The sequence below is a fragment of the Flavobacterium sp. GNP010 genome (assembly GCF_056428945.1).
Genome location: NZ_JBWJVK010000005.1, coordinates 1 through 57,671, shown reverse-complemented (window position 1 = coordinate 57,671; position 57,671 = coordinate 1). Strand labels below are relative to the sequence as shown.

Sequence of the window (57,671 nt, the reverse complement as noted above, 5' to 3'; positions counted from 1 at the left end):
TTTTCTTATCAAATCCCGTCCAAGAAAGTGATTTAAATAATTATTATACAAATAATTATCTTCCTTACAAAGGTGCTGCAGCTTGGGGGAAATACAAGTTATTTGTTACAAAAAGTCAACAAAATTTAGATTTAAAAAGAGTAAAAGTTGTTGCAAATAACACAAAAAATAAAAAATCATTTTCTATTCTGGATGTGGGTTGTGGTAATCCAAGTTTTTTAAATGCCATCCAAAAAAATTTACATGCTGATTGTACTGGAATAGATTTTTCTGATAATGGATGGAAAGATAATAATTTTGAAAATTTAAGTCTTTTTAAAAGTTCAATAGCTAATTTTAATCCAAACCAGAAATTTGATGTTATTACGCTTTGGCACTATCTAGAACATGATTATAATTTACAAGAAACCATTGAAAAATTATTTTGTTGCTTAAACCCTAGGGGTAAATTAATAATAGAAGTACCCGATTATAATACTATTTTAGCTAAAAGACAAAAGCAGTTTTGGCAGGGCTGGCATAGTCCCAGACATCTTACACTTTTTTCAAAAGAAGGGTTTCGTCAACTTTTCACACCAGATAAATGGTCTATTGTTAAACATACAAGATATGGCACTTTAGATGCGTTTACACTATGGTGGCTTGGAAAAATGGAGAAAAAGAATATAGATTGGTCTAGTTCAATGGAAGGTAGATTTTGGCACTTAGTATTTTTAAAAATTATCAGTTTTCCTTTTTTTCTATTCGAAAAAGTTATTCCAATGGGAATACAAATTATAATTCTTGAAAAAAAGTAATGTTTTCAAAAAAATAAAATTCAATTAATATTTCATTTCGTGAGTCAAATAACTACAAGTACCTTTTTTAAGGTGGATACATTTTCGAATAAATGGTGGGCTTTTACACAAATGCAACTTGGACATAATAAGTTAAAAAACGTTACAGGTCTCACTTTTTATAAATTATTGGGCTCAGGTGCAAAAAATGGTTTTAGCGCAGTTCCTAATTTTGGGACTTATGTACTTTTTTGTATCTGGGACTCGGAGAGTAGCGCTGAAAACTTTTTTAAGCAACACCCTTTCTTTTTAGCGTACAAAAAACGAAGCAACGAACAGTTTACCGTTTACCTTAATTCTGCAGAAGCCCATGGTTTGTGGGACGGAATACAACCTTTTCATAAAAATGTAAATTTAGACCCAGATAAACCCGTAATAGTATTGACGAGAGCTAGTATAAGATTACGAAAACTGTGGTCTTTTTGGAGCAAAGTAGGATCAGTAAGTCAAAGTTTAGAAAGTTATGATGGACTGGTTTTATCAATTGGCGTAGGTGAATGGCCATTGATACAGCAGGCAACCATAAGCATCTGGAAAACACAAAAAGAAATGCTTGATTATGCCTATAAAAATCCAAAACATCGAGAAGTTGTTATGCTTACTAGAAAACTGAATTGGTATAAAGAAGAAATGTTTGCTCGATTTGTGCCTTATAAATTTGAAGGGAAATGGGATGGCAAAGATGCTGCTGAATTTTACTAAATTAGTAATAGGAATCGATGGTATCTGTTTGAATTAAAGTTAAAAAAAATAAACAGTATTGAAAACAAGCAGCGGCAGATAACATCATTTTTTTTTGAAAAAATTATAAAATTTAGCCGTTAAAAGTATATTATAAAAATAGGGTGTATGGCACATAATTCTAAATTTGTTTAATATATTTGCAAATAAATTAAACAATAAGTGAAATCAATAAGCAATAATTTAAATGCCATAGTTGTTGGTTCTGGAATTGCTGGAATTGCAAGCGCTATTCGTTTGCAACAAAAGGGCTTTAACGTTACGGTTTATGAAAAAAATCACTATCCAGGTGGTAAACTTTCTACATTTAAATTAGGAAATTATCGTTTTGATGCAGGACCGTCACTATTTACAATGCCAAATTTTGTTGATGAATTATTTCAATTAGCTGGAAAAGATCCTAGAAATTACTTTAAATATATCAAGCACGATAAATCATGTAATTATTTTTGGGATGATGGGACCAGGCTAGAAGCTGACAGTGATATTGAAAAGTTTTCTAAAAAAGTAAGCGATACCTTTAATGTTTCACCAGTAGTTATTAAAAAAAAGTTAACTAAAGCACGGTTTATAAATGAAACGATAGGAGACTTATTTTTGGAGCAAAGTTTGCACCAAATAAAGAACTTTCTTAATCTAAAAACACTAAAAGCAATTTTTAAAATCAATAGATTAGACATAAACAAATCGTTGCATCAAGCTAATTTAAAAGATTTAAAACATCCAAAATTAGTTCAGCTTTTTGACAGATATGCAACATATAATGGTTCAAATCCATATAAAACTCCGGGGATTATGGGGATTATCCCTCATTACGAATATAATGTCGGAACCTTTTTTCCAACAGAAGGTATGAACAGTATTACCACATCTTTAGTAAAATTAGCAGAAGATATTGGAGTTAATTTTGTTTACAACAGTCCAGTTGAAGAAATACTTGTTGATACTTTACAAAAAAAAGTCACGGGAGTCAAAGTAAACAATAGCACTATAGATGCTGATTTGGTATTTAGTAATATGGACGTCTATTTTACGTACAATAAATTATTACCAAAAATAAAAGCACCAAAAAAAACTTTATCACAAGAGCGTTCAAGTTCAGCTATCATTTTTTATTGGGGTATAAAAAAACAATTCCCAGAATTAGATTTACACAACATATTTTTCTCAGATAATTATAAGGAAGAATTTGAATGTATTTTTGATAAAAAAACAATATTTGCTGATCCAACGGTATATATTAATATTTCGTCAAAATTAGCAAAAGACGATGCCCCAATTGGTTCCGAAAACTGGTTTGTAATGGTAAACGCTCCAGCTAATAATGGACAAAACTGGGATGAATTAGTAAGCAAAACAAAGCAAAATATTATTTCAAAAATTAATAAACAACTTAATATTAAATTAGAAGACCTAATAGAGAACGAAGAAATTCTAGATCCTCGATCTATTGAAGCCAATACATCTTCCTTCCAGGGTTCTCTGTACGGCACATCGAGTAACTCTAAATTTGCAGCGTTTTTAAGGCATCCAAATTTTAAAAATAAAATCAAAGGATTATATTTTGTAGGTGGAAGTGTTCACCCTGGAGGCGGAATTCCGCTTTGTTTAATGAGTGCCAAAATCGCCACTAATCATGTTTAATAATTATGCCTCATTAAAACTTAAAGTATCGATTATTATATTGATCGCATTTTATATTTCGGGTGTAATAGGAATATTAACCAATAATCAAACAATAGATTTTCTATCATTGACACCGCTAAATTTAGTGATTAATGTTGCGTTACTATTTTTAAATCATCAAAACGGAACTAATAAACAGGCTATAGTTTTTTTGATTATTGCAGTTGCTGGATTTTTTATAGAAGCAATAGGGGTAAATACCGGACTCATTTTTGGCAACTATGTATACAAAACAACTTTAGGATGGAAATTTCTTGAAACACCGCTTATTATTGGCGTCAATTGGATATTACTCACTTGTTCAGTTGTTTACAGTATTGAAAATAAAATAAAAAGTAATCTAGGAATAGCTTTTGCATCAGCATGTTTGTTAGTACTTCTAGATATTTTAATAGAACCAGTGGCCATACAATATAATTTCTGGAGCTGGAATGAAACCATAGTTCCTATCAAAAACTATATAGCATGGTTTATTATTTCTTTTATTTTTTGTTATGCAATTGCCTATTATAAAGGCGAATCGAAAAATAATTTAGCGCCTTATTTATTAATTTTACAGTTTATGTTTTTTGGAATCTTCAATTTTATGATATGGAAATAGTTTTTTATTTTTTGACAGTTATTGCCACTTTCTTTTTTATGGAATTTATGGCTTGGTTTACACACAAATTTATTATGCATGGGATAATGTGGTACTTTCATAAAGATCACCATCAACATGAACCTGGTTTTTTTGAAAAAAACGACATTTTTTTTCTAATTTTTGCTATACCAAGTTGGTTATGTATAATGTTGGGACTTATGAATGCATATTATTTTGTAGTCTGTATAGGGATTGGCATTGCTGTTTATGGTCTTTTTTATTTTTTGATGCACGACGTTTTTATACACCAACGCTTTAAATGGTTTAGAAACAGCAATAATTTTTATTTATTAGCATTACGAAAAGCACATAAAATTCACCACAAGCATTTAGGAAAAGAACATGGGGAAGTTTTTGGAATGTTGATTGTACCATCGAAATATTTTAAAGAGTCGCAAATTAGTACATCAAAAAAACGACAAAATAAAGTAAAGAGTTCTTAGCAAAAATCAATAATGTAAAAAATTCAATTCAGCTAGGACTATATGCTTATTGGAACCATTAAGAATCTCTTAGACTTAATTAAAAGGAATTCTATTAATGGTTCAAAAATTCAAAACAAAATACTGTTTGAACCATTAAGATATTTAATTTTTATGAACTGTATGTATCAATGTTCTAATCTGAATTAATTTTTTTCAATATTTTTTTAAAAAATCATTAAAATTTGAATTGTTTCAATTGTAAATTTATTTTTCTAAGTTTTTAGCAACTTAGAAAAAGTTGATGCTAAATTTTTTCGGTTATTCGATATTTAAGGATGAGATAATTTTAAAGTAAGCCTAAAATGAAACAAAGTAAAAATGTCGTTTGAAGTAATTTTAGTTCGATTTTTTATAATTTTTGTTGACCAACTTCCAATATATCATCTCATTTTCAACGGATATCGTAGTGAAATTAAATTTATTTAGAAGATTTATTGAACTACTATTTGAAGACAAACAATTTGCTGTAATTTCTTTTATTTTTTCGTTGGAGAAAGCCCATTTTATTATTTCTCGCACTGCTTCTTCTGCAAAACCTTTTTGTCTTTCTTCCTTGATGATGCCATATCCAATATCAACATTTTCGTCTTTATCGTTAAATCCTTTAAATCCTACATCTCCAATTATTTCCTTTGTGTCTTTTTTGATTACCATCCAAGATTCAAAACCTGTTGGATAGCCTACTTTGGTTAAATTTTTAATAATTCTAGGTAACGTTTCTAAAACATCCATGTCTGGCCAACTTTTCCCTTTTTGATAGTTCCATTTTTCTAAATCACTAAAATCATTGTTTAAAATGTTTTGACAAAATGGAATTGTAAAAGGTTTAAGTACTAAATTTTTAGTAACCAGTTGTTCAATTTCAATAGTATTAATTTTCATGTTTTTAATGTAAGATAATCAAGGTATTAAATATACGATCTTACCTTTCAGGATTTTTAAAAGCTTAGATTTTAACATACCATTATTTTAGTAATATACTAAAAATCCCAACTTCACTAAGGTAAAAAAACCTCCCTTTTTAGAGAAGCTTCGTTATCTTATAAACTGTTCTTACACATCATCATAATCTACATAAATGCTTTCTGATGTTGGATGCGCTTGCTTCTAATAGAAATAACGTCATCAATATTGCGGGAAAACTCCAATTGTAACAAGAATTACAGCTAATTAGTAACCTAGACGTAGTGTTGTCTATGGATTCCGGGAATGCACATATTGCGGCCATGCTTGGTGTAAAAGTCATCACTCTTTGGGGAGCCACACATCCGTATGCTGGGTTTTCACCCTTTAATCAACCAATGGAAAATGCGTTGGTTTCCGATATAAATCAATTTCCAAAAATACCCACTTCGGTATATGGGAATAAAAAAGTGGTATGTTATCAAGAGCCTATGCGAACCATTCCCGTTGAGGCGATTGTAAATGCTATTGTGATTTAAATCAATTAATTGTGTCTAGAAAACGTTATTTAGCCCATGCGTATTGGTAAGAAAATGCTAACTTTAACACATTAATAACAATTGGACATTAGGGTATAGTGAGAATAATACTATTTTTGACGGTTTTATATTTCATTTTAATAAATGCAACAGTACGTAATTCTTGACTTTGAATTAGCTGTTTATTTTTAGAATTAATGTTTAACCAGCTGCATAACCAAATCGAGCAACGCTTTATGTCAAAAATTACAGTATCATTTGCATTTTTGTTCTTATTTTCTTTTTCTGCTTTTTCACAAAAAAATAAGCTCTCGGGAGTTTTAACCGCCGGAAGTGAAAAAACACCAATTTATAATTCCGTTGTGGCTTTACTAACACCGGTAGATTCTGTGTTATACCAGTTTACACGTTCGGATAAAGACGGGAAATTTTTGTTGAAAAACATAAAACCAGGCAGTTATATTTTTATGACATCCCACAATCAATATGCAGATTATTTAGAAGATATAACTGTAACTGATGCTGATAAAAATTTAGGAAATATCAACTTGTTGAGCAAAATGGAGTTGTTGCGAGAGGTCGTGATAAAAACTGGTTCTATCAAAATAAAAGGAGACACCACAAGTTACAGAGCTAGTGATTTTCAAGTAGATGCTAACGCTAACGTAGAGGAATTATTGAAAAAACTACCTGGCATTCAGGTTGATAAAAATGGTACAATCAAAGCCATGGGTGAAACCGTAACGAAGGTATTGGTAGATGGTGAAGAATTTTTTGGTGATGATCCAGGTATGGCAGTAAAAAATTTACGTGCCGATGCAATCAAAGAAGTACAAGTTTTTAATAAAAAAAGCGACCAAGCTGAGTTCACCGGAATTGACGATGGTGAAACAAAAAAAACAATCAATCTGCGTCTAAAAGAAGATAAAAAGAAAGGTTATTTTGGTAAAATTGATGGCGCCAGTCAGCCAACTGCAGAATCGGATCCGCGATACAATAGTAATGTTTTACTCAGTAGTTTTAAAGGAAAAAGAAAACTGTCTGCATTTTTATTAAATGGAAATACCGGGCAAGATGGATTGAGCTGGCAAGACAATGATAAGTTTGGTGGTGGTGATGGTAATGTGAGTATGAGCATGGATGATGATGGAAATGTAAATTACGAATGGACTGGAGGGAATAATGACGAAGAGCCAAATGTAGACACACAAAATGGATTTATAAAAAACACCAATGCAGGCGTGCAATATAGTAACAAATGGAACGACAAGCATACTTTGAATTTGTCTCCTAAATACAACAGACAAAACTATCAAAACAACAGCAGCAGAAGTACGCAAACACAAGTAGGGGATACACAATTGAATCAAAACAGTGCTACTGTAAGCCATGTTAATAGAGATAATTTTAAACTGAATGCCGTTTATGATGTGAAAATTGACACTGTAAACACTCTAAAAATTACTACCAAAACAAATTTTTACACTGCTGACAGTGATGAGTTTACTACGGGCAGTACCATTGGCAGCGATGGCTTGTTGCGAAACAAACAAGAGCGTTTGTTTACTACTAATTCAGATAAAGCAGCGCTTTCGGCCAGCGTTTTGTTTAAACATAAATTTGTTAAACCCCGCAGAACATTATCTATAAACAGTAGCTGGAATACGCTTAATACCAATGCCAATAATTTCTTGAAATCAGCTAACGAAAGCTATGAAGGTGGTCTTTTTGCCTTTAGAAATGAAGTAGATCAAAATAAAGTAGGCGAAAAAAACACTCAAAATTTTACGGTAAACACTGCTTATACCGAACCTTTAGGTAAAAAAATGGCTTTGCAACTGTCCTATCAAATTAATAACAATAGTGGTAATAGTAACTTTATTACCTATGATTTCTCAGATAGTAGCGGCCGGTATGATATGGTAGTCGATTCTCTTTCTAACCAGTTCAAACAAAACATTACAACGCACAAACCAGTAATTAAATTGAGTTACAATGCCAAAAAAATTAATTACAGTTTTGGTAGTGGATTTGGTTTTACCTCGTTTAATTTACAAGATCTAACGCAAAGCAAGGAGTACAATAGGAGTTTTACTAATTTTTTCCCGTCGGCAAATTTTTCGTACAAGTATAAAAGTAATAGTAATTTACGATTCAATTATCAAGGAGCTACTAAACAGCCCACCATAGATCAGTTACAACCGTTGCGAAACAATCAGGATTTTTTCAATCAAGTGGTTGGAAATCCAGATCTAAAACAGTCTTTTACAAATAGTTTTAATATCTCGAACAATAGTTATAGTATTTTGACTGAAACTAATTTTTACCAAAGTATATCTTTTAGAACGACTTCTAATTTGATATCTTTCAATAGGGATATTGACCCAGAAAGTGCAAAAACAGTAACCACTCCAATAAATACAAATGGAAATTTTTCAGCTAATTTGTATATGGGTTATGGCATTAAATTGAAGAAATTAGACATGTATGTAAACGTTAGTCCATCGGCAAATTTCAACAGATCAGTAAATAGTATCAATGGCCAAATCAACAATTCGAACAATTTGAATTCTAATTTTTCGGTGTATTTAAGTAAGTCTAAAGAAAAAAAATATGATATCAACTTGAACAACACCTTTTCTAATAGTCGCAACAGTACCTCTCAAAATAATGAAGTTAAATCTTTTAACACCAATAATTTGGGATTAGATATTGGGTTTTATTTTAGAGAAAAATGGAAAATTTCGACAGATTATAATTTGTATGTTCGTCAAAAAACAGTTGATTTTCAGGATCAGCTCACCAATCAGTTGTGGAACGCAAGGTTACAACGTACTTTTAAAAATGATGAATTTACAGCTTACGTGATGGTGCGTGACATTTTGAATCAAAACATAGGAATCAATAGGTTTATATATGAAAATACTATTGGCGAAGAGCGTAATGATCGACTCAAACGTTACGGTATGATTGGTTTTACATGGAATTTTAAAAATAAAAATGGTGTCGAAAAAAAATAAGTAGGTTCTACTTTTAAGAGCACTCTTTAATCCAATTTGATTTAACGTACAAAAACAATAAGACTCATGAAAACACTATATTTTTATTTCGCCATAGCATTGTGCGCCACCAGCAGTTTTGCGCAACAATTTGTAAACAAGGCAGTAATTGAATACGAAGTTAGTACTAATCTAAAAAAAACGATGAGTAATGACAGTTGGGATGAGATGATAAAAGACAACATGTCTGACTTGAAAATATCCTATTACACCTATAGCTTTGAAAACAATAAAAGCATTTACAAATTTGATAGATGGAGTCCAAAAACTAGAATACCAAAACAACAAAAAGAGGCAGACGAAGAAGACGCTTGGTATTTTGATTTTACTACAAACAAAATGAACATGCAAAAACAAATTGTAGGAACTAATTTTGTGGTGGAAGATAGCATACCAAATATACGGTGGAAAATAACAAATGAACACAGAGAAATAGCGGGCTACAATTGCCGAAAAGCCGTAGGTAAAATTTATGATGACGTCTATGTATTTGCTTTTTATACGGATGACATTATTATTTCTGGCGGTCCATGCTCTATAAATGGCTTACCGGGCATGATTTTAGGGCTTTCGATTCCAAGACTGTATACTTCGTTTATGGCTACTAAAATAGATTTAAAAATTAGTGACACTGCGGCAATAAAACCAACAATTGCCAAAAAAACGTACGATTTAAAGGGCCTAAAAACTTTTATTGAAGAAAAAACTAAAGACTGGTATACGTACGGGGAAGACAAGGAAGAGAATAAAAGACAAAAAAACCTGTTTTTGTGGAATGCTTTTTTGTAATGTTATAAATTCTAAATCGCATATTGCAATTGCTCACAATATTGTAAAAGTTACGCTACTTCAGTTTAATCAATATGAAAAGTGTTGATTAGGAATGGTTTTAGAAAAGATTTTAGATAGTATGAATACTTTTTCAATTTTTGGTTGTAACGTCAAGGCTATTAACGGCTTGAGAATGTTAAAAAATCAATTAAATTTATTTAAATGGACTAATTAACATTTACAATTTCCCATTAACCTCTATTAATTTCTTTAAAATATATTATCGATATAATCAAAAACATGTTTAAAGGTTTGAAGTGATTGCGCTGATTTAGTTTTTTATATTTAAAACATTCATATATTTTAATTGAAATCTAAGAAACTATAAATGTTTCAAGCGATTATTTTTCTGTGTCTACTATATTGTTTTTTAGTTCTTTGCTCAATTCCCAAATTTGATTTTTTCCGAACTCTCCAAAATAAGAAATATATTTTCCGCTTCTATCTATGACTACACCACTAAAACAAGGATAATGTAATGTAAAAAATAAATTTTCTACTAATTGATTCTTATCCTTTTCCCATTTTACTTTATTCGGGTGATAATATTTTAGGTTTTCATCATCTTTATAAATCCAGAAATGACTGTTGTTGCTTATTCTATTAAGTTTTCTTAAGTAATCATTATCAAATATATTCCATTGAGATGTACTTTTTGATCCATTGCAACCATCCATTCCAGGATAATATACAATTACGATAAGATCATTGTTTAATTCTTTTTCTGATGAAAGTGACTTTTTTAAATTATTAAAATCATCATCATTAAGTTGTCCATAGTTTTTTCGAGTAATCAAAAAAAATGTTTTCTGCGTGTCATTTTCAAATTGTAAATCTAAATTTTTGAAATTATTAATTTGTTTATAATAATCAGATTTTGAAATTTCCTCAAGATTTTCATTATAGTAAATGCTTTTTTTTGCTTGACAAAAACTTAAAGTAATTGAAAAAAAAATGGCTAGGATGCAGAAGTGTTTTTTCATTAATAATTATTTAATTAGTCTTTACTAACAAAATATTTTTTAGAATTAGTGCAGTTCAAAATTATTCAATTTTGATTCTATCATATTATTGAGCAATATAAATAAAAAGAAGTGATTTAAGTTCTTTATTAATTTTTTTAGTAGCAAGGGTGTAAAAATATATCTAAAACAAAAAAACTTCCCTTTTCAGAGAAGTTTTTTTATCATTTAAGTTATTTCCTAAACATCATCATAATCTACATAAATACTTTCTGATGTTGGATGCGCTTGACAAGTCAGAATCAAACCATCGGCAATTTCTTTATCAGTAAGGATAGAATTTTTAGACATCTCAGCTGTTCCAGAGGTAACACGTGCTAGGCAGCTGCTGCAAATTCCGCCTTGGCAGGAATACGGCGCATCAATACCTTGTTTTAGAGCGGCATCAAGAACAGTTTGTTTTTGTGACATTTCAAAAGTCGTTTCCTCGTCATCTACCATGATGGTGATTTTTGAATGGCCGCCTAATGATTTTTCGATTGCGTTTTCTTTGGTAGAAGTAGCAAATAATTCGAATTTAATATTAGATTCCTTGACGTTGTGTTCCTTCAAAACGCCTGAAACAATATTGATCATTTCCTCGGGTCCACACAAATAGAACTTATCAAAGTCAAGCTCTTTGTGTTTGTTATTTAAAACAAAATTCACGGTCGATTTTTCGATGCGACCAAACAAAGCAGGCTCTACTTTGGCTTGACTGAAAACATAATGTACAAATAGGCGTCCTACATATTGCAATTGCAAATCGTGTAATTCTTGATGAAAGATGGTTTCTTCGGGTGTTTTGTTTCCGTAAACCAATACAAAAGAACTCTTTGGTTCGTTTTTCAATACTGATTTTAGGATAGACATTATAGGTGTAATTCCGCTTCCGGCTGCAAATGCCGCATAGTTTTTTTGGCGTTCAGCCTGAGGTTCAAAGGTAAATTTTCCCTCTGGCGTTCCTACTTCAAGTACATCTCCGGCTTTAAGTTTTGTTTTTGCAAACTGAGAAAAAGCACCACTAGGAACTGCTTTTACGGCAATTCGTAATTCTCCACTATCTGGTGAAGAGCAAATAGAATAGGCACGGCGAATTTCTTGACCGTCGAGAGTTAATTTTAAGTTCAGGTATTGTCCAGCAATAAAAGCATAGTTTGCTTTTAGTTCTTGAGGAACATTAAAAAGTATAGAAACCGCGTCTTTGGTTTCGGGTTTTACTTCTTTTATGATAAGTTTTAAAAAGGATGACATGGGACTATTTTTTTTGCAAATATACTAAAGTCAATAGGTTTCTTAAATTAAAGCGTTTGAAAAATTTACATACCTAGAAGTGTTATGTATAAGAATCTTATGTATATTTGTTTCTCAAAATAGTACTGCAATGAAAAATTCACAATTATACAAGGGGAGTTTGAACACCATAATCATGAAATTACTGGAGGAAAACGGCAAGATGTACGGTTATGAAATCACTCAGAAAGTAAAAGCCATAACGCTAGGCGAGCTTAACATTACCGAAGGCGCTTTGTATCCTGCGCTTCACAAACTCGAGGCCGAAGGAATTCTGGATGTAGAAATGGAGAAAGTAGACAACCGCATGCGTAAATACTACAAACTCACGGAGAAAGGAACCACTGAAACCGTAAACCGACTCTCAGAGCTAGAAGATTTCATACGAAACATGCAGAGTTTAGTAAGCCCAAAACCTAGTTTAGAATTTTAATTTTTTGAAAATGAAATTAACCAACCAACAAATAGCCCAAATAGAAGAAACCTTAGTTTTAAATGGTCTTGTTTATCAAGATGTCAGATTAGAATTATTAGACCACATAGCCTCAGAGATTGAGGAGAGACTGAGTAATGAAGAAATTTCATTCGAAATTGTTTACAAATCAGTTTTTGAGAAATGGAAAAGTGCATTAGAAATTTCTTCAAGTTATGCTTGGTTAGGAGCTATCTTTAAAGCACCTCGATTTGTAATTGACAAATTAGTCGCTTATTCTAAAAGAGAAACTTTAAATATATTTTTTTCAGTTCTTGTTTTTGGGTTTCTACTGGCTTTTATAGTTTCAAATACATTTCAAAAAGAAACCTTTAAAGCAATAAGTTTAGCTTTACAAGGAGCTTACTCCATATTGATGATATGTACCAGTATAAGTATGTTCTTAATTTGGAGATCTACAATTAAAACTATGTACGGAAGGTTATTTCTTTTCAGGGGTTGGCTCGTTTTTTTATTTTGTTTTCAGTTTAACATTTATAACGATCCATTAAAGCATTATGATGCTAGTAATTCTTTTTTTCGAAATGTAGTAGGTTGTATACTATTATGTAGTCCATTTGTGTACTCTTTCTTTCAATTAGTGATGGCTAATAAACATTTAAAAATCGTAAAAAAATTAAAATTAGTTTAATCTTATTTTATGAAACTAACTAACGAACAAATAGCCCAAATTGAAGAAACTTTGGTTTTAAACGGTCTCATATATGAAGACATAAAACTTGAGATTACCGACCATATAGCTTCGGAAATAGAAGAAAAAATAGATAATGAAACGAGTTCTTTTGAAGTTGCTTTCGATGAAGTTTTTAAAAAATGGAAACCAGAATTAAAGCCAACCTTTTCTGGATTAATAGGTTTTACAAATCCACGAATAATGACTATCAAATGTCATAAAATAGTAAAAAGGCAATTATTTACTGCAATTTCAATTTCTTCTTTGGTTACGTTCACATTAGTGGTATTTGTTAGAAATTCAAGTTACGGATCAGTTCAAACAAATATTCAAGTAGCCTTGAGGTCATTTGTTCTAGTCGAATTTTGTTTGGTTATTTTGGCTTGGGGTTTAATTTGGAAATCAAAACACCAAACTACCTATAGTTATTTGATGAAGAAAAAAAGCTTTGGTCTACTCATCTTTCTTTTTATGATAGGAATTGGTTTATATCCAGTACTATTAAATCATCCAGATGCTAAAATTGCTTTTGTATCTATTTTTTTTGCAATAACATATGTTTTAATCACAGGAATTTACCTTCAATTGGCATACAAACATTTTCAATTTGAAAAAAAATTATCCTTTACCAAACCATGAAACTAACCACCGAACAAATAGATCAGCTCTACCTTTTTACCCGCCGGCATAATGTAGAATATTATGACTTGCAATCAGAGCTTGTAGATCATCTTGCGAATGCCATTGAAGCGCAAATAGAACTGAGTCCAAAACTTACTTTTGACGAAGCTTTAAATATCGAGTTTAAAAAATTTGGAGTTTTTGGTTTTATGGACGTACTTTATAAACGACGAGCGGTGCTAAACAAAAAGTACTACAAAATTGTTTGGCAGTATTTTAAAGATTTTTTTGGCGTTCCAAAAATTGTATTGACAATAGCCATAACCTTAGCTTTATTTATTGTTTTAAAGTTTAGTGTTTATAGGGAATATATTTTCATGGGAACATACCTTTTATTGTTCATCACTATGTTTTATGAATTGTACAAAAATCACAAAACCACCAAAAACAGAAAAAAAAGCGGAGAGAAACTTTGGTTATTTAAGGAGGTTATCCACAATTACGGAAGTATTTCGGCAATTATTACTATCCCGTTCAATACGATGATACATATCTTTAATCATCCCGAAGAATATCTAATAAATGATTACGAGATATTGGGGCTGAGCTTCTTTTTAGTATCATTTAGCCTATTTCTTTTCATCATTTTCAAAATAATCCCCTCCAAAGCCACACAATACCTGGAAGCTACCTATCCCGAATATAAATTAGAAAACGTGTAACGTTTTCCCACTTTGAGTTACTTACTAGCAAACCAAATAACCATATTATGATTCAAAAATTCCTCTATCTCGAATGGAAAGCATTTATTAGATCGGCATCGTTTGCCACTAATTTAGCTTTAAAAATCCTGATGGGTTTTGTTGCCATTTATTTTATTCTGATTTTCTTAGCATTAGGAATAGGTGTTTTTTACATTCTAAAGAAAGAAAATTTAGACCCAATTGCTACAGTAAATAAATTTATGATTTATTACGTACTAATCGATTTAATCATCCGATTGCTACTGCAAAAAATCCCAGTGCTGAACATTCGTCCCATGCTAGTTTTCCCAATTAAAAAAGCGACAATTGTACATTTCTCTTTGGGAAAAACCATTTTATCTTTCTTTAATCTCGTTCATGGTTTTTTTCTAATTCCATTTTGTGTTGTGCTGCTGATCGAAGGGTATGATGCCGTAGCTGTTGTGCTTTGGTTTCTAGCCTTATATTCGCTGTTGTACATCAACAACTTCATTAATATTATTTTAAGTAACAAAGACAATTTATTTGGTATTTTCCTAGCAATAGCCGCTGTTTTAGCAGGCTTACACTATTACGGATTTTTTAATATTACCGATTATACTGCGCCATTTTTCAATGCCATTTTCAATACGTATTGGGCTTTTGCAATACCAGTTATGGCACTTGTTGGTTTGTATGTTGTTACTTTCCAGTATTTCAAAAAGAATTTATATCTGGATGCGGGATTGTCCAGTAAACATGATGTTGCTAAAACAGAGGACTTGACTTGGTTGAACCAATTTGGAACCATAGGAACCTTCTTGAAAAATGACATTAAATTAATCAAAAGAAACAAACGTTCTAAAACTACGGTTGGACTTAGCGTTATGTTTCTTGTTTACGGTTTGCTTTTCTTTACCAATGGAATTCCTATGTACAGCAGTCCTGCAATGCAAATTTTGGGTGGGATTATAGTTTCCGGTGGATTCTTAATCACTTTCGGACAATTTGTACCAAGTTGGGATAGTTCGTATTACCAACTCATGATGACACAAAATATTCCGTACAAAGGCTACTTGAGTTCAAAATGGTGGCTCATGGTTATCGCTACAATTGTTACTACAACCATTGCTTCCTTCTATCTTTACTTTGGGGTACAGGTGTATTTGACCATTATCGTGGGTGCCATTTATAACATCGGAGTCAATTCTCATTTGGTTTTATTGGGTGGCGCGTACACAAAAACACCCATCGATTTGAGTTCTGGAAAAGGTGCCTTTGGTGACAAAAAAGCATTCAATATAAAAACGATGTTGATTTCTATTCCACAGTTGGCTTTGCCAGTTTTACTATATTGGTTGGGTTCAAAATTTGGAAATCCAAACATAGGCTTAGCGCTAGTAGCAGGGATAGGAGTAATTGGATTTGCCTTCAAAGAAAAAGCATTCTCCGTGATTGAAAAAATCTATAAATCAGAGAAATACGCGACCATTGCGGCGTACAAACAAAAAGGATAAATAACAATTAGAGTAACCATCAAGACAAACGCTTTAAGTCCTATTTAGACTTTCAAAAGGAAAACGATTAAAATAGTACGATTCAATAGGCTTTAATTTTTTTTAATCCCTTAATGGTTTAAAAAAAATATTTTCAATTTTTCAAAAGCTTTTGCCTCAAATAACCAAATAACCAGTTAAACGATTAAACTTCAAAAAATGATACAAGTAAACAATCTTTCAAAAACATACAACGGAACAACCGTATTAAAAATAGATACTTTAGAAATTAAAAAAGGCCAAAGCTTTGGCTTAGTAGGCAATAACGGCGCAGGAAAAACTACTTTTTTCAGCCTTTTACTGGATCTAATTCAGCCATCAACGGGAAACATTGTCAACAACGGCGTACAAGTAAATACCAGCGAAGCATGGAAACCCTTCACCGCATCATTCCTAGACGAAAGTTTCCTGATTGGGTATTTGACACCCGAAGAATATTTTTATTTCATTGGCGATTTACGCGGACAAAACAAAGCTGATGTCGATGCTTTATTGGCCACGCACGAAGAATTTTTCAACGGCGAAATCCTAAAAAACAAAAAATATTTACGCGATTTGTCCAAAGGAAACCAGAAAAAAGTGGGCATCATCGCCACTTTAATCGGGAATCCAGAAGTTATTATTCTAGACGAACCGTTTGCTAATTTAGACCCAACCACACAATTTAGATTAAAAAAAATCATCAAGGATTTAGCGGATAATCCGGAGGTTACCGTACTCGTTTCTAGCCACGATTTGCAGCACACCGTTGAGGTAAGCGACAGGATTGTAGCCATGCACAAAGGCGAAGTGGTCAAGGATATTCAAACTTCACCAGAAACCTTAAAAGAACTAGAATTGTTTTTTGCGGTTTAAACATTATATAAGGCAACCACAAATTCGCTAATTATAAACTTTAGTAGTGTGTAAGTAGTGAATTTGCGGTTTCTTTTTAGATTTTCTACCCAAAAGTTTATTTTGGGCATGACCCTGCGTCATTGCTTCGTCGTTCCTCCTCGCAACTTCGGGTCGGGCTGTACGCTGTATCTTTATTTTCTTAAAGAAAGAAAATAAAGGATGCCGCTTCCATCCCTCATGCACTCGAAAGACTCAAATAAACCTCGATAATTTTCACGATACCAAAAAGAAACGTATTTTTACCAGTCAATATACTAAAAACCGTATTTAAAAGTTAATTGATAAAAACGTTTTCCATTGAAAGTCAACCTACTGAAATCATTATTTTTCTTCCTTTTTTTCGTTTTTTTAGTAGCCTGTTCTACTAAGAAAGATACTTTTCTGGCTCGAAATTCCCATGCTTTGAGTACAAAGTACAACATACTATATAACGGACAAGTAGGTTTAGACAAAGGCGTTAAGGAAATAAAAGCAAATTCTGACGACAATTTCTGGAAACGACTGCCAATAGAAAAAATGGAAATCGTAGAGGACTTCACCACTACAACAAAACCTAAAAACACCAATTTTGAATTGGCCGAAGCCAAAGCTACTAAAGCTATTCAGAAACATAGTATGAATATTGGCGGAAGAGAGAAAAACTTTCAAATAGACGAGGCGTATCTCATGTTAGGTAAATCTAGGTATTACGATCAGCGATTTATTCCAGCACTCGATGCCTTCAACTACATATTGTACAAATATCCCAACAGCAGTAAAATTTACGAAGCCAAAATTTGGCGCGAAAAAACAAACATGCGTTTGGGTAACGATGCTTTGGTGATAAAAAACATTAGTAAATTATTAGAAGATCACGAGGTAAAAAATCAGGTTTTTGCAAATGCGAATGCACTGTTATCTGAGTCTTTTTTAAACTTAGAAGAAAAAGACAGTGCGGTTGCTAAACTAAAATTGGCCATAGATTTCACAAAGATCAATCAAGAAAGAGCGAGATATCGTTTCATTTTGGGACAATTGTACCAGCAATTAGGGTACAAGGATAGCGCCGTGAGTTCGTATCAATCAGTGATTGACATGAACCGAAAAGCGGATCGAAAATTTGTCATTCAGGCACATGCTAAAAAAGCAGAATTGTTTGATTATCAAAACGGTGATTTCAATTCTTTCACGAAAACATTTGATAAATTAATAAAAGACAGAGAAAATCGCCCGTATAAAGATTTAATTTTTCATCAAATGGCCGTTTTTTATGATCAAAAAAACGATTCAAAAAAAGCAGTAGATTTTTATAATTTGTCCCTAAAAACAAATTCAAAAGATTCCTATTTGATCGCTTCAAATTATCGAAATTTAGGAAATATGTATTTTAGAAATGCAGCCTATCCTGATGCTGCAAAATATTACGACAGCACATTAGTAAGGTTAGACAACAAATCGAGAGAGCATAATAAAATTCAAAAAATTAGAAACAATCTCGATGAAGTGATTTTGTATGAGGCTCTTGCCAAACGAAATGACAGTATTCTGAATGTAGTTGCCATGAATGACAGTGATAAGATTACATTTTTTGAAAACTACATAGTCAAATTAAAGGCCGCAGATGAAATCAAGAGAGTTCTTGAGGAAAAGCAAAAACAAAAACAAGAAAACATAGAAAGGAACAGTTCGATCAGTTCTATTGATCCAGCTTCTAATCAGCAGCCAGGAAAACCTGCCAAAATAGCAGCGTTGATGCCGCCGGCTATTCCTAATGTTTCCTCGCAACAAGCAGGGAGTGTTTTTTATTTTTATAATCCAACCACCGTAGCTTTTGGAAAATTGGAATTCAAAAAAATATGGGGTGACAGATCGCCAAAAGGTAACTGGAGGATACCAACTAGCGCTCTAAGTCCAGTAGCTTCAGATTCGCTAGCCGATGGAGGAGAGACGCTTGTAGACGCTACAAAAACTGAAAAATTTGTAGAACAATACACCACCGATTTTTATTTAAAACAACTTCCGGTTGCACAAGCTGAACTTGACATTATAGCCAAAGAACGCAATTTTGCGTATTACCAATTAGGGATTATTTATAAAGAAAAGTTCAAGGAAAATGACTTGGCTATTGCCAAACTAGAACAATTATTAAACAACAAACCAGAGGAAAAACTAGTGCTGCCAACGTTGTACAACTTGTATAAATTATATCAAATTACAGATGCAACCAAAGCAGAAGCGATGAAAAAAAGAATATTGGCAGAATATCCTGAATCGCGTTATGCACAAATCATGAATAATACTACCGCAAATGCTGCTAGTCTTACTGAAACACCTGAAAGTACCTACACCAAATGGTATAAATTATACGAGCAAGAGCAATTTGTTACTGTTTTAGAAAATTCAGATGCTTTGATTAGTCAATTTTCAGGAGACGAAATTGTGTCTAAATTCGAATTGCTTAAAGCAAACACTCTCGGAAAATTGAAAGGATTATCCGCTTATAAAAACGCATTGCAACTCGTAGCTGATACGTATCCCAATAGTGAAGAAGGGAAAAATGCACAAGAAATCGTAACGAATCAAATTCCATTTTTAGAAAAAATGGAATTGAGTACAACAGACTCCAGTAAATGGAAAATTTTATACAAAGTAGGAGCAAAAGACGATAAAAACACAAAAGCAGTAGAGGAAAAAATCAAACTGTTTATTGCAGCACAAGACCTTCAAATACTATCCTATTCCTATGATATTTATTCCGAAAAAGAAAATTTCATCACTATACACGGAATAAAATCAGAGGTTTATGCTAAGGATATTGTATTTGTATTAAAAGACAATGCAAAATACAAACTAAGCGATCCTGCAATTGTGATATCTGGTGAGAACTACAAAGTCATTCAGATCAAGAAAAACTTAGATCTTTATTTAGCCTCAAAAAACCAATAAATATGTTTGATAAAAAGCAAAAACCCTACACAGATTTGTTGGGTAAAACCAATAGAATTGTTGAAGGAACTACTATAAAAGGTGATATTATTTCACAAGCTGATTTTAGATTAGACGGAAAATTAATTGGTAATTTTCAGTCAGCCGGAAAAATTGTAATTGGTCCAGCCGGAAGTGTTGTGGGCGATATTGTATGCAAGAACGCTGATATTGAAGGCAAATTTGAAGGAACAATTGAGGTTGCTGAGTTACTCAGTATAAAATCAAAAGCCAGCATTCAAGGATCCGTTAAGGTAGGCAAACTTTCAGTGGAGCCAGGTGCCGATTTTAGTGCTTCGTGTACCATGAATAATATAAAAAACAGCATCCCAAACGATGGACAACAACCCGAAAAAAAGAGCGAATAAATGGTTAGCGCTGATTAACATTCCGATTCAGATGGGAGCCATTATCTTTGCGTTTTCCTATCTCGGAAATTGGTTAGATGAAAATCATCCCCATCCTAGAGTATATTACAATAAAATTTTAGTTTTAGTAGGCGTGGCCTTGGCTTTGTACAATGTGATTCGTCAGGTAAATGAAATGAATAAAACGCAGTAATTTCTTTTAATAAACATCAAAACAACAGCTGCAAACGTTGCGATGCTTTAGTAGTAGAAATGATGTTGCGCCTTTATGCCGTTACGGCAAAAAATATAAAAATGAATATAAAAAATTACAAACCGCTTTTGTCATTATTTACACTTGTAGGGTTGGCTTATGTGCTGCACCGCATTGCTTTTTATCTACTAGGTATTAATGATGCTGCTTTTTATTATTCGATAGAGACACTTTATGTAGTATTTCTAGTTTTGTCGATCATAGTATTTGTTGTGTTGCTAAAAGTCAAGGAGCGCAGTTTTGATAATGTAGGGATGTCATTTCTTTTGAGTACAAGCATTAAAATGATTGTTTGTTATCTGATTTTAAAGCCTATATTGCAGATTGCCACTGAAAACAATGCAATAGAGAAAAAGAATTTTTTTATGATGTTTATTCTCTTTTTAGCAATTGAAACTGTTTTAACGATACGGATACTAAACGAAAAGCAATAAATATCGAATTCAAGGTGTAAATCTGCCAAAAATAAATTTTTATATTCTTTTGAATATTAATAAAAGATGTACATTTGCACCAAATTTCAGAAACGTAATAAATTAAGATAATTAACTGTTATGGTGATTTCAAACAAACCACTTAGATTTATATTAGCGACTTTAGTAGCGTGTCTTCCTTTAATTAGTTTTGCAAATCCAGAACAGGATACTGTAAAAGTAAAAACAGAAGTTGCCCATGAGGCAGCCGAAGGAGCTCATGCTGAACCAACAGATGTAAAATCTAAAATTAAGGAATTTATTAATCATCACCTTTTAGATGCGCATGATTTTACAGTTTCGGCGAATGAAGAGACTGGCGCGCATTATGGTTTTTCATTACCAATTATTCTTTGGGATAATGGTATACAGGTATTTTCATCTTCAAAATTTCATCACGGTGAAGAAGTTGCAGAACACAATGGAAACTACTATGTTTTGTACCACGAAAAAATATACAAAACAGATGATTCTGGTGCTTTAACAGAGGAGCACGGTCATCCAACAAATGTTAGACCTTTAGATTTATCAATTACTAAAAGTGTTGTTGGTATTTTGTTAATAGCGCTTTTAATGTTTCTATTATTTACTGGTCTTGCAAAATCTTACGGAAAAAATAAAGGAATTGCATCAGGTGCCGGTCGTTTTTTTGAACCACTAGTGCTTTATGTGAGAGATGAAATTGCAATTCCAAATATTGGTGAAAAGAATTATAAAAAATACATGAGTTACTTGTTAACTATATTTTTCTTCATCTTGTTTTTAAATATTCTTGGTCTTACACCGTTTGGTTTTAATGTAACAGGTAATTTTACTATTACTGCTTCGTTGGCGATCTTGACTTATTTGATTACGACCTTAACGGCCAACAAAAATTACTGGGGACACATTTTCTGGATGCCAGGCGTACCAGTACCGATGAAATTTATTTTGGCACCAATTGAATTATTGGGAACAATCATCAAACCATTTTCATTAATGATACGTTTGTATGCAAACATGGTGGCTGGTCACGTGGTATTAATGAGTATTATTGGTTTAATGTTTATCTTCAAAAGCTGGATTGGAAGTACGCTTTCATTTGGGTTGGCTTTTGTACTTTCTATTCTTGAAATATTAGTTGCTTTTTTACAAGCGTATATTTTCACCATGTTATCTGCACTTTATTTTGGAGCAGGTAATGAAGAGCATCATCACGACGAAGCTCACCATTAAATTGCTTTAAGCAATAAGGTATAGGCAATAAGCTGCAAAGCATAAAGCTTAACGCCGAAAGCATAAAGCCAAAAACAAATGTTTAATTTTTAATATATATATTATGCAAATTCCAGAAATTGTAGGATCAGGATTGATTGTTATTGGAGCAGGTTTAGGTATTGGTAGAATTGGTGGTTCAGCAATGGACGCTATTGCTCGTCAGCCAGAAGCTTCAGGAAAAATCCAAACAGCTATGCTTATTGCAGCTGCCCTTATTGAAGGTATTGGTTTCGCGGCTTTATTCGCTTAATTAAAACTAAGAAAGCAATAGTTGCAACGGTTGGTTGTGACTATTGTTTTTAAAATTAAAACATTACAAATTGCGATTAATAGCAATTCATACTTTAAAATTTATAATTCGATATAATGGATAAGTTAATAAATGATTTTTCGTTTGGTTTATTGATTTGGCAGATAGTAATATTTGTTGGATTGATCTTTTTATTAAAAAAATTCGCTTGGAAACCAATTCTTGATGCCGTTAATGATAGAGAAGAAGGAATTAAAAACGCATTACTTTCTGCTGAAAATGCTAGAAATGAAATGCAAAATCTTCAAGCTGACAACCAACGTATTTTACAAGAAGCAAGATTAGAGCGTGACAACATGCTTAAAGAAGCTCGTGAAATGAAAGAAAAAATGGTTGCTGATGCTAAAAATGAAGCGCAAGTTCAAGGATTAAAAATGATTGAGCAAGCTAAAGCAGCAATTGAAAGCGAAAAAAATGCAGCAATGGCAGAATTGAAATTACAAGTTTCAACTTTATCATTGAGCATTGCAGAAAAAATATTGAAAGACGAATTATCTAACAAAGAAGCTCAAACTAAATTAGTTGAGAAAATGTTAGGTGACGTAAAGTTAAACTAACAATTATGGCAAGTACAAGAGCAGCAATTCGTTATGCAAAAGCAATTCTAGACTTAGCAAACTCAAAAGGTGTTGCCGAAGTTGTAAATAACGATATGAAAACTATAGCTTCAACGATAAATGGTAATTTGGAATTGAGTACTTTTATTCAAAATCCAACTACTAAAGTCGAAGTAAAAGAGCAAGCACTGTTAGAAGTTTTTGCAGGTATCAATGGCGTAACGCAAGGATTGTTTCATTTGTTATTCGAAAACAAAAGATTCGAAATTCTAGAAGCAATTGCGGTAGAGTACAGTAAATTATCTGACATTATGAATGGTGTTGAAGTAGCTCAAGTTACTACAGCAATCCCTATGGATGCAGCATTAGAAGCACAAGTTTTGGCTAAAATTGCAACCCTTTCGGATAAAAAAATCACAATAGAAAATATAGTAGATGCTTCCATCATAGGTGGATTTATCCTAAGAATAGGAGACAAGCAATACAATGCTTCAGTAGCCAACAGATTACAAGTATTAAAAAGAGAGTTAAGTAATTAGTTTATTGCACATTTAAGTGTTTAAATCATAAAATAAGATGGCGGAAATTAAACCTGCTGAAATTTCAGCAATATTAAGAAAGCAAGTAGAAGGTTTTGAATCTGGTGCTACACTAGAGGAAGTAGGAACCGTACTTCAAGTTGGAGATGGTATTGCTCGTATTTACGGGCTTTCTAACGTTCAATATGGAGAGTTAGTAGAGTTTGACAATGGTTTAGAAGCTATTGTTTTGAATCTTGAAGAAGATAATGTTGGTGTGGTACTTTTAGGACCATCTACAGGAATCAAAGAAGGTTCAACTGCAAAAAGAACACAACGTATTGCTTCTCTTAAAGTAGGAGAACAAATGGTAGGTCGTGTAGTAAACACTCTTGGTTTTCCAATTGATGGAAAAGGACCAATTGGTGGAGATTTATACGAGATGCCTTTAGAAAGAAAAGCTCCTGGAGTTATCTTCCGTCAGCCCGTTACTGAGCCATTACAAACCGGTATTAAAGCAGTAGATGCTATGATTCCAGTAGGTCGTGGACAACGTGAGCTAGTTATTGGTGACCGTCAAACAGGTAAATCAACTGTTTGTATCGATACGATCTTAAATCAAAAAGAATTTTATGATGCTGGGAAACCAGTTTTCTGTATATATGTTGCAATTGGACAAAAAGCGTCAACTGTAGCAGGAATTGCTAAAATGTTAGAAGAAAAAGGAGCAATGGCATACACCATTATTGTTGCTGCTAATGCTTCTGATCCAGCTCCAATGCAAGTATATGCTCCTTTCGCAGGTGCTGCAATTGGAGAATATTTTAGAGATTCAGGTCGTCCAGCTTTAATTGTTTATGATGATTTATCTAAACAAGCTGTTGCCTACCGTGAAGTTTCTCTTTTATTAAGAAGACCACCGGGACGTGAAGCTTATCCTGGAGACGTTTTCTACTTACACAGTAGATTATTAGAGCGTGCTTGTAAAGTAATTGCAGATGATGGAATTGCTAAAGACATGAACGATTTACCAGATTCATTGAAATCTATTGTAAAAGGTGGTGGTTCATTGACTGCTTTACCAATTATTGAAACTCAAGCTGGTGACGTTTCTGCATACATCCCAACAAACGTAATTTCGATTACAGATGGTCAAATTTTCTTGGATGGAGATTTGTTTAACTCTGGGGTTCGTCCAGCGATTAACGTAGGTATCTCGGTATCTCGTGTTGGAGGTAATGCACAAATTAAATCAATGAAAAAAGTAGCAGGTACTTTGAAACTGGATCAAGCACAATTCCGCGAATTGGAAGCGTTTGCTAAATTTGGTTCTGATTTAGATGCAGTAACTTTAAATGTAATTGAAAAAGGAAAAAGAAACGTTGAGATCTTGAAACAAGGTTTGAATGATCCGTATACTGTTGAAGATCAAGTAGCAATTATCTATGCTGGTTCTAAAAACTTATTGAGAAATGTTCCTGTGAATAAAGTTAGAGAATTTGAGAAAGATTTCTTAGAATTCTTGAACAACAAACACAGAGCTACTCTTGATGCGTTGAAAGCAGGAAAATTAACAGACGAAATTACAGATGTAATTGAAACTGTTGCAAAAGAATTATCAGCAAAATATAACTAATTTAGGGAAAAGTGAAAAGTGAGTAGTTTTGACTATTCACTTTTCACGACTCACTCTTCACTATACATAAAATGGCAAATTTAAAGGAAATCCGTAATAGAATTACTTCCGTTTCATCAACGATGCAAATTACATCGGCAATGAAAATGGTTTCTGCAGCAAAGCTAAAGAAAGCACAAGATGCGATCACAGCAATGCGCCCTTATGCCGAAAAATTAACGGAATTATTGCAAAATCTTTCTGCTACCCTTGAAGGTGATGCAGGAGGAGAATATACCACACAACGTGATATTAAAAAGGTATTATTAGTTGTAGTAACTTCTAATAGAGGTTTAGCTGGAGCTTTTAATACAAATGCCATAAAAGAAGCTAAAAACCGTGCTGAGTTTTATGCAGGAAAACAAGTAGATGTTTTTGCCATAGGTAAAAAAGGAAATGATGTTTTAAGCAAAACGCTGTCTGTAGTTGCAAATCATAGTACTGTTTTTGATGATCTTACTTTTGACAATGTAGCGAAAATTGCTGATTTGTTAACGGATAAATTCGTTTCTGGTGACTATGATAAAATTGAGTTGATCTACAACCAATTTAAAAATGCTGCAACGCAAATCGTTCAAACGGAGCAATTTTTACCATTGGCACCTATAAAATCTGATCTACCTGCTTCAACAGGAGATTATATTTTTGAACCTTCAAAAGAAGAAATCGTGTTGACTTTGATTCCAAAATCATTAAAAACACAATTGTATAAAGGTATTCGTGATTCATTTGCATCAGAGCACGGCGCTCGTATGACTGCTATGCATAAAGCAACAGATAACGCAACAGAATTAAGAAATCAATTGAAATTAACGTACAACAAAGCACGTCAAGCTTCGATTACTAACGAAATCTTAGAGATTGTTGGTGGTGCTGAGGCGTTGAATGGATAATATAGTATTTTTCAAAATATATTCTAAGAGCCAACACCTGTTGGCTCTTTTTTTATGTTCTTAACTCCTATTTTTTTTTAATTGGTTTTTTTGTGCTTGCTTTGATCTGGTACGTTCCCATTATAGAGTCAATTTGTTTTTTATCTATGGCCTCTAACCAAGATATTTGTTTTGTTTTGCTTTTTTGCCAGGGACATGTATTTACTGCTTTTTCTATTCCAGGTAAGGCTATTTTACCTTTTTTTTGGGCGTAAGATGGTGCAGAGAATAATGCAAAGCATACCGAAAAGTACATGTATTTTTTCATATTTTTATACTGAAATCACTATTAAATGTTTTGTAAATACTAAGCTAAATTTATCGTCAGCCTAAAGCATCTGCAATAAAATTCACTATTATTTCCAAGTATTTTATGATTATTTTAAGTATCAGTGTGATCATTTTAATTTTCTGTTTTTACTGTATTTTAATTATTAGTCGTAAGCCATTTTATTATGATTAGTGAGATATGTAAAATGAATTATTTCCGTATGAATTTTAATGTAAAAGATTTAATTTAACTACAAAGTCTGTATTATTCATTTAGGATAGACTTAAAATGAAGTTTATGGATGCAGTTCTTTTTTTGAGTCTGATTGCTTCTTTTTGAATGTTTCATAGCTTGCTAGTGCTACTGAAAAAAAGAGAATTAGAAAGATGTGTTCTAAGTCCAATAGTTTGTAGATGTCGATGTTTTTTTCATCTTTAAATAAATTTCGTATCATTAAAATGAGCACAATGAGAATTGTATTTTGTAACGTTTGAGTAATGAAGTATTTCATTAGTTGTGGTCTTTTAAACTTCAGTATACTAGTAGTAACTGAAAAGATAGACTTTTTAAATAAATTTTGTAGGTAGCAGGTTCTTGAGGTCAGAACTTAATTTTATCGATTTAGTTTTGTCAAATCGTTGGCTCTCATTTTAAAAAATAGCTTTATAAACACTACAGCAATAAACAATCTATAGCCTCTGTATACCCAAATATTTACTGGGAAAGAGAATAATTCGTAGGTGTCTCTTATTTCAATTAAGGAATAAACTAAGTTTATGGTAAAGAAAATTCCAAAGAATAAATAAAAGTTTTGGGGAGTTTCATTTTTTAGTGATTGTTAGGTATTGTTCCCATTAGTCCAGCCATAAAATTGGCCCAATCAGAAATTATCTCAACTGATGCAGAAATAAGCACAAAAAGTGCAGTGAAAGTTGGTTCTTTTATAGTTTTTACTTTTGCACTATTTAGTTGATCTAAAAATGGTTGTAAATTCATTTTTTTTCATTTTTAAAATTCTGTCTTGTCCTGAATAACCGATACAGATTATTAGATAAAAATATTTAATTAAACACTTGCAAAAACGTTTTTGCAAGTGTTTTTTGTTTTATATGTCCTCATTTTAATTTGACTTTGTATATGCATTTTGTTTGGAGTCAGCATGAAATTAGAATAATGAGGTCTTAATTCATTGTATATACTGATTGATTCTTTTACAATTTGTTTCATGATTTTTAAATCTAGGTTGTATTTATCAATCATGAATTCCTGTTTTAATATTCCATTTATTCTTTCCGCTACTGCATTTTCATATGGGTCAGAGTTTTGTGTCATACTTGGTAGTATTCCGTTTTTATTTAGTGTGTTTTGGTAATCATTCGCACAATATTGTAATCCTCTGTCTGAATGATGAATCAATGGTGTTTCTTTACCCTTTCTTTGTTTTATAGCCATATTGAGAGCCTTAACACTGCTCTCTGTATTCATGTTGTCAGCAACGTAATACCCCATAATTTTCTTAGAATATGCATCTGTAACGATGCTTAAATAACATGGTTTTTCTCGTTTTCCGATGTATGTTATGTCTGATACCCAAACTTGATTAGGCCTATTTATTTCTAAATCAAGAATTAGGTTTTTATGTTTTCTAAATCGATGATGAGAATTAGTGGTTACATGATAACAACGTTTTGGCTGTATCAATAAATGATTAGCTCTGAGTATATCAAATAATTTATCTCTTCCAATTTTCATTGATTTAAGATCATCCATTAATATGTGATATGATTTCTTACCACCAAGTCTAGGCATTGATTGCCTAACTTGATGAATCATTGAAACTACTTCAATTGCTTTGGCTTCCTTATTTATTTTTCTTTTAATCCTTCGATAATAAACCTGTCTGTCTATCCCGAACAAATTACAGGCGAACATTATTGTTTGTTGTTCTTCTTGTTTAAAATGGTCGATTGTTCGGGTGGAGAGTTTTTTCGTATGTCAATTTTATATTCTTCTTCAGCAATATCAATCATCATATCAAAAATGATTACTTTTTTATCTGCAACAAAGGCCTGTCGTTCCAAAAAAGACTTCTGTTTCTCTAGAAGTTTTACTTTGGCTTCAAGTTCCATTATCTTTTGTTCTGGCGACTTTGACATAGTAAATGGTGTTTGGTTTTCCCAATCAAAGTTACCGAATTTTCTAAGCCATTTAACAACAGTTGATCTATTTTGAATGCCATAAGTCTTTGTGGATTCTGTAACTGTTAGTTGTCCTCGTTCAATTTCTTGAACAATTTGTAATTTAAAAGACATTGAATAATCTTTTTGAGTCCGCTTCACATAGTGTGTTTCTTCATGTTTTTCCATTAGGATACTTATTGTGTATCGCTATTTCAGGACGGGACATTCTTTTTTTAAAAAAGTTTCTCGAGAACTTTTATGCTCATTTTTTAATGGAGATCGTAGCTTTATAAACTCCTTGCTCTGTATTTTTTTTAAGGGTTACCTACCAGCTGAATTATTCCCTTTTTTTGATAAAGCTTATATTTTTTGACTATTGCTTTATTTTTTAATGCTTTTCATTTCTGAGGTCAAAACTAGGATTGTTGTTGACGATGTGCAAATACTTGTTATCGGAATTCACGGAATTCCGACAAGATGTATTTTTAAAATATTAAAAATCAATACAATACAAATAACTTATAAATGTAGTTTTTTACTGCACTTTAATTTGCATAATGTACTTTTGTATAAAACCAAATAACAATGACTAACCAGCAGTTTTTAAAAATAGTTCTTACGGCGCTGTTTCCTTTCTTTTTATGGTCGCAAACGGTGTATGATAAGTCTTCATTGTCGTACAACACTATTGATAATAATTATTTTAAAGACGAAGGAAGTGTTAAAAAACAATTAGCATGGGCTAAGGTCTATATTACTAAAGCTGCAAAAGAGAACAAAGCAATTCGAAAAGCTAGAGGCTATTATTTATACGCCATTCTTTATCATCAAGATCAACCGCTCAAAGCCATTCAATATTTTGATAGTGTAATAAAATATTCAAAAATAGAACCGAATAAATTTTTTCCTGCTGCAGCTTATTGTGAAAAAGCAGATTTATTAGTCAAGCAAAGAAAGTTCGATGAAGCACTAGTTAATTTTAACTTGGCTGAAAAAGTGGCTTTGAAAACTAACATTGATTATTATTATATGGTTCGTGACTATATCGGAACTACAAAATCAGAGGAAATGGGAGAGGTAGAGGAAGCCTTACAATTGTACCATGAAAACTATAAATATTACAAAACGAAAGACTATCGAGGGGATTACTACTCTTATTATTACCAAAACACCATATTTGGATTAGCAGATTGCCACAAGGCTTTAAAGCATTCAGATTCTACTACTTTTTATAATAAGTTAGGTTACAAAGAAGCTACGATCACTAAAAATAAAGAATTTCAGCTGATGTTTATTTTGAATGAAGGAGCCAATCAAGTAGATAAAAGAAATTTTAGAGCTGCTCTAGATAGTATCAATAAAGCATTACCTGGTTTAATCAAAGTAAAAAATACAGGAAATGTTTTAGCATCTTATTTTTATCTGGGCAGATCGTATGCAGGATTAGATTATAAATCACGTGCAGTGCAAAATTTTATTAAAGTGGATTCTATGTACCGTATTAGAAAAAAAATCACACCAGAATTTGTAGGAGGCTATTCCTATTTAATTGAGTACTACAAACAAATCGGAGACAAAGAAAAGCAGTTGAAATACTTAACAACCTACATGGAAATTGATAGTGTGCTGCAAAAAAATTACAAACACCTGAGTAAAGTTTTGCGTGATGAGTATGACACCCCGCACTTATTTGCAGAGAAAGAAGCCTTAATAAAATCAATGGAAAAAAAGCAGTCTGCTTCTTATATATGGATTGTAGTTTTAGTTGTGGGCGTTGCTGGTCTGATTGGTTACCAATTTTACTTAAAAAAACAACACCAAAATCGATTTGAAGCAATTCTGAAACCAACCATATCTATTGAAGAAAATAGTACTATTTTAAAAACACATCAAACCACATCTGATGCTAAAGAAAGCCAAGTACAACAAAGTTTATCAGACGAAATAATACTTGAATTACTGGAGAAATTAACAGTATTTGAAAACAATAAAGGCTTTATAGAAAACACAATTTCTATTCAGAAACTGGCTTTGGAGTTGAACACCAATACTAAATATTTGTCTAAAGTTATTAATGAACAAAAAGGAAAAACGTTTGTACAATACATCAATGAGCTCCGGGTAAATGAAGCAGTTTTGCAAATGCAAGTACAACCTATTTTGCAAAATTATACCATAGCTTCATTAGCAAGTGAGTTTGGTTTTAATTCGGCAGAAGCCTTTTCGGCTGCTTTTTATAAAAAGTATAAAATCAAGCCTAGCTTTTTTATCAAAGAGTTGAGTAAAACTAGAGCTAGTTAACAGTCTTAAAATAAGTAAATAGAATTTTAGGTATCGTAATTCGCGGAATTCCAGTAACAACTTTATATTTCTATTTACAGGAATCGTTCAACTTTAATACATTTGAACCATTAAAATTACCTTAATTATGAAATTATTGCCGCTTTATTATTTTACTTGTTTTGTTATTATTGCAAATATTGTAAGCTGTTTTTCTCAAGAGAACACGACAAGCAGTAATTTATTCACCATAAAGCAGGATAGTTCATTAAATAATTGGTTTCAGAAAGATTACTTTCAAGACGGCCTACCAGGTATTTCCTTAGACAAATGGTATAAACAAAATAAAAGAATACCAAAAACTAATGAAATGATTGTTGCAGTTATTGATACTAAAATTGATTTAAAACACGAGGATTTAGAAAATCAAATATGGATCAACACAAAAGAAATTGCAAATAACGGCATAGACGATGATGGCAATGGATTTATTGATGATGTAAATGGTTGGAATTTTATAGGGACAAAAAGAGGTAGTACTGTATGGTCTAATTTTGAATTTGTTCGCATAGTAAGAGAGTATGAAAAACAATTCAAAAGTATCAAAAAATCAGAAGTATTAGGTAAAGACTTGAATAATTATAAAGAATACATTAGAGCAAATAAAAAACTAGATCAAGAAAAAAGGTATTACCAGAATTGGTTAAAATCATTAAAGGCAGATGTTATAAAGTTTCCAATCGCTAAAGATAGTCTTAAAAAGTACTTTCCAAAAGAGAATTACGCCTATCAACAATTGGATAGTATGTACAAAAAGCGTAAAATTAATGATAAGTCTTACATGCAGAGACGGGATGATAATGACAAAGATTTAGCAGCATTGATTGAAATTCTAATGGCTTCTTATGAGCAAAAACAATTCAATATAGATGATATAAAGCGCAACGAAGAAGAAATAGATTCTATTGTTAATAGAAATTTAAATGTATCATACAATGAAAGGTACTTTTTTGATTTGAATGATCACGTTTTTGACACATTATATGGTACTAACAATGTTAGTTCTAATTTATCAGGTAGAACAATTGATAATCATAGCACCAAAGTTTCAGGTATAATAGCAGCCAATCAATACAACGGAATTGGAGTTAAAGGAATAACAAGTAATGTTAAAATAATGCCTTTGAGTATTTCTCCATCGGGAGATGAACACGATAAAGATATTGCAATGGCAATTCGTTATGCGGTTGACAACGGTACAAAAGTAATTAATATGTCCTTTGGTAAAGAATTCTCGTTGAATAAAGAATGGGTGAAGGAAGCTTTTAAATATGCTGAACAACATAATGTATTACTGGTGCATAGCGCAGGAAATAATAGTTTTAATGTAGATGAAAACCCATATTATCCAAATGATGTGGATTATGAAAATTCAGGCGAAGTCGTAGATAATTTTATCAATGTAGGCGCCACTACTGCAATACCAGACAGTACTTTTGTGGCCTCTTATTCAAATTACGGTAAGAATAATGTAGATTTGTTTGCTCCTGGAGATAGAATTTATACCACAACCGCAGGTAATAGTTATGGGTATGATTCAGGGACTTCATTCTCTGCACCTATGGTTTCTGGAACGGCAGCTTTGATTTGGTCGTATTATCCTAAACTTAGCGCTAAGGAAGTGAAACAAATTATTCTAGAATCAGGAACGGCTTATGATATGGAGGTTTTGATCCCTGGTGGTGAGGGTAAAAAAGCTAAATTTTCTGAACTCTCTAAATCAGGGAAGGTCTTAAATGTCTATAATGCGATGCAACTCGCTGAGAAAGTTAGTAAAAAGAAACGATAATACCTTTTTGAAAGTTGATGGAAACTTTAGAAACTCTATAAAAACAAAAGGGTTAAACTATAAAGTCAAACCCTTGTTAAGTTTTTAAGACTAAGAATGCTGCTAGAATCCAGTTACTTCAAAAGTTCCTTTAGTAATAGCATGCAAGAGTTGTCCATTATCATAAACCTGTAAGTCCAATTCTCCTCTAGTTACTTTTAGACCGTTAATGATAACGTGTTCTATAATGGTGTAACTCCCTGATGTTTGGAATTTTTTCCAATCTTGGGGACGAATCCATAATAGTTGAGAAGCTCTAAAAATCCCAATGTATTGCTCTAGATCAATTCTATTCTCTAAGGTGTTTTGGTCAAAAGTATAGGTTCCTTTATCCAGATTCCATAAATCTACTTTCGATTTAATAATGGCTCGGTATCCGTTATCTGAAAAAAACCAAAAATTATACTGGTTTGCTGGTAAATTAGGATCATGTGATCCAGCGTTGAAGTTAGTAGCAAAAGTTAGATTATTTGTTTCAAAATGTAAATTACTAATAAAACTGGTACATGTTGTTGCCTTAACTTTCTTAGACATTATTTTTCCATTAATTTCTTTTCTTTTTTGAGGAACGTCTAACAAGGGAGTATTTGTCTCAACTTTTACTAATTCTCCAGAAAAATTAAAACTTAGATTTTTGCTTGACTCGTCGTAAACAAAGTTGTCAACAGTAAATAGTCCTTTAAGGTTAAAATCGGGAGTGCCAAATGGACTAGTACTTTCGCCAAATCTAGTATAACTTACTTTTCTAAGGATCCCTTTTTTTGTTATCGACAATTCAAAAATAAAATGAGGTTCGTTTTTTCCCTTATCATAAATGAGTGAAACGAAAATAGTGTTACAATTTTCATTGACGACAAATGATTCATTTACGATTTTGAATTTTTCATTCTCAATTTGAAGATCAATAGATTGTTCTACCACCTTATTAGTTTCTTCATCTTTTTCGCAAGACAAAAACAGTATAAAGAAAAATGGGATTAAAATTTTAACTGAAAATTCCATAAGGTTATTGTTAGTTAAGGGTATCTTTATTTTTGTTTAAGTATTTTCTTTGAGTTGGTTTCAAGGACACAATCCGATTTTCGTTTAAATTTTAACTCTTAAAGTAGTTATTTTGTTTATGCTTTTACTTTGTGTAAACCCAACAGTTGACAACAGCAAGTCCACTAGATTAATAATTTTTTCATAAACGGTGAGATTGGTTTTCTTACGTTCAAAAAAGATGCCAATTTTCTCATAAATTAATTTATTTAAATCTAGTTTTATATAGTGGTGTATGCAAATACTTGTAGTCGGAATTCCGTGAATTCCACGAATATTTATTTTTAAATATCTGGAAATAAATATTTAACAAATATTATTTTAGCTATGAATTTAAGCTATAAGCTGTGATTTTATATGTTACACCATATATATTACTTTTTTACTTCAAAAATTCCGATTAGATTTCTGAAAAATTCACCCCATCATAACTGGCAATCTCATTCCTTTTTTTCTAATTTTACACTATTAAAATCTAATATGGAACTACAACTCAAAGAACTTACGACTAAACAAGAAATGCTGGCGCAATACCCAGTAATGCAATATTTATATACCAATTTTAGTTTAGAGAAATACAGTACCTATCTTGATGATATGATCCCAAACAACTACAAGCAAATTGCTGTTTTTGAAGGTGATGTATGTGTTGGACTCTCCGGATTGTGGTCTGGAACAAAACTCTGGTCTGGCAAGTATTTAGAAATTGATAATTTTATTGTACATCCAGATCATCGTAAAAAAGGAATAGGCAAAATGCTAACGGATTATGTTGATGCCAAAGCCAAAGAACTCGGTTGTACCATGATTGTTTTAGACGCTTTTACTGGAAATTATACTGCGCACCGTTTTTATTACAATCAAGGATACGTACCTAAAGGATTTCATTTTCTTAAGATTTTAAACGAAGAGGGATTAAGCTAAATCGCTGAAAGATGAAGACTTCATTACGAATAGTATTCTTTTTATTAATTATAGTCAGTCTGGTTTACTGTGCTCCAAAAGAAGATTTAAAAAATAGATTCCCACAAAAGATAAAATCAGTTTATTTTCAGAAATGGATTGGCGGAAAAGAATCTAAAAACAGCGGAACAGATTTTTATATTGAATTTGAAGCACCTCTTTCTCAAGATATTAAATTATCGAAAATCTATTTTCAGAAACAGGAAGCCAATTTTGAACAGACAACAGAAAGTATTTTTGTGTCGCATTTAGTTCCAAATCCTACCAATCCAGATTTGATTTTGCATAAGGATAGACTTAAAGAATACGGCAACCAAGCACCTGTTATTAGGAGGCCTAAATTTGATTTAAAATCTACCGAAGCTCTATTGGAATATAAAAGTCACGGCAAAAGCTATTTTTTCAAAATAAATAACCCCAAAGAAAAGCCAATGATTGCCTATCCAGACGTGATTAAACCAAAGAAATAGTTATTTTTGTTTTATACAAATTATAATTTTCAAGCCATATATTTTGAGTTTATACAAAAATCTTTTTAAGCAAACAGTAATCTATGGTTTAGCGACGGTTTTACCACGTATGATTAGCTTTTTACTTAACCCATTTTATGTTGATAAATTACCTAAGCAGGAATTTGCAGATGTTTCCATAGTTTTTGCATGGCTAGTTTTCTTCAACGTAATTTTATCTTACGGAATGGAGACTGCTTTTTTTAGATTTTACAATAGTGAGGATAATAAAAAGAGTGTTGTTTCTACGACTACAATTTCACTTTTTTGGACGTCTATTGCATTTTTGGGAATTGCATTAATCAATAGAAAAACACTTTCAGATTGGTCAAATATTGACGTTCAATATGTAACATACACAATTTGGATATTAACATTAGATGCTTTGGTAATTGTGCCTTTTTCAAAACTTCGTGCGGAAAAAAGACCTATGAGCTATGCCATAATAAAAATAGGAAACGTCTTGATTAACCTTGGATTGAATGTGTTTTTCCTTTATTTTTTGCCAAAACTTGCAAAATCAAATCCATCAAGTTTTTTTAGTACAATATATTTGGTGAATTTTGAGGTTGGATATATTTTTGTTTCTAGTTTAATAGCGAGTTTAGTAACCTTTTTAGTGCTTTCGCCAAATTATTTCAGAGTAAAATGGAGTTTTGATTTCATCCTTTGGAAAAAAATGATACGGTACGGATTTCCTATTCTTGTTGCTGGAATTGCCTTTGCAATCAATGAACATTTTGATAAAATTTTATTAGAATGGCTTGATGTTTCTAAGGAAGATATTGGTGCTTATGCGGCATGTTATAAAATTGGGATGTTCATGGTTTTGTTTAGAACAGCATATACTTTGGGAATTGAACCTTTTTTCTTTAGCCATGCAAGCAATGAAAATGCGCAACAAACGTATGCAACAATTACTAAGTATTTCGTAATTTTTGGATCATTCATTTGTTTTTTTGTTATTGCTTTTCTCGATTTATTAAAACAACCATTGGTGCCAAATCCAAGTTATTGGGATGCTATAAAAGTGGTGCCGTTAATTGTTATTGCTAACTTTTTCTTAGGAATTTATACTAATTTATCGGTATGGTATAAATTGATTGATAAGACTAAAATTGGAGCGTACATTTCTATAATTGGGGCTGCAGTTACATTAATTTTAAATTACTTATTAATTCCGAAAATTAGTTATTATGGTTCAGCCATTGCAACTATCGCTGCTTACGGAAGTATGATGATTATTTCCTATAAAATGGGACAAAAGAAATATCCAATCCCATACGATATCAATAAAATAATGACTTATTTAGGAGTTACAATATTGTTTTCAGCAATCTCATTTTATATTCCTTATGTAAGAGAAAGTTATACAATACGAATTCTAATATCTGGAATTTTTCTATATTTCATCTATCATAACGAAAAAGAAATGGTACTTAAAATCATCAAAAGAAAAGCAAAGTAAAATAATTTTAAGGAGCCAATCGCGCTGTACGTTGCAAGCTTTTTCCTGAAATTGCTTTTTTCTACGATTTAAAAGGAGCTTCCTGCGGTCGCTCTTTCAAATCATGAAAAAATACAATTTCATAAAAAAGGCTTTTCACTTCCATCACGGCTAGAACCCAGAATCCAAAACATAAATACTATAAATAGACAAGCTGATACTTGTTCTTAAATAATAAATAAAAATGACAATAAACATCATCAACAAATCACAACATCCCTTGCCAAACTATGAAACCATAGCATCAGCAGGAATGGATTTACGTGCCAATATTTCTGAACCAATAACATTAAAATCGTTAGAAAGAACTATTGTAAAAACAGGCTTGTTCTTAGAGTTGCCTATTGGTTATGAAGCGCAAGTAAGACCCCGAAGCGGACTAGCTGCAAAAAATGGAATTACAGTGCTCAATTCTCCGGGAACTATTGATGCCGACTATCGTGGTGAAATAGGAGTAATTTTAGTAAATTTATCCAACCAACCGTTTGTAATCGAAAATGGAGAACGCATTGCCCAACTCATCATAGCAAAACACGAACGCGCAGAATGGATAGAAGTTCAGGAATTAACTGAAACTTCTAGAGGTGAAGGTGGTTTTGGTAGTACTGGAGTGAAATAGATTTAATAATTTAAAGATTGAAAAATGTAAAGATTTGCAATAATCTTTAAATTTTTCAATCGTTTAATCTTTCAATAAAAAAACATGAAAATAATTGTTCCTATGGCTGGACGCGGATCTCGCCTTCGCCCGCATACATTATCCATTCCTAAACCGTTAATTCCTATTGCTGGAAAACCAATTGTACACCGCCTAGTTGAGGATATTGCAGGCGTATTGAATCAAGAAATTGAGGAAGTAGCATTCATAATTCATGAAACTTTTGGTAGTAAAGTAGAGGAGGAATTAATAGCTATCGCTCACAAACTGGGCGCAAGAGGCACGATATACTACCAAAACGAAGCGCTAGGAACCGGTCACGCCATTATGTGTGCCAAAGATTCATTGAGCGGACCTGCAGTAATTGCGTATGCAGATACGTTGATTCGAGCTGATTTCGATTTAGATAAAAATGCCGACAGTGTGATTTGGGTCAAACAAGTAGATCAACCAGAAGCTTTTGGTGTGGTAAAACTAAACGAAGCAAATGAAATAGTAGAATTGGTTGAGAAACCAGAAACATTTGTTTCAGATTTGGCTGTCATTGGGATTTATTATTTTAAAGATGTGGCAGTACTAAAAAACGAATTGCAGTTAGTACTAGACAACAATATTATCCATGGAGGCGAATACCAAATCAATGACGGTATTAAGCAAATGATGGCCAAAGGCATGAAATTTGTCCCAGGAAAGGTAGACGAATGGATGGATTGTGGGAATAAAAATGTCACCGTTGAAACTAATTCACGAATGCTAGGTTTCTTGCACAATGACGGCATACATTTAGTAGATGATACCGTAAAATTAGAAAATTCAACCATTATTCCACCTTGTTATATTGGTAAAGATGTCATTTTAATCAATGCCACTGTTGGTCCAAATGTTTCTTTAGGAAACGGTTGTCACGTTGTAAATAGTACCATACAAAACAGTTTGATACAAACGCATACTCACATAAAAAATGCAAATCTCGATAATGCCATGATCGGAAATCACGTTAATTTTGACGGCAATTTTACCAGTATCAGTATTGGAGATTACTCGGTATTAGAATAATCCTCATCCGAAAGGAGAACAAAAGTAATAATGAAAAAAAGACTTTTTATAGGACTACTACTCGCTTTGCAATGCAATTCGGCTTTATTATGGTCACAAACAGAACCAGAAGATATTAAGCTGGATGCAGATCAGTTTCAAGAACTTTTTTTCGAATCCTTAATGCAAAAGGGAATTGAAAATTATGACAAAGCAATAGCAGCGCTAGAAAAAGCCAATAAATTCAAGCCAGATGATGCCTCGGTATATTATGAATTAGGAAAAAATTACTTGGCATTAAAAGAATATAAAAGCGCCTATTCTTCTTTTGAAAAAGCTACTCAAATAGATCCAAAAAATAAATGGTTTTGGGTTGGAATGTATGATGTGAGTTACGATACTAAAAATTTCACTCAAGGAATTACAGTCATTAATAAACTGATTGAATTCGACCCCAAGTACAAAGAGGATTTAACTTCGCTTTACATGGCAACCAACCAGTTTGACAAAGCGTTGGCTTTAATTCAAGAACTCAATGAAACTTCCGGAAAAACAGATCGTAGAGAATTATACAAAAGCCAGATTCTATCGGTAGGGAAATTTCAGAATGCTGAAATTACTAATCTGGAACAGTTGATTGAAAAAAATCCGCAAGAAGAGGCTAATTATATCAGCTTGATATTTTTGTATTCTAAGAATGATGAAGAGAAAAAAGCATTTGAAATTGTTCAAAAATTAGAAAAAGCAATCCCAAATTCAGAATGGGCACAGGTAACTTTATTCAAAAAATATTTGGATGCTAATGATGGACCAAAAACAATAAACGCGATGAATATTGTTTTGGCAAGTACCAAAATTGATTCGAAAATCAAGCACCGAATTTTAAACGAATTTTTACTTTTCACAGAGAAAAATCCGCAATACGCAGCTGATTTAGAGAAAGCCGTTAGCTATTTTGAAACTGATAAATCGGTAGCAGTCGCAAAGGAAATAGGGAAGTTTTTTCAGGTAAAAAAACAATGGGAAAAGGCAATTAAATATTATAATCTAGCTTTGAAAACTGGGTCGCAAGATGATATTGAAACGAATTTACTTTTGCTGCAAGCGCAAACAGAGTTGAAACAATTTGATAGTGTTGCTACAAACGCTATGCTTTTGGTAGAAAGTTTCCCAACCCAAGCTCAGTTTTATTACTATGCCGGACTAGCGAACAATCAGTTAAAGCAATATAAAAAAGCCAAAGACTTTCTAGAAATGGGCATGGATTATGTAGTAGAGAATAGGGAATTAGAAATTAATTTCAATATTCAATTAGGAGAGACCTACAACGGATTGGGAGATTTCAAGAAAAAAGACTTGTTTTTTACCAAAGCCAATCAATTATTAAAAGAAAAAAAGTAATGAAAAAAATAGCATTAGTACTTGTACTTTCTGTTTTTGTACTTTCGTGTAAATCCAAAGCAGTTGCTGTAGCTGCTAGTAACGAACCTGTTGCAGCATCAAATGAAATGTCAGCAAAAAAAATAATAGAAAATTATTACAACAATAAAAATCAGTTTTCTACATTATATATTAAGTCTAGTGCACGCTATTCTGACAACAAGCAAACTCAGAATGTTACAGCAGAAATTAGGATTAAGAAAGACGAACAAATTTTGGTAAGCATTCGATTTCTCGGAATCACGATGGCAAAAGCATTGATTACACCTAAGTCTGTCAATTATTATGAAAAAATAAATGGAAGTTATTTTGAAGGGGATTTCAGTAGTTTGAGCCAATGGCTGGGAACAGATTTGGATTATATTAAAATCCAGAACATGCTTTTCGGCAAAGCTATTGATGATTTGACTAAAGGAAAATATTCAGAATCAGTAGTAGAAAAAACCTATCGATTGGATGCTATTTCAAATGACAGTACCAAAAAATCATTCTTTTTGGATTCGGATACTTTTTTAATCGAAAAACAAGAAATTACACAAACTACCGAAGAGCGAATGATCAAAGTGGCTTATCCGGATAATAAGGTCTACAATGAGGCGATATTGCCAACAAGTGTTTTAATCAACACCTTCCAGAAAAAAGGAAACACCGAAATCAATTTGGAATACAACTCGGTTTCGTTCAATGAAGAACTTTCTTTTCCTTATAGTGTGCCAAATGGGTACAAAAGAATTTTAATTAAGTAAATTAGCCAAAATATTTTTTTAACATGCCAAAATTTCTCCTTACCCTAATTTTTATTTGTATGACTTCATTTGTATGGAGTCAAGAATCACAACAAGAAAAATTAGAAGAACGCAAAGCTCAAATTCAAAAAGAAATTCGTGAAAATGAAAAGTTACTACAATCGGTAAAGAAAAAAGAAAAATCAGCTGTTAATGTAGTTGTTATTCAAAGCACTAAAATTAAGCTGAAAGAGAAATTAATCACCACCACAGAGAAGCAAACGAAATTGCTTAAAAACGACATGTATATCAACCAAGTTCAGATTAACAAACTCAAGAAAGAGTTGGCTGAACTTAAGGAGGATTACGCAGAAATGATCGTAAAATCATATAAAAGTCGTTCCGCCGAAAGCAGAGCCATGTTTTTATTGTCCTCTGAAAACTTTTTGCAGGCCTATAAAAGGGCACAATACATGAAGCAATATACTGGGTATCGAAAAATGCAAGGCGAGGAAATAAAAGTCAAATCAGATAAACTTGCTGATTTTAATCAAAAGTTAAACGTACAAAAAACAGCCAAACAAAAACTGATCGCTGAAAACGAAAAGGAACGTTTGTCATTAGAAAAGGAAAAAAGAGAGCAGTTGAAATTGGTTAATACAATTAAAAAAGATAAAAATAAGATTGCCCAAGAAATTAGAAAAAGACAACAAGAATACCGAACAATTGATAGGCAAATTAACAAGTTGATTCGGGAAGCGATTGCAGCGGCAAATAGAAAAGCGGCGTTAGAAAAAGCGAAAGCTAATCCAAATGCACCCGTTTCAAGAGCAGCTGTTTCATCTACTAAAATTGAATTGACGCCAGAGGCTAAAATTATTGCAGATAATTTTAAAGCGAATAGAGGTAGATTACCTTACCCTGTTGAAAAAGGATTTATTTCATTAGGTTATGGAAATCAAACCCATCCACTCTTTAACACCATTACAATTCATAATAGTGGTGTAGAAATTACCACAGACAAAGGAGCAAATGCAAGAGCTGTTTTTGGTGGAGAAGTAACTAGCGTTATTATTGTCTCACCTGTAAACAAAGCCGTTACCATACTGCATGGTGATTATTTTACGGTATATCAAAATTTAAGTTCAGTATCTGTAAGTAAAGGCGATAAGGTCAGTATCAAACAAAGTATAGGTAAAGTAAGAACCAATGGTGACTCCGGAAAAACAGTTTTGAAATTTATGATTTCTCAAAATTCAACTTTAATCAATCCAGAAGGGTGGTTGTCACCAAGGTAATAGTATTATTTTCATAAAAAAAAGCACTATCGTATTCTTTGGAATGTAATAGTGCTTTTTTTAAATTGATTATAATAGTAAACACGATCTGTATAAAATGATATTTATTTCTAGGAGTTAGATATTTTAAAATAGTTTGGGCTTTTAGGATAATTTTTTGACGAATACTTCAACAGATACTTTTTCAAAAAACCATGTGTTATTGGTAAACAGACTAGAACAAATAAGAAATCTTAACATGAAAAATTCAATGGATATTCTCAATATAAAAATCCCCAAAAAAGTATCGTGAAGTTAAGGAATCTCCTAATTATGTTACTGCTAATTACCTTTATGATTGGTTGTAACAAAAGAAAAGTGGAAGAAAAACAACATTCTTTTAGAGCAATTAATGGACGAGATACAGCCTACTTATCACTCACAACGGGAGATAATTATTTTATGGGAAAATATGAAATATTTTATGGACATAAAACCATGAAAGACTCAGGATATGTACGAGGTAAAATAGTTGGCGATACTTTGTTGGGTGCTTATTATTACAAATCGTACGGAGGTCTAGGTTTAAGTAAGCCAATTGCTCTGTTAATGAAAGAAGACAAATTACTATTAGGTTCAGGAGTGCAGAGTAGTGTATTGGGACTAGTTTTTTTTACTACTGAGGTGCCAATTAATTATGATCAACCAGTATTTATTTTCGAAAAATTTCAAAAAAAGAAGTAGAAGTAAGCTATTAAAAATGGTATAATCTGTACATAAAAATTCTTAACTGCACCTTTATTTAGCTACAGATTAAAATGATTCTTAGATTTTAATCTAAGAAAATCAATTTAATCTGTGGCTTTTTTTAAATTTAAAATCGCAAACTTTTAGTCGATAGTGTTTGATAGGAGAAATTATACAGTATTACTCTGATTTATTGAATGAGGAATTAATAGATTTCATCATGCCCTCAGTAGACCAAGTTCCAGAAACGATAATGCGTCTAATGGTGTAAATGGGATCTGTCGTATCCCTTTTGGTAGCTAAGATATACCCCATTTTATAGTTACTCTTTTTTATTTCAGGTATCGCAGCGGTATTCCACAGTCCGAATGGATAGGCAAAATCTGAAATCGGTTTACCAATGATTTCTTCTAGTTTTGCTTTGGGTTTTACCAATTGTAAGTGCCAGTCGTCACCATTATATTTGGTAACCATATGGTGATCCCAAGTGTGTGCGGCAACAACATTTCCACTGTCGGATAGGCTCTTAATTTGCTCTTTGCTCATGTATCCGGGACGGTTAATGGAGACCGTCATGACAAAAAATACGCCTTTAAAACCATATTTTTTCATTTCGGCTGCGCCAATGCTAAATTGCTCTTCTCTAGTATCATCAAAGGTAATTAAGATTGGTTTTGCCGGCAATGGACCATCAAACACCAAATAATTATACAATTGTTCGGGCAGTATAGTTTGATAACCAGCATCGGCTAAGGCTTTCATTTGTTCAGCAAAAGCTGGTGGTTTTACGGTATAAACTTTTACATCTCCACTTGCACTTGGTTTGAAGTCCCGGATGTTATGATAGCATAAAATAGGCACTTCTTTTTTAGAAAGAATGGTTGCAGCATCGTTAGCTACTTTTTTTAATGTCACTTTTTTTTCAGGTGCAACTGCAACCGGAACATCAGGTGTTTTTTTATGGGTTTCTTTTTGGCAGCTAACCATTAAAATTAAAGCAGTAAAAAAACAGTAAAAAATATTTTTCATAACTTAATTATTGGTACTGAATGTAAATTGGTTTTGGAGTAAATTTTACCAGTTCTTCTGGGCTATACATTTTCCAGTTTTTTTTGTTGTCATTTTTATAGAACAATTTAAAACCTGCAAATTGCACGGGCTCTCTATAAATATAGCTCACATAAGAATCTTTTTTCAATACTTTACTTCCAAAACCATCCATATCCATCACAATTTGCACTTCTGGAACAGTTTTAATTTCTTTATAGTTTTTTACCATTCCTTGTGTAAAACGATGTACCACTAAAACTTTTGGAGTTAATTTATTTTTACGCACTATTTCAGCTAAAATAGTAATAGCATCATTAATATCAGCTGCGGTAAAATGCCCAATTTTTGACCCAGGACGCTCTCCATTTTTCATCGAAAATTCAGGGTCAATTCCTAAATGTACGTTTGGCATGGCTAGGTATTTTTCCAGTTCAGCTACTTCGGCTTTAACACTGCTGTGTCCCACTTGAATGTCTAAAAAAACCAATGCATTGATCGGTTTAGCCCAGCTAATAATGGTGTCTATTTGTTTGTGTGGCATACGCATGCGGTGCATGTTGTTTTTTCCTGGAGCTCCTTGTGCTGTAACTGCTATATAATGCAGTGCAGGAATTGCTTTAGTTGTTGAGTCAGCCGCTTGCCAACTAGCTACTTCGCCTTGTAATTTTGCTAACATTTCTTTTCGAGGAAGTTCTCCTAAAATACCCATTCTTGTAGAATATAAATTCCCGTAATAAGCAATGATTCTGTTATAAGGTAGCAACGCTCCAGCTAAAGGATAAGGAGCTTTTACAGGCCATCTACCCGTGGTGTCATTGTTGCTAAGAGCCACCATTCTTTTATTAAAATCAACAGTATCAATTGTTAGGGGTTTTATTTTTTCGGTCGTAGTAGTTGTAGCGGTATCTGATTTTTCAGCGCCCGTTTTACCGTCTCCAGCTTTTCCTTTATTGCAAGAAATTATTAAAAGTAAAAGCGAAAGTGCTACTAGTGAAAGGAATGATTTTTTCATATTTATGCGTTTTTTTTCTTTAAAATGGGAACCTATTTGCAAGCAAGGTATCTATTTTTATTGTGATTCGACAGCCTAATTTTTTATATAATTTACAGTTAACCTAATCTGGTTTTGTGTTACTAAAGCTCCATTTTTAGTTTAAAATTAATATTGAAACGAATTTTGATGCAGATAATTGTATATTTATATGTTTGAGGTATGGCTTCTGCTCCATCATATTTTGATTTTGTATTGGGCTTTATACCAACAAAACTGTAACTTTATAATCCATTTTAATGCATTAAATAAAAGGCAATTGTTTAAAAAATCATTTTTCATATCCTATTTATTCTTTAGTATAGCGATTGTTTTTGGACAAACCCAAAAGGATACTATTGCACTTTCTGCTATTACGTTAAACAGCTTGACTATTAAAAACACAGTTCAGAACACTGCAGCAGCTGTTTCCGTAATTAGTATTGCAGATATCAACAATAGCGATGGTATTATACTCACGCCAGTTTTGAATAGGATTCCAGGAGTAACCATGCAACAAGGCGCGTTGAATACGAATAGGATAACGATTCGAGGTATTGGTGCAAGAGCACAATTTGGCACCACCAAAATAAAAGCTTATTTTGATGGGATTCCGCTTACTACTGGTGATGGAGAAACCACACTTGATGATCTTGATTTGGCTTCTATTGAAAAAATTGAAATAATAAAAGGTCCAAATTCTACTAGTTTCGGATCGGGATTAGGCGGTGTGATTCAGTTATTTTCTAAGGAAACACCTGTGAAAGAATCTTTTGGTAAATCGACACTCACTTCGGGTAGTTTTGGATTAATACAACAACGACTTTCAGCAGGTTATAGTGATGCTAAAACCAATTTGTTCAGCAGTTACACCGATTTAGAAACAGAGGGATTTAGAGCCAATAGTTCGTACAAAAGGAAAACAGTCAATTTGCATGGTAGACAAAAATTAAGCAGCAAAGGGAATTTATCTTTTTTAGGAACTTTTACGCGATTAAAGGCTTTTATTCCAAGTTCTATCAATGAAACTGATTTAAAAAACAATCCAGAAAAAGCAGCTAGTACTTGGGCTGCAGCTCAGGGTTTTGAATCCTATGATAAATTTCTTTTGGGATTGGGTTACGAGCATAGATTTTCAAAAAAGTGGTCGGTGCAAGCCAACCTTTTTTCAAATTTTAAAGACGCATATGAACCTAGGCCTTTTGATATTTTAGAAGATAATACAAGGTCGCTGGGATTTCGTTCGAATGTGAATTACAAGGATACAATGTATGCTTTGCCCTTTGAATTGAGTTTTGGGACGGAGGTATTAACCGAAAAATACGAGTACACGCTGTATCGAAATTTATATCAATCGCAACCCGGTCAAGGCAGTATTCAAGGCGATACGTTCGGTGCCTTTCAACAAAACAGAAACTACAGTAACTTTTTTATTCAAATGGAGTTTTGGCTCAATCAAAAATCACATATCGAAACGGGATTGGCATTAAATACCACATCTTATACTTTGGCAAATGTTTTTGCAGGTACTCAAGCCAATAAAGAGCCCTATACTTTTGGATCAGTGTGGTCTCCGAGACTAGGCTTGTCTTATAAATTAGATAACGGTAAGAATCTTTATGCTTCGGTTAGTAAAGGATTTTCTGTTCCTACAGTTGCCGAATCGCTGACACCAGAAGGTCAAATAAATACCAATTTGAAGCCTGAAAAGGGTTGGAATTTTGAATTAGGTTTTAAAGGAAATTGGTTGAAAAATAAAATGTATACTGAAGTAGCATTGTATTCGACTCAAATTTCTAATTTATTGGTGGCAAGGCGCACTGCTAACGATCAATTTATAGGAATTAATGCAGGCAGTAGTTCGCATTCAGGTGTGGAATTTTTGTTGAATTATAAATTTTTAGACAATACGCAATTTCAATTAGGATCCTATTTTTCAGGAGCAATGAATGCATTTAGATTTAAAGAATTTATAGAAGATACTGCTGACTATTCAGGCAATCAATTAACTGGAGTTCCTGAATCGCAATTTAATTTTGGATTGGATTTAACTGCAAAAAATGGCTTTAGCTTGAAAACCTCTTTCCGAACCATGGGCAGGATTCCATTAAATGATGCCAATACTAAATATAGCGAAAGGTATGCGATGCTAGACATTAAAAGCAGTTATGTTTTTGCAATAGCAAAAGTGCTACAGATTGAGTTACATACAGGGATTAATAATGCTTTAGACCGCAAATATGCGGCTAACATTTTACCAAATGCGGTTGGTTTTGGCAGTGCTGCTCCAAGGTATTTTTATCCAGGAAATCCTGTAAATTACTATGTAGGATTTTCAGTTACGTATTATTTTTAAAACTGTATTTTGTATATATTTTTATTTTTTTAAGCTGGCAACTTCTTTCGCTGTAACAATTTTTGTTTGCTTGTTGCTCCACGAACTCATTACATAGTTCATCACATCTGCAACTTCTTGGTCAGTGAGATCCATGGATGGCATGGCATTTTTATACTTGATTCCATTGACCGTTATTTCGCCACTCTGTCCATATTTTACTGCAACAATACTCTCACTTCTTTTCTTACTAAGCCAATCTGATCCATCAAGAGGCGGGATTCTTTTTCCACTGCCTTTGCCATTAGCGCCATGACATTGCATACAAAAGTCAGCGTATATCTCTTTTCCAGGTGGTTGTGCAGTAACATGTTTTGAAGCTTTATTGCCCAATGAAATATAGTTATGATTTTGTATTTGATTTTCAAAAGCTAGAAAACTTAAAAATACGATTCCAGTACCTATAAATAATCTTGTAGTTATCATGATTTAGTTGGGTATAATTTTAACGATTCCTTCTCCTTCAACTCCCATGTAAATGAAGCCATCTGGACCTTGAGCTACATTGCGCACGCGACCCACATCAGTTGCTATCTTTTGTCTGTCAATTATTTTATCTCCATTTAATTTAACCAATTCTAGATACTCAAATTTTAATGAACCTACTAGTAAATGTCCTTTCCACTCGGGATATTTATCGCTCGTAACAAAGGTCATACCACTGGGTGCAATAGAAGGCAACCAATAATATACTGGGTTTTCAATGCCAGGTTTGGTTTTTTCAGTACTAATGGTGGTATCGTCATAATCAATTCCGTAAGTGACCACAGGCCATCCATAATTTGCTCCTTTTTTAATAATATTGATTTCATCACCACCTTTTGGTCCATGTTCATGTGCCCAGATAGCTCCCGTTGCTGGGTTTTTTGCAATTCCCTGTGGATTGCGATTTCCATAGGTATAGATAGCTTCTTTGGCTCCGTTAAGACCTACAAAAGGGTTGTCTTTAGGAATGCTACCATCATCATTAAGGCGATAAATTTTTCCTCCATCGCGATTAAGGTCTTGTGGGTTTACAAAATGCTCTCCTCGTTCTCCAATCGAGAAATACAGATAACCATCGTTATCAAAAACAATTCGGGAGCCAAAATGCTGTCCTTTTGTTGTATTGGGCGTCGCTTTGTAAAGTGATTCTATCTGTGTCAAACCTCCATCAACTAATTTGGCACGAATCAATTTAGTATTCCCACCAGTACCTTCGCCTTCATCAGAAGCATACGTAATATAAATCCATCCATTTTTAGCATAATCGGGATGGAGCACAATGTCTAGCAAACCACCTTGACCGCGTGTGTATACTTTCGGAATGTTTTTTACAGTTGTTTGAATGCCATTTTTAATATGATAAAGTGTACCACTTTTTTCAGTAACTAATAATGCGCCGTCCGGTAGCCAAGCCATTCCCCACGGAATAGCAATATCTGATGCTACGGTTTCTAAGGTGTACTTTTTTACTTCTTCTTTTATTGTAATGTCGTCTTGTTTAACCTGAGCCTCACAACTAAGGGTTAGAAAATTTATAATTAAAAGAGAAATGAGTGTGGTTTTTTTCATAGGAATACTATTTAGTATGCAAAATGTATAATAAAGATACTAAAATCGTAGTTAAAAGAAAAATAGGCTTAAATTATTCCATTAGAACATTTGATTTAATAGCCAAGAAGTAAACGATTAGAAATTACAATTATGTGTAAAACAGCTAATAAATAATAATGTAAACAAACCAATTAATTTTTTCATGGGCATATATCTTTCTGTTTTGTTTAACAAATCACACAAATAGTAAACATAAATAAGTCTTTAATGAAATTTCACCTTTTAAAAATGCTTTTTTAATTACTGATTTAAAAATTGTTTAGAGAAAGTAATTATTTTAAATCGCTATTGCAACTTGTTGTTTCTTCTGTCATTATTACTTTCTTGAAATGCAAAAACTTAATTTATACCGTTTATTATTTAACTCGTTTTGTTTTCTGTGCCACAACACTTTTTCTATTGAACAGTTGTAGATAATTTTATATTTTTGTTTAACTTTGCAGTCAAAATTATAAACAAAATAGGTGTAGTGCGAATATTGGATGTTTGCATTTTTTTTGGCTCAAGCCAAAATAGTTACATTCAGGATTACTATTAAAAATCGAATGGTAAGGTGCAATTTTAAAACAAGTAAATTTTTGCCTGAAATTAAAATAGAATAAAATGGAAAATAAAAAACCAGATAATGTTGTTTATTCAGTTGAAGCGGGATATAATGCTAATGTTTTGCCTTATGCTACAAGTGCAGGAGCGCCTGTAATTCGGGTGGATGATTTGGTATCGTGGAAAAGTAGAGGGATAGATAATGTAAACAAAGAATTAGGAATTAAGTTTAACGAACTGAAACTGCAATACCAAAAGTTGATGGAGGAGTTTGAATGGAACGAATTAGTATACAGTGCTAAATTTTCATTTGAACCAGTAATTGGCGAAATTTATCATTTGTACAGAGACGCCGAAGGGATCAATTTTCTTTCTTTGATTGGACCGAATGAATGGAACAAGGAGCATATTGGGACTTTTAAACTCAATAGCGAAAAAAAATGGACACTTCTCAATGGGAATGAATCACATCTATATTAAAAATAACCAATGTAATAATCGTTAAATGTAATATTCCAAAACGCAGAAAACACAGTAAATAGGTAAAGAGAAAGGGTAGAAAATCTAAATTTTCTACCCTTTTTTTATTCTGAAAATCCACTTTACAGCGTTGCTGTATAAAGCATTCTTGTCTTTTTGTATGCAATCCAGATTAAAAATTAAATCTCGACTGCGCTCCATCTGACAGGATTAATACGATGAAATTATTTTTTTTCCTTATCTAAAATAATCGCAGGAATTTGCTGTTTCATTACAAAGGCATTAAATTCCTTAACATCGTTATCCACGATTTCTTTAATTTTCTGGAGTTCGGCATCTATTTTCATAGCTAAATCTTCATAAACTGCATAAGCATTTCGGGTTGGTTTTGATTCCGATGATGAAATATTGGATCCTAATCCAGCCATTTTATCGTTTAATTGAATTGGGTATGCTAATACATCTTGTGGTGCTTTAGCTTTTGGCTGCATTAATGTCGACTCAATTTTATCCAAGTTATCTAGAGTCGATTTCGTCATTTTTTTCATTTGATTAACCGCCACAGTATCTTTTACAGTAGCTATATATCCATTAATTTGTGTGCGAATTTTCCTCAGTTGGTTAATCGCAATATGAGCCTCATTGATCTTTTTATTTACTTTTTGATGCAAGTCAAATTGTTCTTTTAAATCAGCATCACTCGCAGTCACTCGCGGATCAAGTTTGATCTCAACAGCTGCTTCTGCAATAATAGTTTTGTCTTCAATTAACCGAACAATATAAGATCCCGGTACTACTTTTGCGCCAACACCAGAACCTGCCCACATTACATTAGTTCCGTCAACTGCAGTTACATTTGGATAGCGCATATTCCATACAAATGAATTCATACCTGCTTTTGCGGTGATGAAACCAGGTTGCTCTTTTTTAGGATCTTGATAAAATTCCTTTGAAACTTTCATGGGAGCACCCTTTAAGTCTTTAGTGGAAGAGTAGGTATTTATCGTATCTCCTTTTGGTGTCAGAAACTGTAATTTTATCTCAGATGAAGGTTTCTTCTTGAAAAAGTAACGAACAATTACTCCATTTGGCGCATTAGTTCCAGAACTCATGTCATCGCTTTGTCCGCCTTGCATTCTATAAGCAGGACGCGGTTTGAAAAGGTGTTTGTCACCTTTTGCTGTTTTGTCTTTTATTTCATAAAGCGGCGTAATATCATCTAAGACCCAAAAAGCACGTCCATGCGTAGCAACAATTAAATCTTTTTCTCTTTTTTGAATTCTTAAATCTCTAATAGGCGTTAACGGTAGATTCAAGTTTAGTTTTTGCCAAGAATCTCCGTCGTTAAAGGAAACATAAACGCCTCGCTCAGTTCCAGCAAACAATAATCCAGGTTTGTTTGGATCTTCACGCAATACTCTGCAATATTCATCAGATGGAATCCCATTGGTTATTTTAGTCCAACTTTTTCCATAATCAACCGTTTTGAACATATATGGTGTGCGATCGCCGTACATGTATTTATTGGCTGTTAAATATGCTTTTCCTTTTTCATGTTCTGAAGTGTGAATCATACTAATCAAAGAAAAGTCAGGCAGTAGTGTTGTTGGTAACGAGATATTCTCCCATTTTGCCCCATCGTTTTTAGTGATATGCACTAAACCGTCATCCGATCCTGTCCAGATTACTCCCTTTTCTAGCGGTGATTCTGAGAGGGTGAATATCGTAGCGTATACTTCTGCTCCTGTTTGATCCTTAGTTATTGGTCCGCCCGTTTCTCCTGTAGTTTTAGGATCATTTCGGGATAAATCAGGACTTATAATTTCAAATGAATGACCTTGATTTTCTGTTACGTGTACTACCTGAGAAGTAACATACATTCTTTTTGGGTTGTGAGGCGAAAAAACAATTGGGTACGTCCATTGAAAACGGTATTTTTTGGCACTGGAAGGAGCCCCAATATTCGATTCTGGATACGGAGAGATATCTTTTCCTTGACCTGTTTTTTTGTTGAAAGAACTCAATTGGCCATCGTATTCGCCACCGTATGTAATGTCAGCATTCGTTGGGTCGGCTTCGATATATCCTGCTTCGCCACCTGCAGCGGCGTACCAAGATTCAGGACCTATGCCATAACCGCTAGATCGAGAAGCGATACGAATGGAAGAATTGTCCTGCTGAGCACCATAAATATTATACGGGAATTCATTGTCTACTGATACATGATAAAATTGAGCGGTTGGCGTGTCTAATTCGGTGAAGGTTTCCCCACCATTAAAGGTCACTTCGCCACCACCATCATCGCCGATGATAAAATTTTCTGGGTTTAAAGGATTGATCCATACATCATGTGTATCTCCATGTCGGACATTTATTTTTTTAAAGCTTTTACCGCCATCACTGGTTTTCCATGCATCTACATTTAATACAATTAATCCATTTTCGTTTTTAGGATCGGTTTGTAAATTCATGTAATACCATGGTCTTTGCCAAAGATTTTTATCTTCATTAATCAATTCCCAGTGCTCACCCGCATCATCAGACCGATACAGTCCACCTTTTGTGTTTTCGATCAAAGCATACAAGCGATTCGAATTTACTGGAGACACAGCGATTCCCATTTTTCCTAGGATTCCAACTGGCATTCCTGGTTTCTCGTTAAGCGATTTCCAAGTATCACCGCCGTCGATCGATTTATACATTCCAGATCCTTTTCCTCCTGATGACATAGAATGACCGTTACGATATCCTTCCCACAGTGTTGCATAAACAATTCTAGGATTGGTAGGATCGATACGAACACACATGGCGCCCGTTTTTTCATCTTTAGAAAGAACTAATTGCCAGGTGTTGCCACCGTCTTTGGAGCGGTAAACACCGCGTTCCGGATTAGATTTAAAAGGATTCCCCATGGCAGCTACAAAAACAATATTGGCATCATTGGGGTGTACTTCAATATTAGCGATTGCATCTGCTTTGTCCAGGCCAGATTTAGACCACGTTTTTCCGCCGTTTACAGATTTATACATTCCATCACCAAAAGAGATATTGGATCGCATATCCGCTTCGCCCATTCCTACGTACACCACATTCGCATCAGATGGCGCTACTGTAATAGCACCTACAGCCGATGATTTAAAAATACTATCAGAGATAGGAAACCATTCATTCCCTCCATCAATTGTTTTCCAAACGCCACCTCCTGTTGAACCAAAATAATACGTCAAAGGATGGTTGGCATGTCCTGCTACAGCAAGTGATCTTCCGGATCGAAAGGGCCCGATATTTCTCCATTTAAGAGCGTTGAAGAGACTATCTGAGACAAAATTTGAAGTGGTTTTACTTTTTACATTCTTTTTTTGCCCATAACTTAATCCGGTAGAAAGCGTTATGAAAAATGCAAGAACGATACTCAAGTGAATTTTTTTAAAATAAGTTTGGTTCATAGTTTTTATTAGATTGGTTATTGGTTATTAAATTTTAGCCTACAAAGGGGTTCGTCATTTACAGTTATAAACACCGTATAGTAGAAAAACGGTAGTTAACTGGCTATCAAATATAAGAATTAATTTGTAGTTTTTAGAATCTCAAAATAATGAGGATATTGAACCTTTTTTTCACAAGGTTGATGTTGTATCGATTGGTTAAATCATCACTAAAAAGCAAATAGTTTTGGCTAGAGAAAGATTTTGAAAAAGTAAAATGCTAGTATTGCTGTACGTTAAAGTGATTTTAGTACTAGTGTTTAGTCCAGTTAGCAGTGGAGCTCCTTATGAGGTAGCCGTGGATTTTTTCTTGGCAGAAGGAGCGACTTCCATTTTTGGGGAGCTCCTTTACGCCATAAGAAGAAACAAGGATAGGAATAAGAGCGTAACGAAATACAGAAATAGCTCCTTGTTATATTTAGAGTTAGGAATACATTACAAACAAGAAAGACTACCGTTCCCGATAGTCTTTTTTTTACTTTACGAAATAGTTAACCAAAACCCCATTTATAATAATGGAAAATCATAAAGTAATACTTTATTTCGAATCTAATTTTGTTGAAATACCACAAAAGTTGTTGTTCAAAATAGTTCAAGCAAGTCCAATTACTTAAATAGGAGACAAACATAAGGAGGGTTGTGGAAATTATTTTACGGGAAACCGTAAAGTGTTATTATTTTTAAACTAAATGTACTTACGCGCGTAAGTTGTAGAATTGGTTGGGGTTACAAGAGTTTTAAAACAAAAAAGCCTCTACATCTCTGTAAAGGCTTTTTAAAAAGCTCCCTCTCTTGGACTTCCCGAAATAAATTCGGGGTAAACTTCACGCCAAAAGAGGCCACAAAAAAACCCGATACTTGCGTATCAGGTTTTAAAAAGCTCCCTCTCTTGGGCTCGAACCAAGGACCCTCTGATTAACAGTCAGATGCTCTAACCAACTGAGCTAAGAAGGAAACTATATGTCTTTATTCTAGTATTGAATGAACGTTTTTAATTGCTTATTAGTGCTGTTTGTTTCACTTGTAAAGCGGTGCAAAGATAGGCTATCATTTGGTTTATGCAAACAAAAAGCAAACTTTTTTTATTTTTTTTTACTTACCTAGGATTGCTTTGTAAATGTCGTTTCCGTTCGCAAATAGTAATAGTGTGATAAGTAAAACAAAACCAACCATTTGTGCGTTCTCTAGGAATTTATCGCTAGGTTTTTTGCCCGAAACAATTTCGTATAATAAAAACATCACGTGACCACCATCAAGTGCTGGAATAGGCAATAAATTCATTACACCAAGCATTATCGATAACAATGCCGTGATGTTCCAAAAAACTTCCCAGCTCCATGTTTTTGGAAAAATATCAAAAATGGCTTTAAAACCTCCCACTTGTTTGTAAGCACCCGTACTTGGACTGAAAATCATTTTCAATTGTTTTCCGTATCCTACTAATTGATCTTTTCCTTTTGTGATACCAACTGGAATTGATTCTAGTAGGCTGAATTCTTGTTTACTGATTTTATAGTAACCCAATTTTTCTAATGATTCCATACCTAAACCTCCGGGTTGAACGCCAAGCTTTCCATCTTTAGAAATAACAACAGGAACTTGAACTTCTTTTTGATCTCTTAAAACAGTAGCGGTAATCGATTTGTTTTTGTTGTTCTCCAGAACAGTTTTTGCTTGGTCAAAATATTTTGTTGGTTGTCCGTCAAGCGCAACTACAATATCCTTTGGTTGTAACAAAGTATTTTTAGATTCATCAGCAACATTTCCAATTACAAAAGGTCTTCTAATATCTAGCAACATGCTTTTTTCTTGTTTCGACAATTGGTCTACAAAATCATTCGGCATTTTAATTGCTTGTTCCGTTCCATTTCGTACAATTAGAACCTCTTTGGCCATGATCACTTTCATGGTCAGGTCATTATCAAATTTTACGATTTTTTCACCATCTACCGAAACGATTTTGTCTCCTGTTTTGAAGCCAACGTTTAACAACGCTTTGTTTTCGATTAGCAATCCATCTTTTAAATCTTCATTAGCTATATAGGTGTCACCATAAACGAATGCCATTCCGATATAGATAATAAACGCCAAAATAAAATTTACCGTTACGCCTCCCAACATAATAATCAAACGTTGCCAAGCTGGTTTAGAACGAAATTCCCATGGTTGAGGAGGCAAGGCCATTTGTTCCTTGTCCATGCTCTCGTCAATCATACCTGAGATTTTCACGTACCCACCAAGAGGCAACCAACCAATACCGTACTCGGTTTCGCCAATTTTCTTTTTGATAAGGGAATATTTAACATCAAAAAACAAATAGAATTTTTCGACTCTAGTTTTAAACAGTTTAGCAGGAATAAAATGTCCTAATTCGTGAAGTATAATCAGTAATGATAAGCTCAATAAAAATTGAGAAAGCTTGATAACTATGTCCATTTATTTGTCATTGCGAGGAATGAAGCAATCTAATCCTCTTATTAATTTAGTTTTTTTAACCCACAAAAGTAAGGTTTTCTATTTGTATATTTTGCAATAATTGTTCCAGACCATTTTAAATGTTTGTTAATTATTATAAATTCATTTTTTTCATTTGACCCCTCTCCCTTAACTTTACATTTGGATAACAACTATTTCTCGTTACCTTCACTTTAAAATCAATTGTATGTCTTCAAAATTATTTTCCCCTCTTTCTTTAAAAAGCATCACGCTAAAAAATAGAATTGCTATTTCTCCAATGTGTCAATATTCAGCTATTGATGGCTTTGCCAATGATTGGCATTTAGTGCACTTAGGCAGTCGTGCTATTGGTGGCGCAGGATTGATTATTCAGGAAGCCACTTCAGTTTCTCCTGAAGGTCGGATTTCTCCTGAAGATTTAGGTCTTTGGAGGGACGAGCAAATCGAGAAATTGCAACAGATTAATCGTTTTATTGTCAGTCAAAATTCGGTTCCAGGTATTCAGTTGGCGCATGCCGGTCGCAAAGCAAGCGCAGCATCACCATGGAACGGAGGCAGGAAAGTAGCCATAGAGCAAGGCGGTTGGAACACGGTTGCACCAAGTGCTGTGGCGTATCACGAAAACGAAGATGCACCTCTTGCATTAGATAAAATTGGCATTCAAAAAGTAATTACCGATTTCAAGTCGGCTACTAAAAGAGCGGTCGAAGCAGGTTTTCAGGTTATGGAAATTCATGCGGCGCACGGGTATTTGATGCACCAGTTTTTGTCGCCATTGTCTAATTTTAGAACCGATGAATACGGAGGAAGTTTCGAAAACCGAATCCGTTTAACGCTAGAAGTTCTTGAAGCAGTGCAATCAGAATGGCCAGAAAATTTGCCTTTATTGGTTCGAATTTCAGCTTCGGATTGGGCAGAAGGTGGTTGGAATTTGGAGGAATCCATTCAACTTTCTAAAATTTTAAAAGAAAAGGGAGTAGACTTAATCGATGTTTCATCCGGCGGAGCAGTTTCGCATCAACAAATTCCGTTAGGTCCAAATTACCAAGTTGCTTTTGCCGAAAGCATAAAAAACGAAGCAGGAATCCCAACGGGTGCTGTAGGCTTAATCACTGAAGCTGCTCAAGCAGAGCAAATTATTGCCTCGGGAAAAGCAGATTTGGTATTGTTTGCGAGAGAATCATTGCGTAATCCGAACCTCGGATTGACATTTGCACATGATTTAGAAGCAGAAATCACTTGGCCTAAACAATACGAAAGAGCTAAAAAATAATATTTTTAAACCTATAAGTCATGTAAGTTTCACTTTATAGGAGTAGAGATTTAGTGTATAAAAACATTTCAATCTTTCAGCTGTATTTCAGTTCTTCTAGCTTAAAAATCAACTTCTAGTCTCGGTTTTAAAAAATTTATATGCTACGTAAGTTAAAAAAATAATTGTTTCGGCTTTTAAACCATTAAGGAATTAAGAAAAGTTAAGCTTTAGCTTTGTGGTCGTATTAAGCTTTTCTTTTAAAAACTTATATGGCATATAAATTAAAAAAATAATTGTTTCGGCTTTTAAACCATTAAGGAATTAAGAAAATTTAAGGTTTAGCTTTGTGGTCGTATTAAGCTTTTTCTTTTTAAAAACTTATATGGCATGCAAGTTAAAAAAATAAAGGTTTCGACTTTTAAATCATTAAGGAATTAAGAAAAGTTAAGCTTTAGCTTTGTGGTCGTAATAAGCTTTTTCTTTTTAAAAACTTATATGGCATACAAGTTAAAAAAATAATTGTTTCGGCTTTTAAACCATTAAGGAATTAAGAAAAGTTAAGCTTTAGCTTTG

General features: G+C 33.1%; 52 protein-coding genes, 1 tRNA gene and 1 pseudogene (1 of these 54 running past the window's edge). 39 read left to right on the top strand and 15 right to left on the bottom strand.

Annotated features, from left to right (window positions below; all coding sequences use genetic code 11):
* From AC061C_RS03020 to AC061C_RS03000, 5 genes are all read left to right on the top strand, one after another.
* On the top strand, window positions 1-797 hold the 3' portion of the coding sequence (locus AC061C_RS03020; protein ID WP_478289975.1) for a class I SAM-dependent methyltransferase. The gene continues 136 nt to the left of window position 1, outside the view; only the last 797 of its 933 coding nucleotides appear in the window; the start codon falls outside the window, past its left edge; its stop codon occupies window positions 795-797.
* 39 nt (window positions 798-836) lie between these two features.
* Window positions 837-1,538, top strand: a complete 702-nt coding sequence (locus AC061C_RS03015; protein ID WP_478289974.1) for a DUF3291 domain-containing protein — start codon at window positions 837-839, stop codon at window positions 1,536-1,538.
* A gap of 201 nt (window positions 1,539-1,739) precedes the next feature.
* Entirely contained in the window at window positions 1,740-3,221 is a 1,482-nt protein-coding gene (gene crtD, locus AC061C_RS03010) for a 1-hydroxycarotenoid 3,4-desaturase CrtD (RefSeq protein ID WP_478289973.1), read from the top strand.
* Window positions 3,214-3,864 (top strand): carotenoid biosynthesis protein, encoded by a 651-nt coding sequence (locus tag AC061C_RS03005; protein ID WP_478289972.1) that lies wholly within the window; start codon window positions 3,214-3,216, stop codon window positions 3,862-3,864. Before crtD ends, AC061C_RS03005 begins: the two co-directional genes overlap by 8 nt.
* Entirely contained in the window at window positions 3,855-4,349 is a 495-nt protein-coding gene (locus AC061C_RS03000) for a sterol desaturase family protein (protein WP_417945530.1), read from the top strand. Before AC061C_RS03005 ends, AC061C_RS03000 begins: the two co-directional genes overlap by 10 nt.
* Before the next feature lie 378 nt (window positions 4,350-4,727).
* Here AC061C_RS03000 and AC061C_RS02995 read toward each other — a convergent pair whose 3' ends face one another.
* On the bottom strand, window positions 4,728-5,273 hold the full coding sequence (locus tag AC061C_RS02995) for a GNAT family N-acetyltransferase (protein ID WP_478289971.1): 546 nt from the start codon (window positions 5,271-5,273) through the stop codon (window positions 4,728-4,730).
* Between the two features lie 206 nt (window positions 5,274-5,479).
* Between AC061C_RS02995 and AC061C_RS02990 the strand changes: the two are divergent.
* The 3 genes and pseudogenes from AC061C_RS02990 to AC061C_RS02980 form a co-directional block, all read left to right on the top strand.
* Window positions 5,480-5,833: pseudogene (locus tag AC061C_RS02990) on the top strand (glycosyltransferase family 9 protein); the annotation flags it as partial.
* A 236-nt stretch (window positions 5,834-6,069) separates the two neighbouring features.
* Entirely contained in the window at window positions 6,070-8,853 is a 2,784-nt protein-coding gene (locus tag AC061C_RS02985; RefSeq protein WP_478289970.1) for an outer membrane beta-barrel protein, read from the top strand.
* 66 nt (window positions 8,854-8,919) lie between these two features.
* Window positions 8,920-9,681, top strand: a complete 762-nt coding sequence (locus tag AC061C_RS02980; protein WP_478289969.1) for a GLPGLI family protein — start codon at window positions 8,920-8,922, stop codon at window positions 9,679-9,681.
* Between the two features lie 383 nt (window positions 9,682-10,064).
* On the opposite strand, the gene AC061C_RS02975 is transcribed toward AC061C_RS02980, so the two are convergent.
* Window positions 10,065-10,706: a hypothetical protein gene (locus AC061C_RS02975; protein WP_478289968.1), complete on the bottom strand. Its 642-nt coding sequence runs from the start codon at window positions 10,704-10,706 to the stop codon at window positions 10,065-10,067.
* 219 nt (window positions 10,707-10,925) lie between these two features.
* Complete coding sequence (locus AC061C_RS02970) at window positions 10,926-11,978, bottom strand: 2Fe-2S iron-sulfur cluster-binding protein (RefSeq protein ID WP_478289967.1); 1,053 nt, start codon at window positions 11,976-11,978, stop codon at window positions 10,926-10,928.
* A 130-nt stretch (window positions 11,979-12,108) separates the two neighbouring features.
* Between AC061C_RS02970 and AC061C_RS02965 the strand changes: the two genes are divergently transcribed.
* The 16 genes from AC061C_RS02965 (at window position 12,109) to atpG (ending at window position 26,247) form a co-directional block, all read left to right on the top strand.
* Window positions 12,109-12,450 carry a PadR family transcriptional regulator gene (locus AC061C_RS02965; protein WP_478289966.1) on the top strand — a complete coding sequence of 114 codons (342 nt, stop codon included), beginning with the start codon at window positions 12,109-12,111 and terminating at the stop codon, window positions 12,448-12,450.
* 10 nt (window positions 12,451-12,460) lie between these two features.
* Window positions 12,461-13,141 (top strand): hypothetical protein, encoded by a 681-nt coding sequence (locus AC061C_RS02960; RefSeq protein ID WP_478289965.1) that lies wholly within the window; start codon window positions 12,461-12,463, stop codon window positions 13,139-13,141.
* Window positions 13,142-13,150: 9 nt separating this feature from the next.
* Window positions 13,151-13,822, top strand: a complete 672-nt coding sequence (locus AC061C_RS02955; protein WP_478289964.1) for a hypothetical protein — start codon at window positions 13,151-13,153, stop codon at window positions 13,820-13,822.
* Window positions 13,819-14,526 (top strand): hypothetical protein, encoded by a 708-nt coding sequence (locus AC061C_RS02950; RefSeq protein ID WP_478289963.1) that lies wholly within the window; start codon window positions 13,819-13,821, stop codon window positions 14,524-14,526. The genes AC061C_RS02955 and AC061C_RS02950 overlap by 4 nt, the downstream gene beginning before the upstream one ends.
* Window positions 14,527-14,573: 47 nt before the next feature.
* Complete coding sequence (locus AC061C_RS02945; RefSeq protein ID WP_478289962.1) at window positions 14,574-16,043, top strand: DUF5687 family protein; 1,470 nt, start codon at window positions 14,574-14,576, stop codon at window positions 16,041-16,043.
* 198 nt (window positions 16,044-16,241) lie between these two features.
* Window positions 16,242-16,937 carry an ABC transporter ATP-binding protein gene (locus tag AC061C_RS02940; protein WP_478289961.1) on the top strand — a complete coding sequence of 232 codons (696 nt, stop codon included), beginning with the start codon at window positions 16,242-16,244 and terminating at the stop codon, window positions 16,935-16,937.
* Window positions 16,938-17,276: 339 nt separating this feature from the next.
* On the top strand, window positions 17,277-19,904 hold the full coding sequence (porW, locus tag AC061C_RS02935; protein WP_478289960.1) for a type IX secretion system periplasmic lipoprotein PorW/SprE: 2,628 nt from the start codon (window positions 17,277-17,279) through the stop codon (window positions 19,902-19,904).
* Between the two features lie 2 nt (window positions 19,905-19,906).
* Window positions 19,907-20,311, top strand: coding sequence for a bactofilin family protein (locus AC061C_RS02930; RefSeq protein WP_309756301.1), 405 nt, complete (start codon window positions 19,907-19,909; stop codon window positions 20,309-20,311).
* Window positions 20,280-20,504: an AtpZ/AtpI family protein gene (locus AC061C_RS02925; RefSeq protein WP_309756300.1), complete on the top strand. Its 225-nt coding sequence runs from the start codon at window positions 20,280-20,282 to the stop codon at window positions 20,502-20,504. Before AC061C_RS02930 ends, AC061C_RS02925 begins: the two co-directional genes overlap by 32 nt.
* Before the next feature lie 101 nt (window positions 20,505-20,605).
* Entirely contained in the window at window positions 20,606-20,998 is a 393-nt protein-coding gene (locus tag AC061C_RS02920; RefSeq protein ID WP_478289959.1) for a hypothetical protein, read from the top strand.
* A 120-nt stretch (window positions 20,999-21,118) separates the two neighbouring features.
* Complete coding sequence (atpB, locus tag AC061C_RS02915; protein ID WP_478289958.1) at window positions 21,119-22,252, top strand: F0F1 ATP synthase subunit A; 1,134 nt, start codon at window positions 21,119-21,121, stop codon at window positions 22,250-22,252.
* A gap of 103 nt (window positions 22,253-22,355) precedes the next feature.
* Window positions 22,356-22,544, top strand: a complete 189-nt coding sequence (gene atpE, locus AC061C_RS02910) for an ATP synthase F0 subunit C (protein WP_024980572.1) — start codon at window positions 22,356-22,358, stop codon at window positions 22,542-22,544.
* A gap of 116 nt (window positions 22,545-22,660) precedes the next feature.
* Window positions 22,661-23,161, top strand: coding sequence for a F0F1 ATP synthase subunit B (locus AC061C_RS02905; protein ID WP_478289957.1), 501 nt, complete (start codon window positions 22,661-22,663; stop codon window positions 23,159-23,161).
* A 5-nt stretch (window positions 23,162-23,166) separates the two neighbouring features.
* Entirely contained in the window at window positions 23,167-23,700 is a 534-nt protein-coding gene (atpH, locus tag AC061C_RS02900) for an ATP synthase F1 subunit delta (protein ID WP_417972145.1), read from the top strand.
* Window positions 23,701-23,737: 37 nt separating this feature from the next.
* On the top strand, window positions 23,738-25,315 hold the full coding sequence (gene atpA, locus AC061C_RS02895) for a F0F1 ATP synthase subunit alpha (protein ID WP_114753732.1): 1,578 nt from the start codon (window positions 23,738-23,740) through the stop codon (window positions 25,313-25,315).
* A gap of 71 nt (window positions 25,316-25,386) precedes the next feature.
* Window positions 25,387-26,247 carry an ATP synthase F1 subunit gamma gene (gene atpG / locus AC061C_RS02890; protein WP_478289956.1) on the top strand — a complete coding sequence of 287 codons (861 nt, stop codon included), beginning with the start codon at window positions 25,387-25,389 and terminating at the stop codon, window positions 26,245-26,247.
* Window positions 26,248-26,314: 67 nt separating this feature from the next.
* On the opposite strand, the gene AC061C_RS02885 is transcribed toward atpG, so the two are convergent.
* From AC061C_RS02885 to AC061C_RS02870, 4 genes are all read right to left on the bottom strand, one after another.
* Entirely contained in the window at window positions 26,315-26,554 is a 240-nt protein-coding gene (locus tag AC061C_RS02885; RefSeq protein WP_478289955.1) for a hypothetical protein, read from the bottom strand.
* A gap of 831 nt (window positions 26,555-27,385) precedes the next feature.
* Entirely contained in the window at window positions 27,386-27,553 is a 168-nt protein-coding gene (locus tag AC061C_RS02880; RefSeq protein WP_478289954.1) for a hypothetical protein, read from the bottom strand.
* 69 nt (window positions 27,554-27,622) lie between these two features.
* Window positions 27,623-28,489, bottom strand: coding sequence for an IS3 family transposase (locus tag AC061C_RS02875; RefSeq protein ID WP_199734718.1), 867 nt, complete (start codon window positions 28,487-28,489; stop codon window positions 27,623-27,625).
* Window positions 28,489-28,923, bottom strand: coding sequence for a transposase (locus tag AC061C_RS02870; RefSeq protein ID WP_478289953.1), 435 nt, complete (start codon window positions 28,921-28,923; stop codon window positions 28,489-28,491). The genes AC061C_RS02875 and AC061C_RS02870 overlap by 1 nt, the downstream gene beginning before the upstream one ends.
* 399 nt (window positions 28,924-29,322) lie before the next feature.
* On the opposite strand from AC061C_RS02870, the gene AC061C_RS02865 reads away from it, so the two are divergent.
* Window positions 29,323-31,038: a helix-turn-helix domain-containing protein gene (locus AC061C_RS02865; protein ID WP_478289952.1), complete on the top strand. Its 1,716-nt coding sequence runs from the start codon at window positions 29,323-29,325 to the stop codon at window positions 31,036-31,038.
* Window positions 31,039-31,165: 127 nt separating this feature from the next.
* The gene (locus AC061C_RS02860; RefSeq protein WP_478289951.1) at window positions 31,166-32,866 is read left to right on the top strand and encodes a S8 family peptidase; all 1,701 of its coding nucleotides are present in this window, start codon (window positions 31,166-31,168) and stop codon (window positions 32,864-32,866) included.
* A gap of 102 nt (window positions 32,867-32,968) precedes the next feature.
* On the opposite strand, the gene AC061C_RS02855 is transcribed toward AC061C_RS02860, so the two are convergent.
* Window positions 32,969-33,907 (bottom strand): hypothetical protein, encoded by a 939-nt coding sequence (locus tag AC061C_RS02855; protein WP_478289950.1) that lies wholly within the window; start codon window positions 33,905-33,907, stop codon window positions 32,969-32,971.
* 519 nt (window positions 33,908-34,426) lie between these two features.
* On the opposite strand from AC061C_RS02855, the gene AC061C_RS02850 reads away from it, so the two are divergent.
* From AC061C_RS02850 to AC061C_RS02810, 9 genes are all read left to right on the top strand, one after another.
* On the top strand, window positions 34,427-34,870 hold the full coding sequence (locus tag AC061C_RS02850; RefSeq protein WP_478289949.1) for a GNAT family N-acetyltransferase: 444 nt from the start codon (window positions 34,427-34,429) through the stop codon (window positions 34,868-34,870).
* 11 nt (window positions 34,871-34,881) lie between these two features.
* Entirely contained in the window at window positions 34,882-35,379 is a 498-nt protein-coding gene (locus AC061C_RS02845; RefSeq protein ID WP_478289948.1) for a hypothetical protein, read from the top strand.
* A 43-nt stretch (window positions 35,380-35,422) separates the two neighbouring features.
* A complete protein-coding gene (locus tag AC061C_RS02840; protein WP_478289947.1) occupies window positions 35,423-36,886 on the top strand; it encodes a lipopolysaccharide biosynthesis protein in 1,464 nt (487 codons plus the stop codon).
* Window positions 36,887-37,109: 223 nt separating this feature from the next.
* Window positions 37,110-37,544, top strand: a complete 435-nt coding sequence (dut, locus tag AC061C_RS02835; protein ID WP_478289946.1) for a dUTP diphosphatase — start codon at window positions 37,110-37,112, stop codon at window positions 37,542-37,544.
* An 84-nt stretch (window positions 37,545-37,628) separates the two neighbouring features.
* Window positions 37,629-38,639 (top strand): sugar phosphate nucleotidyltransferase, encoded by a 1,011-nt coding sequence (locus tag AC061C_RS02830; RefSeq protein ID WP_478289945.1) that lies wholly within the window; start codon window positions 37,629-37,631, stop codon window positions 38,637-38,639.
* 30 nt (window positions 38,640-38,669) lie between these two features.
* Window positions 38,670-40,019 carry a tetratricopeptide repeat protein gene (locus AC061C_RS02825; RefSeq protein ID WP_478289944.1) on the top strand — a complete coding sequence of 450 codons (1,350 nt, stop codon included), beginning with the start codon at window positions 38,670-38,672 and terminating at the stop codon, window positions 40,017-40,019.
* On the top strand, window positions 40,019-40,804 hold the full coding sequence (gene lolB1 / locus AC061C_RS02820; protein ID WP_478289943.1) for a lipoprotein insertase outer membrane protein LolB1: 786 nt from the start codon (window positions 40,019-40,021) through the stop codon (window positions 40,802-40,804). Before AC061C_RS02825 ends, lolB1 begins: the two co-directional genes overlap by 1 nt.
* 59 nt (window positions 40,805-40,863) lie before the next feature.
* Window positions 40,864-42,081 carry a murein hydrolase activator EnvC family protein gene (locus AC061C_RS02815; protein WP_478289942.1) on the top strand — a complete coding sequence of 406 codons (1,218 nt, stop codon included), beginning with the start codon at window positions 40,864-40,866 and terminating at the stop codon, window positions 42,079-42,081.
* A gap of 312 nt (window positions 42,082-42,393) precedes the next feature.
* Window positions 42,394-42,804 (top strand): hypothetical protein, encoded by a 411-nt coding sequence (locus tag AC061C_RS02810; RefSeq protein WP_478289941.1) that lies wholly within the window; start codon window positions 42,394-42,396, stop codon window positions 42,802-42,804.
* Window positions 42,805-42,987: 183 nt separating this feature from the next.
* Here AC061C_RS02810 and AC061C_RS02805 read toward each other — a convergent pair whose 3' ends face one another.
* Window positions 42,988-43,836, bottom strand: coding sequence for a polysaccharide deacetylase family protein (locus tag AC061C_RS02805; RefSeq protein ID WP_478289940.1), 849 nt, complete (start codon window positions 43,834-43,836; stop codon window positions 42,988-42,990).
* A gap of 7 nt (window positions 43,837-43,843) precedes the next feature.
* Window positions 43,844-44,869, bottom strand: a complete 1,026-nt coding sequence (locus tag AC061C_RS02800) for a hypothetical protein (protein ID WP_478289939.1) — start codon at window positions 44,867-44,869, stop codon at window positions 43,844-43,846.
* Window positions 44,870-45,167: 298 nt separating this feature from the next.
* Between AC061C_RS02800 and AC061C_RS02795 the strand changes: the two genes are divergently transcribed.
* Window positions 45,168-47,243, top strand: a complete 2,076-nt coding sequence (locus AC061C_RS02795) for a TonB-dependent receptor family protein (RefSeq protein ID WP_478289938.1) — start codon at window positions 45,168-45,170, stop codon at window positions 47,241-47,243.
* 21 nt (window positions 47,244-47,264) lie between these two features.
* On the opposite strand, the gene AC061C_RS02790 is transcribed toward AC061C_RS02795, so the two are convergent.
* Window positions 47,265-47,708, bottom strand: a complete 444-nt coding sequence (locus AC061C_RS02790; RefSeq protein ID WP_478289937.1) for a c-type cytochrome — start codon at window positions 47,706-47,708, stop codon at window positions 47,265-47,267.
* A 3-nt stretch (window positions 47,709-47,711) separates the two neighbouring features.
* Window positions 47,712-48,836, bottom strand: coding sequence for a PQQ-dependent sugar dehydrogenase (locus AC061C_RS02785; protein ID WP_478289936.1), 1,125 nt, complete (start codon window positions 48,834-48,836; stop codon window positions 47,712-47,714).
* 645 nt (window positions 48,837-49,481) lie between these two features.
* Between AC061C_RS02785 and AC061C_RS02780 the strand changes: the two genes are divergently transcribed.
* Window positions 49,482-49,901 carry a DUF2452 domain-containing protein gene (locus AC061C_RS02780; protein ID WP_478289935.1) on the top strand — a complete coding sequence of 140 codons (420 nt, stop codon included), beginning with the start codon at window positions 49,482-49,484 and terminating at the stop codon, window positions 49,899-49,901.
* 224 nt (window positions 49,902-50,125) lie between these two features.
* On the opposite strand, the gene AC061C_RS02775 is transcribed toward AC061C_RS02780, so the two are convergent.
* Window positions 50,126-53,347, bottom strand: a complete 3,222-nt coding sequence (locus tag AC061C_RS02775) for a WD40/YVTN/BNR-like repeat-containing protein (RefSeq protein WP_478289934.1) — start codon at window positions 53,345-53,347, stop codon at window positions 50,126-50,128.
* Between the two features lie 256 nt (window positions 53,348-53,603).
* On the opposite strand from AC061C_RS02775, the gene AC061C_RS02770 reads away from it, so the two are divergent.
* Complete coding sequence (locus AC061C_RS02770; RefSeq protein ID WP_478289933.1) at window positions 53,604-53,915, top strand: hypothetical protein; 312 nt, start codon at window positions 53,604-53,606, stop codon at window positions 53,913-53,915.
* A 351-nt stretch (window positions 53,916-54,266) separates the two neighbouring features.
* Here AC061C_RS02770 and AC061C_RS02765 read toward each other — a convergent pair.
* Together AC061C_RS02765 and rseP are read right to left on the bottom strand one after the other, a co-directional pair.
* Window positions 54,267-54,340 (bottom strand) — tRNA-Asn (locus tag AC061C_RS02765).
* Between the two features lie 138 nt (window positions 54,341-54,478).
* Window positions 54,479-55,822 carry an RIP metalloprotease RseP gene (gene rseP, locus AC061C_RS02760; protein WP_478289932.1) on the bottom strand — a complete coding sequence of 448 codons (1,344 nt, stop codon included), beginning with the start codon at window positions 55,820-55,822 and terminating at the stop codon, window positions 54,479-54,481.
* A gap of 226 nt (window positions 55,823-56,048) precedes the next feature.
* On the opposite strand from rseP, the gene AC061C_RS02755 reads away from it, so the two are divergent.
* Window positions 56,049-57,116: an NADH:flavin oxidoreductase/NADH oxidase gene (locus tag AC061C_RS02755; RefSeq protein ID WP_478289931.1), complete on the top strand. Its 1,068-nt coding sequence runs from the start codon at window positions 56,049-56,051 to the stop codon at window positions 57,114-57,116.
* The last annotated feature ends 555 nt before the right edge of the window (window positions 57,117-57,671 follow it).

What these genes read in the sequence shown, in the direction of transcription:
- AC061C_RS03005 (WP_478289972.1), top strand. Translation starts at nt 3,214, where the DNA reads ATGTTTAATAATTATGCCTCATTAAAACTTAAAGTATCGATTATTATA.
- AC061C_RS03000 (WP_417945530.1), top strand. Translation starts at nt 3,855, where the DNA reads ATGGAAATAGTTTTTTATTTTTTGACAGTTATTGCCACTTTCTTTTTT.
- AC061C_RS02995 (WP_478289971.1), bottom strand. Translation starts at nt 5,273, where the DNA reads ATGAAAATTAATACTATTGAAATTGAACAACTGGTTACTAAAAATTTA.
- AC061C_RS02985 (WP_478289970.1), top strand. Translation starts at nt 6,070, where the DNA reads ATGTCAAAAATTACAGTATCATTTGCATTTTTGTTCTTATTTTCTTTT.
- AC061C_RS02980 (WP_478289969.1), top strand. Translation starts at nt 8,920, where the DNA reads ATGAAAACACTATATTTTTATTTCGCCATAGCATTGTGCGCCACCAGC.
- AC061C_RS02975 (WP_478289968.1), bottom strand. Translation starts at nt 10,706, where the DNA reads ATGAAAAAACACTTCTGCATCCTAGCCATTTTTTTTTCAATTACTTTA.
- AC061C_RS02970 (WP_478289967.1), bottom strand. Translation starts at nt 11,978, where the DNA reads ATGTCATCCTTTTTAAAACTTATCATAAAAGAAGTAAAACCCGAAACC.
- AC061C_RS02965 (WP_478289966.1), top strand. Translation starts at nt 12,109, where the DNA reads ATGAAAAATTCACAATTATACAAGGGGAGTTTGAACACCATAATCATG.
- AC061C_RS02960 (WP_478289965.1), top strand. Translation starts at nt 12,461, where the DNA reads ATGAAATTAACCAACCAACAAATAGCCCAAATAGAAGAAACCTTAGTT.
- AC061C_RS02955 (WP_478289964.1), top strand. Translation starts at nt 13,151, where the DNA reads ATGAAACTAACTAACGAACAAATAGCCCAAATTGAAGAAACTTTGGTT.
- AC061C_RS02950 (WP_478289963.1), top strand. Translation starts at nt 13,819, where the DNA reads ATGAAACTAACCACCGAACAAATAGATCAGCTCTACCTTTTTACCCGC.
- AC061C_RS02945 (WP_478289962.1), top strand. Translation starts at nt 14,574, where the DNA reads ATGATTCAAAAATTCCTCTATCTCGAATGGAAAGCATTTATTAGATCG.
- AC061C_RS02940 (WP_478289961.1), top strand. Translation starts at nt 16,242, where the DNA reads ATGATACAAGTAAACAATCTTTCAAAAACATACAACGGAACAACCGTA.
- AC061C_RS02930 (WP_309756301.1), top strand. Translation starts at nt 19,907, where the DNA reads ATGTTTGATAAAAAGCAAAAACCCTACACAGATTTGTTGGGTAAAACC.
- AC061C_RS02925 (WP_309756300.1), top strand. Translation starts at nt 20,280, where the DNA reads ATGGACAACAACCCGAAAAAAAGAGCGAATAAATGGTTAGCGCTGATT.
- AC061C_RS02920 (WP_478289959.1), top strand. Translation starts at nt 20,606, where the DNA reads ATGAATATAAAAAATTACAAACCGCTTTTGTCATTATTTACACTTGTA.
- atpB (WP_478289958.1), top strand. Translation starts at nt 21,119, where the DNA reads ATGGTGATTTCAAACAAACCACTTAGATTTATATTAGCGACTTTAGTA.
- atpE (WP_024980572.1), top strand. Translation starts at nt 22,356, where the DNA reads ATGCAAATTCCAGAAATTGTAGGATCAGGATTGATTGTTATTGGAGCA.
- AC061C_RS02905 (WP_478289957.1), top strand. Translation starts at nt 22,661, where the DNA reads ATGGATAAGTTAATAAATGATTTTTCGTTTGGTTTATTGATTTGGCAG.
- atpH (WP_417972145.1), top strand. Translation starts at nt 23,167, where the DNA reads ATGGCAAGTACAAGAGCAGCAATTCGTTATGCAAAAGCAATTCTAGAC.
- atpA (WP_114753732.1), top strand. Translation starts at nt 23,738, where the DNA reads ATGGCGGAAATTAAACCTGCTGAAATTTCAGCAATATTAAGAAAGCAA.
- atpG (WP_478289956.1), top strand. Translation starts at nt 25,387, where the DNA reads ATGGCAAATTTAAAGGAAATCCGTAATAGAATTACTTCCGTTTCATCA.
- AC061C_RS02885 (WP_478289955.1), bottom strand. Translation starts at nt 26,554, where the DNA reads ATGAAAAAATACATGTACTTTTCGGTATGCTTTGCATTATTCTCTGCA.
- AC061C_RS02880 (WP_478289954.1), bottom strand. Translation starts at nt 27,553, where the DNA reads ATGAATTTACAACCATTTTTAGATCAACTAAATAGTGCAAAAGTAAAA.
- AC061C_RS02875 (WP_199734718.1), bottom strand. Translation starts at nt 28,489, where the DNA reads ATGTTCGCCTGTAATTTGTTCGGGATAGACAGACAGGTTTATTATCGA.
- AC061C_RS02870 (WP_478289953.1), bottom strand. Translation starts at nt 28,923, where the DNA reads ATGGAAAAACATGAAGAAACACACTATGTGAAGCGGACTCAAAAAGAT.
- AC061C_RS02865 (WP_478289952.1), top strand. Translation starts at nt 29,323, where the DNA reads ATGACTAACCAGCAGTTTTTAAAAATAGTTCTTACGGCGCTGTTTCCT.
- AC061C_RS02860 (WP_478289951.1), top strand. Translation starts at nt 31,166, where the DNA reads ATGAAATTATTGCCGCTTTATTATTTTACTTGTTTTGTTATTATTGCA.
- AC061C_RS02855 (WP_478289950.1), bottom strand. Translation starts at nt 33,907, where the DNA reads ATGGAATTTTCAGTTAAAATTTTAATCCCATTTTTCTTTATACTGTTT.
- AC061C_RS02850 (WP_478289949.1), top strand. Translation starts at nt 34,427, where the DNA reads ATGGAACTACAACTCAAAGAACTTACGACTAAACAAGAAATGCTGGCG.
- AC061C_RS02845 (WP_478289948.1), top strand. Translation starts at nt 34,882, where the DNA reads ATGAAGACTTCATTACGAATAGTATTCTTTTTATTAATTATAGTCAGT.
- dut (WP_478289946.1), top strand. Translation starts at nt 37,110, where the DNA reads ATGACAATAAACATCATCAACAAATCACAACATCCCTTGCCAAACTAT.
- AC061C_RS02830 (WP_478289945.1), top strand. Translation starts at nt 37,629, where the DNA reads ATGAAAATAATTGTTCCTATGGCTGGACGCGGATCTCGCCTTCGCCCG.
- AC061C_RS02825 (WP_478289944.1), top strand. Translation starts at nt 38,670, where the DNA reads ATGAAAAAAAGACTTTTTATAGGACTACTACTCGCTTTGCAATGCAAT.
- lolB1 (WP_478289943.1), top strand. Translation starts at nt 40,019, where the DNA reads ATGAAAAAAATAGCATTAGTACTTGTACTTTCTGTTTTTGTACTTTCG.
- AC061C_RS02815 (WP_478289942.1), top strand. Translation starts at nt 40,864, where the DNA reads ATGACTTCATTTGTATGGAGTCAAGAATCACAACAAGAAAAATTAGAA.
- AC061C_RS02810 (WP_478289941.1), top strand. Translation starts at nt 42,394, where the DNA reads ATGTTACTGCTAATTACCTTTATGATTGGTTGTAACAAAAGAAAAGTG.
- AC061C_RS02805 (WP_478289940.1), bottom strand. Translation starts at nt 43,836, where the DNA reads ATGAAAAATATTTTTTACTGTTTTTTTACTGCTTTAATTTTAATGGTT.
- AC061C_RS02800 (WP_478289939.1), bottom strand. Translation starts at nt 44,869, where the DNA reads ATGAAAAAATCATTCCTTTCACTAGTAGCACTTTCGCTTTTACTTTTA.
- AC061C_RS02790 (WP_478289937.1), bottom strand. Translation starts at nt 47,708, where the DNA reads ATGATAACTACAAGATTATTTATAGGTACTGGAATCGTATTTTTAAGT.
- AC061C_RS02785 (WP_478289936.1), bottom strand. Translation starts at nt 48,836, where the DNA reads ATGAAAAAAACCACACTCATTTCTCTTTTAATTATAAATTTTCTAACC.
- AC061C_RS02780 (WP_478289935.1), top strand. Translation starts at nt 49,482, where the DNA reads ATGGAAAATAAAAAACCAGATAATGTTGTTTATTCAGTTGAAGCGGGA.
- AC061C_RS02775 (WP_478289934.1), bottom strand. Translation starts at nt 53,347, where the DNA reads ATGAACCAAACTTATTTTAAAAAAATTCACTTGAGTATCGTTCTTGCA.
- AC061C_RS02770 (WP_478289933.1), top strand. Translation starts at nt 53,604, where the DNA reads ATGCTAGTATTGCTGTACGTTAAAGTGATTTTAGTACTAGTGTTTAGT.
- rseP (WP_478289932.1), bottom strand. Translation starts at nt 55,822, where the DNA reads ATGGACATAGTTATCAAGCTTTCTCAATTTTTATTGAGCTTATCATTA.
- AC061C_RS02755 (WP_478289931.1), top strand. Translation starts at nt 56,049, where the DNA reads ATGTCTTCAAAATTATTTTCCCCTCTTTCTTTAAAAAGCATCACGCTA.